Below are 57,104 nucleotides of genomic sequence, written 5' to 3'. Positions count from 1 at the left end.
GCCAGTTTAAATGTATGGGTCAGACCTGAGGTGAGATAGATTTGATGATCGGTGGTGACGAAAATAGCTTCGGCATCGCCGCGGCTCTCTACCAGTTTCCGTCCTTCCGTTAGTCCAAGCGAGAAGACGGAAGTCGACATGGCGTCAGCGTCCATGGATGTGTCGGTCACAATGGTAACGCTGAGCAGGTCATTATCGACCGGATAACCGGTGAAAGGGCTCAGGATATGGTGGTACACCTTCCCCTCTGTTTCAAAGAAACGTTCGTACACGCCGGAGGTCACGATGGTCTTATTGACGACTTCAAGCGTACCCAGGGACTGCCCGCGATCTTTCCCGGGGTCCTGGATACCGATATTCCATGGCGATCCGTCCGGTTTAGCACCCATGGCAAGGATATTGCCCCCGAGGTCGATGATGGCCGAGTGGAAATCCTGCTGCTGCAAATATTCCGCGATGACGTCCGCAGCATACCCTTTGGCGATGGCCCCCAGATCCAGCGACATGCCTTCCCTCTTCAGTTGGATGGCGTGCGATGCCGGATTCAAAATGACATCCTTGTAGTTCATTCGCTGCATGGCGGCTGTCAGCTCGTCCTCTTTCGGCACAGCGGGGTGTTCGCCCCCGATTCCCCAGAGGTCCACCAGCGGGCCTACGGTCGGTTCGAAATGTCCACCGGAAGCCGCTGCGTAATCGATGGCGGTTTGGACAACCTTGAAGGTTTCCTCGGATACGCTCACTTCGGACTTGCCCGCCGCTTGATTGACCCGATCGATCTCGCTGTCCGCCAGCTGCCGGTTCATGCGTTGGTCAATCCGCTCCAGCAGTACGCCTACCTCATCGAAATGCTGGGACGTCATCCGTTCATCGTAAACGCGGAGACTTACAATGGTATCGAATATAAAGTAACGTTCGGTTGCCGGTTCGTTACTGGCGGCTACCTTCTGATCTGCTTTGTTTGTGCAGCCAATCGATCCCGTCATCAACAGGGTGAGCATGATCAACAGGCTGCTGTAGGAAAGAAGCTTCCTATACATGACAGTGCCTCCTCTTTTTCAGTTCTGGTGCTGTTCTAAATCGAGTTCCTTTGATCCCAGCGTATCAGACCCGTACCTTGCTGAATGTGAGAAAAATCATTTCTGGCACTTGGTGCAGCCCTGATAATGAAGATAAGCAAAGCGAAGTGGAGAGATGCTGATGAAACGCGGAGATATTGGAATAGCGCTCGTGCTGATAGCGGTTGTCGCCTGGTTTGGAATATCCAAGTTTATGGGAGGAGACGGAGCGGCGAAGGGAACCTATGCCATGATCGAGGTGAATGGAAAGCATTATGATACGGTGGCGCTTACGGAAGAGCCCCGAGATATAGAAATCCGGACAGAGCGGGGATATAACCTCTTGAGGGTTTCCCGCCAGGGTATCGAGATGGTGAAGTCGGATTGTCCGGATCAGCTCTGCGTTGGGTTCGGTCACGTTCACGATGTTCATGATACCATCGTATGTTTGCCTAATCGCGTGTTCGTCGAAGTGACCGGAGATCAAGATGAAGGAAGTGAGCCGGATGCCGTTGTCTCCTGATCCCTATGCTCTCCGCAAGCTGGTCGTGATTGCCATCTGCGCCTCCTTATCGGTGGTGCTTGGCATTGTGGAAGCCCTGATTCCATTCGCGGTCACGATACCCGGTGCCAAGCTGGGGCTTGGCAATATTTTGGTTCTGACCTGTCTAGTCTGCCTGGGGGGCAGGGATGCCCTGTGGCTTATTGTTTTAAAGACATTGCTGACTGCCTTTATACTCGGAAGCTTCTCGACCTTCCTGTTCAGTATGTTCGGCGCGCTGGCAAGTTATCTGGTGATGTATGTCATGCTTAGGCTCGGGGGCCTTAATTTCAGCTTAACCGGCGTGAGCATCGCAGGCGGCATCGCTCATAATATTGGCCAATTAACGGCTGCCTCGCTGGTATTGGGAACAACCAAAATTTATTATTACCTGCCATTTCTGCTCGGGGCGGGTGTCGTGACGGGGATTTTTGTGGGATGGGCTGCAAAATATCTGATCGAATCCCTGCGACGTATCGATCCGTTTGGCATGTTTCATACGGAAACCTAAGGAGGAGGCGTTAGGCATGGGCATAATGGATAAGTCAGAGCATGCAGTCCAATTGAAGCATGTATATTACGGACAGGGCTGCACGAACGTGCTCAAGGACGTCTCGCTGACGATTCCCCATGGGCAGTGGGTATGCATCGCCGGAAGGAACGGGGCAGGCAAGTCTACGCTGATTCGGCTGTTAAACGGTCTGCTCCTCATGAGCCGGGGACGCATTCTTATCGATGGGTTGGAACTGAACGGCCGTACGCTGGGGGAGATTCGCCGTCATATCGGCATGGTGTTTGCCAATCCCGATGATCAGTTTGTCGGCCTGACGGTAGAGGATGACATTGCGTTCGGCCTGGAAAATCTGTGCCTGAGCCGGGAAGAGATGCTGCAGCGGATTCGGGCGTACGCGGAGCGGCTGGACATTGTCCATTTGTTGGACCGGCATCCGGCAACCCTGTCCGGCGGACAGAAGCAGCGCGCTGCCATTGCTGCCGTGCTGGCCATGGAGCCTTCCATCATTGTCTTGGACGAGGCAGCTTCCATGCTGGATGAGAAGGCTAAGCATGAGCTGCTGGATTTCATGCGAACCATGCATGCCGAAGGCCGATACACCATCATCTCCATCACCCATGACGTAGAAGAGATGGCCGAAGCAGACCGAATGATCGTGCTGGATGGCGGAATGGTGACGGCGGACGGAAGTCCAAGGGAACTGCTGCTGCAGGAAGAGCTGCTCCAGCGTTGCAGGCTAAAGGTGCCTTTTGCCCTCCAGCTGTGCCGGGAGCTCAAAGCGCGGGGGATCGATATCGGCGAGCTGGTTAGGGAGAAGGAGGTGCTGGAGGCGTTATGGTCATATCATTCGAAGAGGTTTCTTACCGCTACCGGGACCGGGGGATGAGTCCGATTCTTGGACTCGACGGCCTTCATCTGGAGCTGGAGGAAGGCAGAATGATTGCCGTTCTCGGTGCGCCGGGTTCGGGAAAATCAACGCTTCTCCAGCATATGAACGGATTGATACGGGCTGATGAGGGCTTGATTCGCATATTGGATTTCCGCCTTGAACCGGGTGACAGCAAGAAAGTCCCTGCCGGTCTGCGGCAGCGCGTCGGCCTTGTTTTTCAATACCCGGAACAGCAGCTGTTTGAAGAGACGGTGGAGAAGGATTTGCTGTTCGGGCCGCTTAATTTCGGGCGGAGCCCAGCTGAAGCCGCCGAGGCGGTCCGCAGAGCGGCATCCTTCGTCGGATTGGACGAGGAGCTGCTGACACAGAGTCCCTTCAAGTTAAGCTCGGGTCAGATGCGAAAAGCGGCTGTGGCCGCCGTACTGGCGGCTAACCCCGACATTTTGGCTTTGGATGAGCCTACGGCCTCCCTTGATCCTGCCAGCCGCGTGGATTTGCTGGAGCGATTGCATGGATTAACGAGGACCCAGGGCAAGACGGTTCTCATCGTCTCCCATCGGTTGGAGGAAATCGCTGCCTATGCGGACGAGTTCGTTGTAATTAAAGATGGCCGAGTCGTATTTCAAGGGACGGCCAAGGAACTGGTACACCGGCAGGAGGTGCTAGAGCAGGCGGGATTGATGGCTCCGTCGTCTGTGCGGATGGCGGGCAAGCTGGCATCGCAGCTTGGAGTACAGCCTCCGGAGATGCCGCCGGATGCGGCTGCGCTGGCGGATTGGTACGCAGGGCAGCTTGAAATGTAGGGCAGGGCGAAGCAGAGGCGAAAGGAGGAAGCATGGATGAAACGAAAAATCATCCTGGGCCGATATATGGAAGGCAATTCATGGGTTCACCGTCTGGATCCGCGTGCCAAGACGGCTGCCATGCCTCTCTTTATGGTGGCCGTGTTCCTGGTGGACGGATATATGGGGGTGCTCGCGCTGCTGCTGTTCACTGCGGCGGTGATCCGGGCTACGGGTATCCCGTATCGCTATTACATCAGAGCCATGAAGCCGCTGATGTTCCTGCTGTTGTTCATTCTGGTATTTCACATCCTTTATGATGCGGGAGGCGGGAAACTACTGGATGTGGGCGCGTTCAAGGTATATGTCGGCGGATTGGAAAAAGGCATCGTGTCCGCCTCCCGGATGGGACTCTTCATCATGTTGGCGGCGGTGCTGACCTTCACGACCCAGCCGGAGCAGTTGGCCCAGGGGCTCGGCAGCCTCCTGCGGCCCCTGACTTACATCGGCGTGCCGACCGATCGGCTGGTGCTGATGCTCGGCATTGCCCTCCGGTTCATTCCGACCATCTTCGAGGAAGCGGAGCGGCTGTGGAAGGCACAGCAGTCCAGGGGACTTGACCTGTCGTCGCGGCCGCTGAGGGAGAAGGCACGGCTGATCATTGCCCTGCTGGTGCCTGTAACGACAGGCGCGTTCCGGCGTGCCATCGGGCTGGCCGATTCCATGGAAGCCAGAGGCTACCGGCTGGGTGCTCGGCGAAGCAGGTTCAGGGCTTTTGTATGGAAGCGGGCAGACACGCTGTTTGTCGCATTGTTCCTGCTGCCTGTGGCCGCAGCCGCGCTACTGTAACAGCGGACTGAAGAGCATGAAAACCGCAGTCCTTAAGGACTGCGGTTTGTGGTTTATTGTTACTCGAATTTGATAGGAAAGGTCACGCAAACACTGGTGGACGAGTTGCTGCAGTCTTTCGGCTCTGTTTCGTTTTTAATGTCTTTTAATAGCTTTGAGAATTCACCTAGATAAGGCTGCAGGACATGCTTCTTGTTATTGATTTTCCCTTGAACGATCCCGGCAAACCGTCCGTTCTCCGGTACTTCTTTTGTAGAAACGAGTCTACCGTTCTTGTAATTCTCTACTCTATAGTACTCTTCATCCTCGAAGCGTTGATTCAGTCCAGTATAGAGCTCCATAACCCCATAGTCACCCGTTCGATATACGCCTTCTCTGATGGAACTCCCGTAATCCTCCATCTCGTTTGCATATTCGAACCCTTTGTAATCAGGCGTGGACTTATCCCGTTTGTAGTAATTCAGCAGTTGAATATGACCGCGAGCCAATTTGGATTGCATCAGTTCATTTGCCTGCTCCCGATCCGATACGGAAAACTCCAATAGAGTGTTCCCATCCCGATATTCAAACCAAAGGGAGTCTATGGATTGCATCACGGCATGACCCGACAGCAAGTCATGATCCTTGAAAATGCCCTTCGAGATTACATAAAATTCAAAATCAGGGTTGCTTTCGCTCCGAATTCCCGTTCCGTTAGGACGATCGTTTCGCCATTCACCCTCATATACGATTTTCATATCCCCCGGAAGCCTGTCCGATATGTATCTGCCTGTGCCGGATCTTTGTCCATTGTACCAATCGCCGCTGTACACTTTGGAAGGTCCCCATCTCATCGTGCCTTTCCCGTGGGGTTTGTTGTTCTTCACTTCTCCGTAATAGGTTGCTCCGTTTGGGAGGGTCAAACTCACTTTTTGGTTTGAAGCTTCCGTTTCCTCATGGGTAAACAAAAGAAACAGCAATGCTAATGTAAGAAAGCTTAGAAATTTTCTGATCACGTTGTAATACGTCTCCTCTAATCTGCCAATTTTTAATTTCTGGCGTATACCATCGATGGATGATTTACCCAGTCAAATCATAGATGAGATTCATGCCTGCCGTAAAGTTATAATATGGAAATTAAATCAGTGAACTGGGTAATTGTCCGATCTTTTGTGAGTTTTACAATGCATCTCGCGGAAAATATAGATAATAAACACCGATCCTTTACGGAACGGTGTTTTTGTCATACCTATTCATTCATCGGCATCGGCGTATCCGTCGGCTCGAATCCCTCGTAGGCCCGGTCCACGGACTGCCGGATTTCCTTCAGGCTCAGCCCCTGATGCCTGCCGTCCAGGTACATGTTCGTGACGTCCAGGCAGGTCTGGCAGAACTTTGCGTGCGTGGTTGGCGTTAGCCGACCATCGTCCTCTTGAGCATAGTAGCAATTCAGGTTGCTGCTGTGGCCTGCGTCACCGCATCCGCAGAAGCAGGGCATGAAGGCCAAGTGGCTGGCATGGAGGATGGCTGCATTGTATTCCTTCAGGCTGGACATATGCGGAAGAGGCGTATCGGGATGCAGCAGGTAGTCGGTTTTTCCGTCGGAACGGCCAGCAAGAGCTTCCACATAGAGGATGTCGCTGCGATACGCGCCGCTTACTACTTGAACGCCGTTCACGCCTTCAAAGGTTTGCAGCGTAAGCGCGATGGCTTCTTCAGCCCGTTTTCCCTCCTCAGAGCCGGTAAAGGAACGAAACGATGGGGACAGCTCTACCACGGTCACCCCGTGCTCGGTTCGGATTTCCACGAAGGTTACACCATTAGGGATGGCGCTTTCAAGTACAGGCGGCAGCAGATCTCCAAGCTGGGTCAGCATCGTCATGGCACTGACCTTGGGATAGCGGACGGAGGTATCTGTCTGCACATACTGGGATACGGGCGTGAATAAACCGGAATGCGGGTCATAGGCATGGAGGGTTACGCTGGGCATCGTGCTTGGGATGGCGGAAAGAATCGTCCCCTTGGGCGGACGTGCACCGTTTGCAGCGATATCTTCCAGTTCAAGCAGGATCCTGTCGCTTGATATATCCTCGGTCAGTCTCCCGAGTTCTTCATCCTGAGCGTTCAGGAACAGGATGGTCGGGTGCTCCGTAATGCCGTACCTATTAACGGCTCCCGTATCCTCCGATATGCTGAAATACTGGTAACGGTAGGCTGGCGAGGCAGCTTCCATCTGTTCCATGACACCCAGTGCTTTGGAACAGCCGCCGCAGCCCTTGAGCGCAAAGATGGCGATGGAGCTCACTTGTGTATCACCAGTCCTCTGTTCTGCGAGAGGGGATGTCTTGAACAGCATGAAGCCCCCTGCACCAAGCAGGATCAGGAAGGTCGCCAGCGCAATTCTCCACCGCCAGATTCGTGTACGATTCATGTTCTAACACATCCTTTCATATCGAACAGGGATGCATCCATGACGGATGTATCCCTGTTCATTTGGAGTATATGGATTCATGTCTTTAGGGCAGAAAATAATGGAGCAGGGTCTGCAAATCCTGCTGGGCGGGATGATCCGCCAAGTCGCCGATCATCCGCTGAGCCTGTTCCGCATACGATCGGGCAAGCTCCTCGCTTTGCTCAATGGCGCCGCTTGCGGCGATACGCTGGATGACCTCGTCCATGGCAGCCGCCGCAGAGTGGGGGCCAAGCTGTCTGATTCCAGGTGCAAGGGCTGGATCGTTGAGGGCGTAAATCACCGGCAGCGTAATGTTGCCGTTTCGCAGGTCTGCGCCAGCCGGCTTGCCGATGGCCTCTTTGGGCTTCGTGAAATCGAGCAGGTCATCCCGGATTTGAAATGCCATGCCGAGCGACTCTCCGAATTGAAAAAGCCGTTCAGCGGTTCCGGCATCCGCTTTGGCTGCATCCGCACCCGCTTTCAGGCAGTGGGCCATCAACAGGGCGGTTTTGCAGCGTGTTTTCTCCAAATACTGCTCCATCGTCAGTCCGAAGTCGAAGCGGTGATGCAGCTGATCGTATTCTCCCATGCAGAGCTCGGTCACCAACGCCGCAAGCTCGGCTAATCGGTAGGCCTCGTCTTCGGAGATGTCTTCACTGCTCTTGTCGGACTCGTCATTCGGATGACCCGCGGCCCATTCGATGGCGCGGGCAATCATGTAGTTGCCGATGTGCACGGCCGTCTGGACATCCGTTGTTTCATGCAGGGTCGGCATGCCGCGCCGCATATCGGATTGATCGATAATGTCATCGTGCACCAGCGAGGCCATGTGCAAATATTCAAGCAGTACGGCGGTTTTCATGACGGCCGGCTCATGGCCGCTTTTCCCGAAACGGCTGCCGAGCACGACCATAAGCGGGCGCAGCCGCTTGCCGCCAGCGTTAATGAGATCCATGACGCTGCTCAGCACAACGGAGGGAGGAGTGAGGTCACGGTCTGAGGTGACCACCTCCCGGAGCAGGCGGTCGAAGGAAGCGAGATCCACTCCAATTTGGTTATGAATGTTCATCTGTATCAGCGCTCCTTTCCCCGGACAGCTCCTTACGCGCTCCGTTGCTCCAGATAGCTGCGGATTTCACGCTTCAGCTCTTTAAGCAGGATTTCGGGTGAGACGTTCTTCATTAGTTTCAGCTGCATGCGCTTATGGAGGGGGAGAAGCCGGGACAGCAGCTTCCATTCCTTCCGTTTGACGGCAATCCGGTACATGAGCCCGGTCAAATAATCGCCGTCCAGCAGCATACACGTCAATCTCTCGTTATCCTGTGTCTGCAGCTTGCCGTGCTTGCTCAGTGCAGTATGAATCAGGATGCAGCAAGCCAGCACCGTCATTTTGCGTGAATAGGCAAGTTCATAAGCGTTGAGCATATCGGCGATGTCCCTTACCGGTCTGTTATCCATCTCCATCCAATCGATATCCGTTCCGGAATCGATATGCGACCGAAGCAGGTCGATCGTATCCTGTAATAGCTTCATATCCATCGTTATTGACTCCTTCCGGAAGGCTCGTGTTGATTAAGAGTGTGAATGCCGGCAGAACGGTTAGGGCTTGAGTTTGATACGGCAAAGCGCGATACGGTTAGCCCGTTCTATTGAATAGAGAAGAATTAGTCCGTATACACGTACCAGCGCCTTACGATCGGTATTCGTTTCCATGCTTTTTTCAGCCAAGGATACACATAGTAGTCAAGTCCGAACGTGCTGCCTGATCCGCCGATTAAGGCGATCCCGGCTGCCAGATACCACAGCATTTCGTTAGGTGCCATACCCGATACCCAAACCATCGCGCCCATGGCAACGCTGGCTACGGCTGCAGGTGCCGTGAACAATCCGACGATCAGCAGAATGCCGACGATCAGCTCAGCCAGGACCATCGAGGTCTGAAACACATAGGCGAGCGAGGTATAGCCGCCGTCGCCAGTGTAGAACATCAGGTCCATCGACCAATCGACAATGGATTTCATAAAATTCGGAACCGGCAGTGCGGATACCGCTTCGGCAGTATAAGCGGAGGCGGCGGACACCGCATCTGCCGCTCCGGCTCCGGCTGCATCGGCGCCTGCAGCGGAAGCTGCACTTACGCCGTCGGCTGCTTTGGCAGGAATGAGGAACACTTTATCCGGATCCTCGATAATCTTGTGGATTTTATCCCATCCATGTGAGAGCCACATCCATCCGGCAAAAATCCGCAGCGGAACGAGCCAGAAATTCGGAGACCGTTTGGCAAAATGTCCGCCCACAAAGCTGCGGTTGTTCCGGACGTGGAAGAATTCATGCAGCAGGTAGTGATATACCTTGTTGAAGCCGCAAACCTGGAACAAATAGAGCATATTGATCATATGTTTAACCAGCATAGCCGGGAAGCCGCTGAGCCTGAACATGTGGCCCGGCACGCCCACGTTGGCTACCCCGTAGCGGCTGCCGATACAGACCATCGTTCCGTGGAACGTCGGTTTGTAGGATTTCATCGGTTTGTTTAACAGTTCGGCCACGATGTTATGCGCAATGACCGGGGCGGCGAGTTCCGCATTTTCTACCATTTGAGGTACGGGTGCAGCCGCGCCTTCAGGAATGTAGAAAATATTGTCCCCGACGACATAAACGTTCGGATGGGCAGGAACTTGAAGCTTATCGTTGGTCAAAATGCGCTTGCGGCCTTTTTGCTCGACATCCATATTGCCGACCACATCGGAGCCTTCCACCCCTGCGGTCCAGATAACGGTTCGGGATTTGATGTCGCTGCCGCCGACGGTAACGCCGTCCGGTTTCACTTCCGTAATCTTGGAGCCTGTGATGATGTTGACGTTCATTTTGCGCAGCCGTTTCTCGGCTTTGCGGATCAATGGCTCGGGCAGGATCGGCAGGATTTTGTCGACCATGTCGGCAACGTGCAGCGTAACCTCGTTTGGATCCACGTAGAATTCCTTACATAATTGCTGCGTGAACTCGGCCAACTCGCCGATCATCTCAACCCCGGTGAATCCGCCGCCGACCACGACGAAGGTCAGCATTTCTTTGCGGACCTGCGGGTCGCGCTCCAGCACGGCTCTTCGGAACATATTCAGGGTGTGTTCTTTCAGACGGACCGCATCGTCATACGACCATAAGGTAAAGGCGTGTTGATCTGCGCCCGGTATGCCAAAGAAGGTTGGCTTGCTGCCTGTTCCGATGACCAGATAATCGTAGGTGTAGGTTTGTTTCTCTCCGCGGAGTGTTTGGCCGTCAAAGTCAATGCCACCGATTTCATCCAGCACCACGTCTACATTTCGGAATCCGGAGAACACTTTCTTCAGGTCGATTTTGATGGAATCCTCCTCGACCCGGTTCGCGGCTACTTCATGCAGCTCGGTCAGCAGTGTATGATACGGCTTGCGGTCGATGAGTGTTATCCGCAAATCCTTCTGTTTGCGCAGTCGTTTAGCCAGCTTCTTGGCGGTAAGTATACCGCCATATCCGCCGCCCAGCACGATAATCTGTTTCATGCGAATCTCCCCTCAAGGAATAGTTGTCTTCTATCTATCGCTCTTGTTCTTATTTGGCGCCTTCGAGTGCTTTTGTTGCCAGTTCTACAAATCCGTTGACGTGGATCGACACACCGGAGATGGCATCGGTTTTGCCGTCTTCCGCCGTTACGATGGCTTGCGGATCTTGCTTTTCAATCAAATACTGCTCGGCTTGATAAGCCTGTTCATGCCATTCGGATTGAGCTCCGCCGTTCTTCATGCCGTATTCACCGGATTTGGAACGGGTAACTTTATCGGTACCGCCGTCTTTATGAATGCCGTTCCAGCTGACCGCGGCGATCTTGCCGTTAATAACGGTAACGTCGACGGTTTCTTTCCAACCGGACTTGGCATCAAAGTCAGCCGCTTCCGCGTGATAGCTGCCGTCTTTGTATGGTCCTGCTTCAACAGGTCCCGCCGCCAGCGCTTTTGCTGCCAGTTCCGTAAATCCGTTGACATGGATCGACACCCCGGACACGGCATCCGTGCGGCCTTCGTCGTTTAAGGTCAAGCCTTCAACCGACTGCTGAGCCACCAGGTATTCCTCCATTTTGGCTGCCTGCTCATGCCATTCCGTTTGAGCGCCGCCTTTTTCCTTCATGCCGTAGAAGCCTTTTTCGGAAAACATCTTCTTGTCTAAGCCGCCGTCCTTATGAAGTCCGTTCCAGTTGGCGCTGACGATCTTGCCGCCTTCGACCTTAATCGCAACAAGTTCCTTCCAGCCGGAATCTTCGGCAAAATCGCCTTCAGCGTAATATAAGCCGTTCTGCAGGGTTCCTTCTGGTGAAGGCTGTTCCGCATTACTTGCGTTATCCGTGTTTTGGCTCTCTGCCGGTTTGTCCGTGGTGACAGGCTCTTTGTCTCCGTTGCCTCCGCAGCCTACGAGCAGCGCAAACATCAACATGACGGAGAGGGATAGAGAGAGTGTCCTTTTCATTCTGGTTTCCTCCTATAATTTTGTGAATTACTTCACAAATATTGTTCTTGAGTTCATTTTATTCTTAAAAGGAATAGTTATCGGTGAAAAAAATCACAAATAGTGTCGGTGCTTCATGTTCGGATTGATTTCCGTTGATTGCACATGAAGCACCATGGGTCAGATAATGCCTCGAATGTCATCCAGCGATTGGATGCCTTCGCTTTCCATCAATTCAATCAATTCTTCTGCCAGGGTATCGCCTGCGCGCAGGTTGATGAAGTTGTAGGTTCCGATCTGTACGGCTGCCGCACCTGCCATGATGAATTCGAGGATGTCCTCGGCGCTGCTGATTCCGCCGATTCCAACAACCGGGATGGATACTGACCGTGCTACCTGATGGACCATGCGGAGCGCGATCGGCTTTATTGCCGGTCCGGACAACCCGGCGTAGGCTCTGTCAAAAACGCTTCGCCGTTCCCGAATATCAATCGCCATCGCTTGGATCGTATTAATGAGCGAAAGACCATCAGCGCCTTCGGCCTCACACATGCGTGCCATTTCCTTTAAATCCCTTGCACCGGGAGAAAGCTTGACGAGCAGCGGCAGTGTGGTCGCTTTCCGGACTGCGCGAACCACCTCTTGAGCCTGCTCATTCTCAACGCCGAAGGCCAGCCCGCCTTCCTTGATGTTGGGGCAGGAGATGTTGAGCTCAATCATGTCCACGGCTCGTTTGCCGGATGACCGTAACTTGAGGCTGGCTTCGGTAAGCAGCTCGGCCCCCTCCGTATATTCCCGTATGGTGCCGCCGGCAAGATTGACGACGACCGCCGTCCCGTGCGAGGTCATCTCGGATAATTCATGCTCCAGAAAAGCGTGAATGCCCGGATTCTCAAGGCCAATGCTGTTCATGATGCCGGATGGCGTTTCATAAAGCCGTGTTCCTGAATTGCCGATTCGTGGAGTCAGGGTCAGTCCCTTGGAGATAATGCCTCCAAGCTTGCGAAGCGGATACAGATCCGCATACGGTTTGCCGAATCCAAACGTGCCCGATGCCGCCAAAATCGGGTTAGCCAGCGGTACGCCCGCCAGTTCACAATCGATGGAGATCATTCCAGTTCACCTCCTTCGCCGGAAATACGGGGCCATCGGTGCATACCTTGCGGCTAGAGCCAGCGGAGGTTAACGTGCAGCTGTTGCATGCCCCGATGCCGCAGCCCATTCGCTTCTCGATGGAGACGTGGAGCTTGGCGTTTGTCCCCTCCGCTTTTTGGGCCAGACTGTGCATCATGGCAACCGGTCCGCATGCGAATATCGTGTCATAGCGGCTCGGGTCCACGGCATCTACAATGGTGCCGCCGGATTTGACGGTGACATTGCGGCTTATTTCGTGAAATCCGTTGACCGCGAAGGGCACCCCGGTATATCCCAGATAGACGCTGGATTCAGGAATTTCCTTCGCTGCCAGCAGCAGCGGGGCTGCTCCAATGCCGCCTCCTACCAGTGCCGTCCGGCCCTGGGGTTCAGGGAATCCTTGGCCGAAAGGCCCCTCCAGCTGAATCTTGTCACCCGCTTGAAGCGCTGACAGCAGCCATGTGCCTGTTCCGTGCACGCGATATAAGAAGGAAACGGAGTCCTCCGTCAGATTATGGATGCTGATCGGTCGTGACAGCACGGGATAGGCATCCCAGCAGCGAAGCATGAAGAACTGTCCCATTCGTGCCGAATAGCTGCCTTGAACGGTAAGTCGATAGATGCGATGGGCCAGTCTGACATTTTGAATAACAAGGGCCACGTTCTCATTTTCCTCCCTTGGCGTATTTTTTCCGCCCGTTATGTTCCTTGCTACAGTATCACAGACCGATAACGCTACCTGTGACATTTCTCATATTCAGGCGTTATCCGGGATTGATACCTTTTGTATACATACACGAGACTGAAAAGAGTGGGGGATCATATATGAGAACACTGGTGATCGTTGCACATCCGGGTCTGCACGAGGGATCACGGATCAATCGCGAACTAACCGAAACGGTGAGACATCATCATGAGGTGACGGTGAATGACCTCTATCAGCGGTATCCGGATGGAGGCATCGATATCGAGGCCGAACATCAATTGCTGCTCCAGCATGACCGCATCGTGTTTCAGTTCCCTTTTTGGTGGTACAGTTCTCCGCCCCTTCTGAAGCATTGGTTCGACGAGGTGCTGACCTTTGGATGGGCGTATGGTCCCGGCGGTGACAAGCTTCAGGGAAAAGAGTGGGGCATAGCGGTTACGCCGGCGGAGCAGCGGAGGCTTATGGCAGCGAAGGATACAACCGCTACACGGTGGAAGAGCTGACCCGGCCCTATGAAGTGACGGCGAACCTGGTAGGCGCGATTTATTTGCCGGTATATACCGTTCATAATGCCATGCAGCTGACGGATGAAGAGCTGCGGCGTCATGCGGAGGATTTTGCCAGGTACGTTACAGGAGCGGTGAGATCCAGATAAGGGTTACTATCGAAAGCGTGCAACTGCTGCAGTGATGGTTCGAATTATGGTTGACGGGTGGGCAAAAGGACAGGTTGTAAGCTCCTAACTCCAAATGGTGAATATGGAGGCGGTAGCCCGTTGAAAAGTGAAGAACTGAATTGCTGATAAATTAGCCTGGCGGCGGAAGCTGCCGGGCTTTTCGGTGGTACTGGCTACTCCGAGCGATAAGGAGTGATTGCCGCATTTGGATGCAATTAAAGTCTTCTGAAACTGCTGCGATTTTGTTTATAGACTGCGGATGATGTTCTCGTAGAAAAGGTAGCTCGACGAGTGCTACGACTTGTTTATTGGACGGAAGATGTAGATGCATGAACCGCCAAATGATTCCAAAACATACGTTGCATTGTGGAGACGCTTATTTTATACTCATATACATAGATTTACGATACATAGATTAACTAGGTATTGGAGTGATAGGGGAATGGGCATTAACAAAGAGCTGCTGAAGGGCAGCACTGTTATTTTATTGCTTACCGTGTTGAACAAGCGGGAAATGTACGGGTACGAGCTGATCAAGGAGATCGAGCAAAGCTCGGACGGGGTGTTTCTGATGAAGGAAGGCACGTTATACCCGATTCTGCACACGCTGGAGGCGGAAGGTTGGCTGGATTCCTCCTGGAGCCAGCATGATGGACGCAAACGGAAATATTACCGGATTACCGAGCGCGGCAGGGAGCAGCTCCATGAGAAGACCAAGGAATGGGTCAAATTCCGCACGGCGGTGGATACGGTCATCGGGGAGGGAAGCTAGCGTGCGACCGGTTGAAGAATACAAGGTTGTCCAAGACTTCTTGGCCCGGGTGTGCAAGCAGGTACGCGCAAGAGCCATGCATCCGGAAATCCGCGAAGAGCTGCTCGGCCATATCGAGGAGCGGACGGAGCTTCTGATGCTGGAGGGCAATGCGGAGGAGCCTGCGGTGCAGGAAGCGGTGAAGCAAATGGGGGATCCGGGGGATATCGGCAAAAGCCTGCATTTGGCTCACCGGCCTCAGATGGATTGGAAGCTGCTCGTCCTGCTGGCTTTGCTTTCGATCGTTGGGTTGATCGGTTCACTTACGGTGGATTATGCTGATACGGAATTTGTGGCGGGCTTTTTCATTAGAAAGGCATTTTTCTTCGGTATAGGACTGATCCTTCTCATCAGTTTCTATTTCCTGGACTACAGAAAGCTCAAGAAATACTCCGGGGTTTTGTTTTTTATTACGCTATGCCTGATGGCACTTACGTTAATTCGGGGTGTCGACGTCAATGGACTTAAGATTTTCTTGGTTTTCGGTCCAATAGCGGTCCCAATGCTCGGTGTAACATCTGTTTTTCTTCTCCTTATCGCCTTGGCAGGCATGAAGCCTGCTAGCCAGTGGGGACCGTGGGAGAGTGCATTCCACATTCTATATCGGGGTGTGCTGCCGATCGTACTATACAGCTTGAGCGGTTCCATGGTGTATATGTTCATCTACCTGCTAGGATTCCTGGTACTGACCTGGACGACGAAAAAGAGTAGTAAACAATTTGCCTTACTGGTAATGCTGCCGTTCATTGGATTAGCCTATATTTTATTTTTAAAAAGGTTTTATATTATGTGGAGACTTGAGGGGCTCGCAGACCGTGAGGGGGACGGTGGATATTTCATGCGAGTTATCGCGGATGCCGTTTCTTCTGCCGGTTGGTTCGGCCAAGGCTTTGCTGCGCCGAATCCGGGGATCCCATACGTTTATAGCGACTCCATATACCCCTATCTGATTTATTGCTTTGGCTGGATGTTTGGTATCCTGGTTGGCATGGTCGTTCTTTTGTTCCTCGCCAGAATGTGGAGCATAGCCAATGTACTTCACGATTCCTACGGGAAAAATATCGTGATCGGTGTCATCGTGGTATTGGGGCTGCGTCTGCTCATACCGATCATTATGGGACTTGGCGTGGTACCCATTGTGAGCCTGGACTTTCCTTTTATCTCGTATGGCGGCGTCAACAACATGCTGGATATTGCCATAGTCGGCCTGCTCCTCTCCATTTACAGACGCAAAAACATGATCCCAAGCGAGGTGGGAGAAGCAGCCCCGATGAAGGTGGCTTAGTTGAATGTTCTATCTAGGCAGCCTCTATCTTAATCGGACAGACTTATCGTACAATACCTAACTGTTTTTAACTTACATGATGACTAGATAACTCTCTTCGGATTGGTTCAGGAGGAACGGGATTCAATAAACCACGGATGTTCATCCGAGGTATGATTGAGCGCCAGACCCATCTTGATGAGAGTTATCTTTTTTTATCGAAAAAGGCTGTAAAAAGATTCATTTTTTAACTAATAACCCCTATCTATATTCGAGGCTATGCCATCAAACTTATGTAATTTAAACGATAACTTACATTCTGGTCAAGGAGGAACCACATGCGGCAAATGGAGGAGAATATGGTTGTCCGGCAATTTTTGGACCGGGTGTGCAAGCAAGTGCGCACGAAGCAAATGCATCATGAAATTCGAGAGGAGCTGCTGGGTCATATTGAGGATCGGGTCGAACTGTTGATGCTGGAGGGACATCCTGAAGAGTTAGCTGTACAGGAAGCGGTGAAACAAATGGGGGATCCGGGGGATATCGGCAAAAGCCTGCATATGGCTCATCGGCCTCAGTTGGATTGGAAGCTGCTTCTTATGCTGGCCCTGTTCTTAATCATTGGACTGGTTGGCATGCTGAGTGTGTATTACGCGGATGAAAGGTATTCCGTTAGCCTAATAGAAAGGAAGTTGTTTTACTTCGGAATCGGAGTTTTATTCCTTATTGGTTTTTATTTTCTGGATTATCGGAAGCTGCACAAATACTCGGCCCCTGTGTTTTTCTTTATCGTTATTTTAATGGCCGTTTCATTGGCATATGGGCAACTGCACGATATAGGAACTGCCTATATCAACATAGGTCCCATTGGAGTCAATATCACCACCTTCTCCTTGATACCGCTTCTACTCGCTTTGGCAGGGATGAAGCCTGCCAGCCAGTGGGGACGGTGGTAGACGGTATTGAATATCCTTTATCGAGGAGTACTGCCTGTGGTCCTGTATAGCATGAGCAGCTCTATTATATACACCTACATCTATGTGATCGGGTTCCTGGTTTTGACATGGAGAACAAGTAAAAGCTTGAAACAATTCGCTATGATCGCGGCGCTGCCTCTTGTCGGAGTAGTTATTTTTCTCAGCACCCGGACAGATCATTTACTGCTCCGGTGGAGAGAATTTATGAACCCTTCTGCCAAAGAAATGTGGTATATGGGAAATAACGCGGATGCCATCCAAGCAGCAGGCTGGTTTGGGCAAGGTTTTGGCCAAGCTACACCGAGGATCCCATATGTCCTTTATGATAACGTGTTTCCATACCTCATCTATTGCTTCGGCTGGTTGTTTGGGATAGGAGTTGGCGTGCTGATTCTGCTGTTCCTCGTTAGACTATGGAATATTTCTACGGTTCACAAGGATCCGTATGCGAAGCATATCGCTGCAATACTCATCGTTGTTTTTGGTTTTCGGCTGTTTTGGCCAATGCTCATGGGGCTGGGTATTCTTCCAAAGGTTACATTGGAACCACCCTTCTTCTCTTACAGCGGGATGAACCAAATCCTGGACATGGCAGCAGTCGGCCTGCTCCTCTCCATTTACAGACGCAAAAACATGATCCCGAGCGAGGTGGGAGAAGCAGCCCCGATGAAGGTGGCTTAGTGGAGGTGGAAGATCATCCTTCGATTTCGACTAGCAGGCTAAAGTTTTGCAAAAGAAAAAGCGAGACCTTGGGCTCTCGCTTTTTTCTCTTTTATAGAGAGGTGCCGTTATCCGTTCGGCGGCGTATAAGCTACACCTTCTCCAGTGCACCGGTAGCGATCTCTTGGATATAGTGGCAGGCCGCCTGATGGCCTCCGCGCTCATCGACTTCTCGAAGCAACGGAGCCTCGGATCGACAGCGATCCGTGGCATACATGCAGCGGGTATGAAATCGGCAGCCGGAAGGCGGGTTGATCGGGGACGGAACATCCCCCTTGAGAATGATGCGTTCCTTTTTGCGCTCGGGATCCAGGGTCGGGATGGCCGACAGCAGAGCGCGGGTGTAAGGATGCTGTGGGCGCCGGAAGAGGGAGTGCTTATCCGCGATTTCCACAATCGTTCCCAGATACATCACGATAATCCGATCCGAAATAAGCCGAACGACCCCGAGATCATGAGAGATAAACAGATAGGTCAGCTTGAATTCGGTTTGCAGCGACTTCATTAGATTGAGCACCTGTGCCTGAATGGACACGTCAAGCGCAGAGACCGCTTCATCGCTGATGATCAGCTTGGGATTCACGGATAAGGCGCGGGCGATCCCAATTCGCTGCCGTTGTCCGCCGCTGAATTCATGCGGATACCGATTGGCTTGATAGGCGGCCAGGCCGACCGTTTCCAGAAGATCGATTGCCCGTCCCCGCCGGTCCTTCTTTGGAACAACATTCTGAATGTCCATCGCTTCTTCCAGGACTTGCAGCGCTGTTTTCCTGGGATTCAGCGAAGCATAGGGGTCCTGAAAAATCATCTGCAGGTCTTTACGCCTTCGGTTCATCTGGGCTTTGTTCAGGGAGAGCAGATCGCTTCCTTCGAACATCACCTCGCCGGAGGTCGGTTCGTCCAGCCTCAGGATAGCCCGGCCCGTGGTTGATTTACCGCAGCCGGATTCGCCCACGATACTGACAGTTTCTCCCTCATGTACGGAGAACGAAATATCATCCACGGCTTTTACGACGTTGACGGTACGGCCCAGGATGCCGCCCTTGATCGGAAAATACTGCTTGAGATTCTTGACCGTTAACAGCTCTTTGCTCATGGCAGAACGTTCACCTCGCTTTCCGGCTCCCATTGATCGGTATATTTCCAACACCTGACTTGCTGGTTTTCATCCAGCGCCTGAAGCTCCGGCAGTTTGTCATAGCACAGCTTGGCTGCATGGGGACAGCGGGGGGCGAAGCGGCAGCCTTCCTGTGGGTCATAGGGACTTGGAACCGAGCCTTTAATCGGCTCCAGCGTTTCCTTATCGATATCATGCCGTGGCAGCGAGTTCATCAGGCCAATGGTGTAGGGGTGCTTCGGATGCTTGAAGAGGGTCCGTACATCGGTATACTCCACCACTTTTCCGCAGTACATAACCGCCACGTCATCGCAGGTTTCTGCGACGATGCCCAGATCATGTGTGATAAAAATAATCGACATCTGCAGCTTCCGCTGCAGCTCCTTCATAAGTTCCAGAATCTGAGCCTGAATGGTCACGTCCAGCGCTGTGGTCGGCTCGTCTGCAATGAGCAGATCCGGATTGCATGCCAGCGCCATGGCAATCATGACACGTTGGCGCATACCGCCGGACAACTGGAAGGGGTATTGCCGGACCCTTTTTTCCGGGGAGGGGATGCCGACCAGTTTCAACATCTCAACGGCTTTGTCCATGGCTTGTTTTTTGCTCAGATTCTCATGGATTTGGTAGGCCTCCGCGATCTGATCGCCGACGGTGAAGACCGGGTTGAGCGATGTCATCGGCTCCTGGAAGATCATCGAGATCTGATTACCCCTTATTTTGTGCATCTGTCGGTCCGATTGTTCGAGCAGATTCACACCGTTATATAGGATTTGGCCTCCGACGATTCGTCCCGGATGAAAGATCAGCCGCAGGATGGACAGGGACAGAATGCTTTTTCCCGAACCGGATTCGCCCACGATCCCGAGCGTCCTCCCCTTGCGTACGGTTAGGCTGATATCATCCACCGCTTTCACTTCGCCCAATTCGGTGAAAAAAGATGTTCGCAGGTTCTTGATCGTAAGCAAACTTGATGCGTGCTGTTCCATCTTGTCTAAGCTCCCTTCGCTTTCAATTGGCTTTGAAATCGTATGTCCGGATGTACTCACAAATGGATCGGTTTTCGGTAAATAGCCGATCGTGTGTCCGTTTGGATTCACAAATGGATGGGTTTTCAGTAAATAGCGCATCGTGTGCGCATTGGCTCAAAATCAGCCAGGTTTGTGCTGATTTGCTAGCGGATCGTAAGTCCGCATGGACTCAAAATTAGCTCGATTGGTCTGGATTAGCGATATTTGTTGATATTTGAGGACTGTAGTTCCGCTATTCCTTTGTTTTCTGCCTATTAATGGAGGTATGAGGACATGAGATCCGCTATCGCTAGATATTGCGTGCTAAATTCGCGATTTTGGGTACATTAGCGGATCCTGTGTCCACATTGGCTCAAAATTAGCTCGAATTTCGATAAATAGCGGATCGTGTGTCCGTGTAACTCCATAACAGCTCGTTTTTGCAGCAAAGTTGCAGGTCTGTGTCCACGTGGACTTCAAATAGGACTGATTTTCAGTAAATAGTGGATCCTATGTCTGCCGGGCCTCAAAACAGCTCGTTTTCAGCAAATAGCCGATCGTACGTCCGCATGGTATTCACCAACAGCTCGATCGGTCTAGATTCGCGATATTTGAGGACGTTTGAGGACTGTAGTTCCGCTATTTGTTTGTTTTCTCCCACTTAGTGGAGGTACGAGGACATGAGATCCGCTATTGCAAGTTATTACGGGCTAAATTCGCGAATTTGGGTACATTAACGGATCCTGTGTCCGCATGGGCTCCCAAATAGATCGGTTTTAGGCAAATAGCGGATCGTATGTCCGGTTGGGCTCAAAAAGAGCTGGTTCTTAGTAAAAGCCGATCGTACCTCCGCATGGTACTCACCAACAGTTCAATTGGTCTGGATTGACGAGTTTGAGGACTGTAGTTCCGCTATTTGTTTTTTTTCTGCCTCTTAGTGGAGGTATGAGGACACGAGATCCGCTATTGCAAGATATTGCGGGCTAAATTCGTGATTTTGGGTGCATTAACGGATCCTCTGTCCGGATGGACTCGCAAATGGATCGGTTTTTGGTAAATAGCGGATTGTGTGTCCGTGTGGACTCCCAAATAGTTCATTTTTGCAGCAAAGTAGCAGGTCTGTGTCCGAATGGACTCCCAAACAGCTCGTTTTCAGCAAGTAGCCAATCCTGCGTCCGTATGGTACTCCCAAACAGCTCGATTCACCTGGATTAGCGAGGTTTGTGGACATTTGAGGACAGTAGTTCCGCTATTCCTTTGTTTTCTGCCTTTTAGTGAAGTTATGAAGACATGAGATCCGCTATTGCAAGTTAATAGACGAAAAATCGCCAGTCAATCAAAATCAATGCGCTTGTTGAAATAGCGGTAGGAGATGTCCACGAGCAGGTTCACAAGCACGAACATGATCGAGAGCACAAGCACGGTTGCCTGTACGACCGGGAAATCCCGCGCCCGGATCGAGTCGATGACGTAGCGCCCCATGCCGTTCACGGCGAATACGGACTCGGTCAGCACCGCACCGCCCAGCAGGCCGCCAAATTCTAGGCCGATGACGGTAATGACGGGAATCATGGCATTTTTCAAGGCATGCCGGTAGATGATGACACGCTCCCGGACGCCCTTCGCCTGAGCGGTTCGGATGTAATCCTGGCCGATGACCTCCAGCATGCTGGAGCGGGTCATTCGGGCAATAATCGCCGCGCCCCCGGTCCCGAGCGTGATCACGGGAAGGATCGTTTGCGACCACGTGCCCCAGCCGGAGGGACGGAACCAGCCCAAATCGACGGCAAAATATTGGATCAGCATCAGCCCCAGCCAGAAATTTGGCATCGACAGTCCGAACAATGCGATAAACATGACGCCGATATCGGCAGGGGAGCTTTTTTTGACGGCGGAGATGATGCCGGCCAGAATGCCGAGAAATACAGCCAGGATCGTAGAGTATACGGCAAGCTCGACGGTGATCCAGAACCGGCTTTTGAATATTTCATCGGCGATGGGGCGGCTGCTGCGGATCGAATCTCCCAAATCTCCCTGCAGCAAGCCGCTGACGTAGTTCCAATACTGAAGCGGCAGCGGATCGTTCAATCCCAGGTTCTCACGGATCTTCTCCACCTGCTCCTTGGGTGCCCCTTCCCCGATAATGACCTGCGCCGCGTCTCCCGGAATGAGGTGCATTAGCAGGAAGACAACGATGGTAACGCCAATGACAACAGGTATCGTCTGAATCAGCCTTCGAATGGAATAGATGAGCATGGCCCGGCAGCTCCCTTCATTATTTTTTCATTTTCGGGTCAAGAACATCTCGCAAGCCGTCACCCAGCAGATTGAATGCGATGACAACGAACACGATCGACAAGCCGGGGAACAGGGCAACATGGGGGTGATCCATAATGTAGTTGCGCCCATCATTCAGCATGGCTCCCCACTCTGGCGTCGGCGGCTGTGCGCCAAGACCGAGGAAGGACAGGCCGCTGGCGGTCAGGATGGCAACCGCAATCCGCAGCGTAGCCTGCACGATGATAGGGGATGTGATATTCGGCAAAATATGCCCGAAGATGATTCGTCCATCGCTCGCGCCCAGCGAACGCATGGCATCAATATATTCGAGCTTGCGCACGGCCAGTGTCGAGCCGCGCACGACTCTGGCAAAGGTGGGGATCGAGAAGATGCTGACAGCGATGATTACGTTGAACAGATTTTTTCCAAGAACGCTGACAACCGCCAATGCCAGCAGAATGCCGGGAAATGCCAGCATAACATCGGTAATTCTCATAATGAGTGCATCCCATTTACCTCCGTAATAGCCGGATATGATTCCGAGCACGACACCAAAGGCTGCTCCGATGATGACCGAGATAAAACCGACCGAGAGCGTAAGACGCATGCCATGGATAATCCTTGTGAAAATATCTCGCCCGTTGTGGTCTGTACCAAACCAATGGTCTGCGGACGGCTTCAGCAGTTTCGTAGAATAATCTACTTTGGTCGGATCATACTGGGTGAGCAGGGGGCCAATGATCGCGACAAGAATCATCAGCAGGAGAAAATACCCCCCGAATAAGGCCGCTTTGTTCTTCTTCAGACGGTGGTAGAAAGATTTCCATTGTACGAGGCGGGTTCCACTAGGGAGCGATTCTTGTGTTCTGGCATCAGCGGTCATGTTAGGCACGTGAAATCATCCTTTCTCCAAGTATGGATGTCAGAATTGGTGTCGTAGAAACGTGAGGTAAATCTGGATTCTACTGGTATAAATATCAAATAGTAAAATATATGTTAACTGTGTATGAAATATTTTCCTATTTTGATTGAAGGGGGAGTTTGTTTCACATGACAGGTAATAGAAGATTCAAATGGCTTGTCTGCATCCTGTTCATACTTACCGTAATGATGTCGGCGTGCGGCAGTCCAAGCAAGAGCAGTAACCCCGAAACGCCGCCAAGCGGTACCAATACACCAGCTCCTGAGCCGGGGGCCAAAGATCCTCCCGAAGGAACAACCGACACCGGTGCGAATGAGCTTGTGATTGCCTGGCTTTCTGATCCGCCATCCATGGACCCTCATATGTCGACGGACCAGCAAACGAGCGTAATGACAACGCATATTTATAACACGTTGGTGATCCATGATAAGGATCTCAATATTCAGCCGGGGCTCGCCGAGAGCTGGAAAGCGGTCGATGAATTGACTTGGGAGTTCAAGCTGAGACAAGGCGTGAGGTTTACAGACGGCTCTCCATTCAATGCCGAGGTGGTCAAAGCCAACATTGATCGTATGCAGGATCCGGAGGTTGCTTCTCCGCGCGCATCGCTTGTCGGCATGATTAAAGAGATTAAAGTGGTTGACGAATACACGGTGCAGCTTGTGACCGAGTATGCCTTCTCGCCGCTGCTTGCCCATCTGGCCCATTCTGCGGTGAGCATGGTTAGTGCGGAAGCCATCAAGCTGGATTACGAGAAGCTGAAGGCAGGAGAGAAAGCAGGGGCATATCTGGCACAGAACCCTGTAGGCACGGGCGTATTCAAATTAGAGAGCTGGAACCCTGGACAGGAAGTGAAGCTGGTTGCGAATGCCGATTATTGGGGAGATAAAGCGAAGGTTGAACGGGTCACGTTCAAGGTCGTAAGCGAAGAGGGAACGCGGATCGCGGAGCTGGAAACCGGCTATGCGCATATTATCGATCCGGTGTCGCCGAGCAGCATCAGCCGCATTGAGAGCACGGACGGCATGTCCCTGAACCGTCAGGCATCGCTGAGTTTGTCTTATATTGGGTTTAACAACAACAAAGAGCCGTTCAACGATGTGCGGGTGCGGCAAGCCCTATCGATGGCCATCAATAAGGATGAGATCATCTCGGGTATCTACGAAGGCACGGGCATCCCTGCCGTCGGTCCGCTGGCACCGGACGTGAACGGCTATGATGCTGCCGTCAAGCCGATCGAACATAACATCGACAAAGCGAAAGAGCTGTTGAAGGAGGCCGGCTACGAGGGTGGCTTCTCGACGACCATCTGGACCAATGACAATCCGGAACGGATTAAGATCGCCGAGTACGTACAATCCAAGCTGAAGGAATTGAACGTTGAAGTCAAAATCGAAGTGGTGGAGTGGGGAGCATATCTGGCCCAAACCGCAGAAGGCAAGCATGATATGTTTGTTCTCGGATGGTCCACGGTAACGGCCGATGCCGACTATGGCATGTATGAATTATTCCATTCCAAAAATGTAGGGGAGCCGGGCAACCGTACCTTCACGAAGGATCCGGAACTGGATAAACTGCTGGATGACGGGCGCAAAGAGAATGATCCGGAGCAGCGCAAGCTCATCTATAAACAGGCGCAGGAGAAGCTGGTTGAGTTAGCGCCGATGCTGTATATCCATCATCAGGAGTATTTAAACGGAGTCAGCAGCAAGGTGGAAGGCTTCTGGCGGCATCCGAACGGCATCATCCAGCTGCATCAAGTGTCCATTAAGCCATAAGGACGTCCTGAAAGCTTTATAGCTTTGAATCGTCATGATATAAAGAGGATTTACAGCAAGAGGCTCCTATCGGGGGCCTCTTTTTTGATGTGGTTTGAGTGCTGGGACAGAAGATAGGGCTAACCAGCCAATGGTTCATTATCTTCCTCGTTGGGCATCTGCATCGATCATACAGCTTGCGAGCGAAAGGGAGTTGATGTGCTATCTCGTTTTTTGATGTCAGAAGCATGTTGAAAAAAATCTTATATACGTTGACACATATATACACATTAGTGTATATTAAAACCATGAATACTTCAGCTATGCAATTAACCCTGTTTACGATCTCGGAGCCGAACCGCTTCAACATCGTTGAGCTCTTAAAGCAAGGCTCGAGATCGGTCAGCGACATCGTAGAGGCTCTAGGTATCGGCCAGCCCCAAGTATCCCGCCATCTGCGGATATTGAGCGAGGCCGGGCTGGTGAAAGTTCGTAAGAACGCGCAGCAGCGCATCTATAGTCTTGAAGCCCAGCCGTTTCAGGAGCTGGACGTCTGGCTCGATTCTTTCAGTCGTTTGTGGGAAGAGCGACTCGACAAGTTCGAGGACTATATGAGCGACTTCAACGGAAAGGAGAGTTAATCAATTTTTTAGTAGATCCACAGGAAATTTCGGCTCTGCACACAGAGCCGATTTCACAGATAGGAGGAATTCACATGAGCAGAAAAACCACCATCACGAAAGACCGGGAGCAGCGGAAGCTGACTGTGGAGCGTGTCGTATCGATACCTCTGAAGCTGTCCTGGCAGGGATGGACGAAGCCGGAACACATCGAACGCTGGTGGGGGCCAAAGAACTGGAATGCCACAGTATATGAGATGGATGTCAGACCGGGCGGCGTATGGCGCTATAGACTGGCTCCCGATGCGGTGGGAGAAGGGGAAGAAGCCTTCTGCAAGGCGACCTACTCCGAAGTGGCGGAGTTATCGAGGCTCGTATACACAGGCACATTCACGGATCAGAACTGGAGCCCCGTGGCAGGCAGCGACATGTTGACCTCGGTTACGTTTGAAGAGGCCGGGGAAGGGACCAGGCTAAGCATCATCACCCATTTTGCGAGCGTAGAGCAGCTGGAGGCGGCTGAAGGCATGGGAATGGTGGAAGGATACGCAGATACGCTGGAACGGTTTGAGAACGAAATAAGTTTGTACATAAAAGAACAATAAAAGGAGAGATGATTATGAATTACGCAATGTCTAATGACGGTACTCGTATTTTTTATGAAAAGAAAGGGACTGGTCCGGCTGTCATTCTTGTAGCTGCCGGAGCTTCGGATCACAACGATACAACGCGTCTTGGAGAGTTTCTGTCTGAACATTTCACCGTGTACAATTATGACCGGCGGGGACGAGGCAGCAGTACGGATACGGCTCCGTATGCCGTTGAACGTGAGATCGAAGATATCGATGCCCTTATTCAGGAGGCAGGCGGCAGCGCGTATGTATTCGGAAGTTCCTCGGGCGCTGTTCTGGCGCTGGATGCGGCGAGCAGACTTGGCCGCAGTAAAGTTAGTAAACTATTTCTATACGAGCCGCCGTTTATCATTGACGACAGCCGCGAGCCCGTACCGGCGGAATACGTGCAGCATTTGAATGCGCTGATGGCCGAGCATCGACGCAGCGATGCCGTAGAATATTTCATGACGGCAGCGCTGGGAATCCCCGCGGAATATATAGAATTCATGAAGGCAGATCCTTCTTGGCAGGTCATGGAGGGCATGGCGCATACATTGGCCTATGACGGCATGATAATGGGGAGCACGCAATCCGGTCAACCGCTGCCGACAGATCGCTGGGATGTCGACGTTCCGGTCATGGTGATGACGGGCGAGAACAGCGGAGCTATGTTCCATGGGGCCGCGAGCGCTTTGGTCGACTTGCTCCCTCAGTGCGAGCACCGAATGCTGCCTGGTCAGGACCATTCTGCCGTCGTGATGGCGCCGGAAGTGCTGGCTCCCGAGGTGTCGGGTTTTCTGCAGCCTTCGGCAGATCAAATACCGAGATAAGTGTGCTTGGCTCGTCAAGAAACCGTGACCCTTAGGGCCACGGTTTCTCCCGTTCCGGTCGAAGCATTTATTCGGTCTTCTCGAACGGTTCAATAAAATGATTAAAGGCGCTGGTGCGAAACAGGTCGCGCCGGAATACAAAATGGACCTTGGAGCTGCGGTAACGCTTGGGGATTTGGAAGGCCTGCAATTTCCCGGCATCGACCCAGTCCTTAACGGAAGAACGCGTTAGCAGCGAGATACCCAGCCCGGCGGCAACACCGCCCATGATGGCTTCCAGCGTGCCAAACTCCATAATGTTCATGGGCCCCACGTTCTCTTCATGAAGCCATTGCTCCAACCGTTTACGGTGGTAGCAGCCCTTGCCAAAGAACAGCAGCGGTTTGGTGAGCAAATCGCGAAGGGCAGCCTCCGTCGGTTCCGAGATGAGGACAAGCTCCTCGTCAAAGGCCCGGATTTCGTCAAAGTCCGGGTAATCCAGAGGTCCGCTGATAAACGCCCCGTCCAGTTCATACTCATTCAGGGCTCGGACTAGGTCAGCTCTGTGGCCTGTAATCAATGACAGTTTCACATTAGGGTACCGTCTATGATAATCCAGCATGATACCGGGAAGATGTACCGCGGCTGTGGTTTCCGATGAGCCGATCCGCAGCGGTCCCGACGGTTCTTCCGAGAATTGCGTCGATTTCACGGCTTCGTCAAGCAAACGCGTAATCTGATCGGCATATTTGAGCAGATTACAGCCGGCCGAAGTTAAGGCGACGCCGCGGCTGAGCCGATAGAACAGAGGCGTGTTCAGCTCGGATTCAAGCTGCCGGATTCTAGCGGTCACGTTCGATTGCACGTAACCAAGGCTTGCGGCAGCCTTGGTTATATTTCCTTCACGGGCAACAGCCTGGAATATCTTCAGATCCCCACTCTCCACATTAGCAGCCTCCTTATATCCATCATTCACAGTGATGGCTTAAATCTTATTTAATTATTTTACATGATATGAAGGTCGGAATAAACTGAGGGTACATTCGGTCAAGGAGAGGGGAATTCATGGCATGAGCAAACCGCGTATGCTGTTTCTGACGATATTTACGATGCTGGTCGCGGGACTTAACTTCCCGATCGGCAAAATGGCACTGTCCTTCGGTTCCCCATTCGTGCTGCTGGCGATCCGGTTCGTGGGCGCGGGCCTTCTGATGCTGCCATTCATTGTAAGACGGCCTCATCCCAGAAGCAGCGCTGCCTGGATGAAGCTGGCAACGATCGGTCTGTTTCAATCGGGACTCGTGATGAGTGGCATCTACCTGAGCATGCAGACCATTTCCTCCGGCAGCTCTTCGGTTTTGTCCTCCAGCAACCCGATCTGGTTCATCGTGTTCAGCTTCCTGATCTTCGGTATAAGCTACCGTCTTCTTCAGTGGGTGGGCGTGATCATCGGATTTATCGGCGTGTTCATTACGCAAGGATTGGAGATGCAGATGCAGAGCGGATTCTGGTTTGCGCTGGGGGCGGGGATGGCCTGGGGCATGGCGACGCTGTTAAGCTCCCGTTGGGGCAAGGAGTTTGACGCTTGGGTCATGGCTGCCTATCAGATGCTGATCGGAGGCATCCTTCTGCTCATCGCAAGTCCACTGCTGGAGCAGCCGCATTTTGTATGGGATTCGTCCCAGATCGTCAAGGAGCTCTTTGTTCTGGGCTGGATGATCCTGATGAGCTCGATTGCCCAGTTCGTCACTTGGTATTATGTGCTGCGTAATAGTGATCCCAATAAAGCCAACGTGTATCTGTTCCTCATTCCCGTGTTTGGCGTATTATCCGGATGGCTTATACTAGGCGAGCAGCTGCATTGGTACACCATGGCCGGCACAGTGTGTATTGGGCTTGGCATTTATCTGGTGAATCGGCCTGGACGAGTGGACGAACAAGAGATCCATTCACGATCAGGGCAGCGCGGTACGGTATAAAGGGCATAAATTCTAATGAATTTCGGATTTAGCAGGTCACGGCGATGGATTCGCGTGGCCTGCTTTTTGCTGTGGCGAACAAAGGGTTCTTGGCCTGAGCAGTATCATGACAAGCAATGACAAGGATGATAATGCAAGGAAATCTTGTCCAAGCAAAATAAGTAAATTTTATTAAAAATAAATCCATGTTATATTAAATTTACTAACGCCTTTGGAGAGGGGATAGGATTCATGAGTGGTTTGAAGGAAATTGCAAAGCTCGCGGATGTCTCGGTGTCGACAGTGTCCAACGTGCTGAACGGGCGCAAGAACGTGGGGCGGGAGACGAGGGAGCGGGTGCTGAGATTATGCTCGGAGCACGGTTATTTTCCGCATAAGTCAACCAAATCCGATAAAAGCAACACGATTATATTTGTCTTCAGCGACTTTGATCGCGATTATTATTTAAAGATCATCAAAGGGATCAGCCATTGCCTGACGGAGAATGGATACGACCTTATCATCTGTACGAACAAATCCAGCACCAATTTTATGCGCAGCAAATTTGCAAGCGGTACCATAAGTTTGGATCGGAATATGACGGACGAATATTTAGTCTCGGTAGCCACGCCGCAGTTTCCTGTCGTTCTCATGGATCGGATTATTGATAATGAGTACGCCAACACCAAAAGCGTGATCGTGGACAATTACCCCGTCATGTGTGAAATGGTCCAAGCCTTGGTAGATAAACAGTTTACGAATTTCGGATACATTGGCGGCTTGGAGTTTACCCTGGATCACAAGGAACGGTTCGCCGGATTTATGGATACGCTTGCGAAGAATGGCATCGTGTTTGACCGCCGCAATTACTTCCATGGCGATTACAGCGAGGAAAGCGGATATCAGGCCGCCAAAATTTTGATCCTGAGCAATGCCTTGCCCGAAGTGCTGGTCTGTGCGAATGACAATATGGCTCTCGGCGCGATCAAAGCTTTGGAAGAGAACGGAATACGGGTCCCGGAGGATATCTCGATTACCGGATTCGATAACTCGGATGCGGCGGCGATGGCTGGCTTGACCACGATTGCGATCCCGCGTTATGAAAGCGGTTATTTGGCGGCGAAGGAGCTGCTAGAGATGATCAAGGGCACAACGGGCAGGGAGCCCTTTAAGCTGAATGCCACCATCCAGTGGAGAAAAACGGTGAGATAAACTTTATGATTGTAACTAGTAAAATATCAACTATTTTACTAGTTTTTTTACTTAGTATTTTTATGAAAACGCGTACAATTTTTATTGACAATCTAGGTAAACCGCCCTATGATGGGTTTGTAAACGTTTTACTTTATAGAGTCCTTAAGGGGGAGGCGTGTCACTTGAAAAAAGTAAAAAAGGTATTTAGCATACTTACAGCAACGGCTTTGGTTGCAACACTTGCAGCCTGCGGTGGTACATCTGACAAAGATTCTGGAGCAGCATCCGGTGGAGACGGGGGAGATAAGCTGAAGAAAATTACGCTCTTCCAATCGAAAGTTGAAATTACAGAACCTCTTGAAGCTTTGGTTAAAACCTATAAAGAAGAAACCGGCAATGAGGTTGAAGTATGGGGTGCCGCAGGTGATGCTTATTCGCAGCAGCTGGTAGCGAAGCTCAGCAGCAACCAGGGCCCGACGATATTCAGCGTGGCTCCGGGACCCGAGTCCGAGAAGCTGAAATCCTATTTCTCCGATTTGAGCGGCGAAGAGTATGTGAAGAACATCGCGCCTGACATGGAATTGAAGGTCGATGATAAAACCGTCGGCGTTCCATACGGCGTAGAGGGTTTCGGTCTCGTGTATAACAAGGATCTGGTGGATCCGGCTAACATGAAGGACCTGGATTCCTTCACTAAGACGCTGGAGCAACTGAAGGCGGACGGCAAGAACGGTTTGAGCCTGTCCCAAGAGGCATACTTCCTGATCGGACACATCATCAACACGCCGTTTGCGCTTCAATCCGATCCATTGGCCTTTATCGAGCAGCTTAACAAGGGCGAAGTGAAGATGGCCGATACGAAGGAGTTCCAAGAGTGGGCGAAATTCATGGACGTGATCAAGGCCAACACCAAGAATCCGCTGGAAGTGAAATACGATAGCCAGATGGGCGACTTTGCTACGGAAAAAACGGCTATGGTGCATCAGGGCAACTGGAGTTATTCCATGCTTGCGGACTTCGGTGATTTCGGCTCCAAAGTCGGCATGATGCCGTTCCCGCTCGCCGGCAACGACAAAATCGCCGTAGGCGTCGCCAGCTACTGGGTCGTAAACAATCAGGCTGACGCTGAGGAAGTTAAAGCCGCAAACGCTTTCCTAAACTGGCTCTTCACGAGCGAGACAGGCAAGAAAGCCATCGTGGACGATTTCAAATTCATCCCGGCTTTAACGAACATTGAAGCAGGCGATCTGGATCCGTTGTCTCAAGCGGTGCACGAAGCAACAACGAAGGGTGAGACGACCACTTGGGCGTTGAACTACTTCCCATCGGGAATCATTACCAATGACCTGGCTCCGGCTACGCAGGAGTACTTCATGAATCCGAGCATGACAGGGGAGCAGTTCCTGCAGAAGCTGGATGAAGTATGGGCGAAAGCATCGAAATAATCGAGGCGAAACGAAAATCACCTGAAATCATAACAATTTCATGAAAATGAAAGCCTAGCCTCAGACGTTCTGATGATGAGCGTTAGGCTTTTGTTTTTTCTAACACGAATTCAAGGTTTGATGCCGCCTTGCGGGAATCATCCGGAACGGAAAGAAGGTATGGATTATGAGCAAAAGAAAGGATAAAGCCTGGTTTGCCCTGTTTACGGTGCCGCTTCTGTTTATTTTCACGACCGTGGTTCTCATCCCGTTTATTATCGGGATTGTGTACTCTTTCGTGAATTGGGATGGCATTCCGGCAAATCCCAAAGTATTCGTAGGGTTTGATAATTACGTTCAGCTGTTCCAGGACGACCGATTCCTGTCATCGGCTTGGCATACGGTTCAATTCACGCTGCTCGCGCTGGTATGCGTCAATATTCTGGGTCTGGGCTTTGCGCTGCTGGTGACGACGAAGCTCCGCTCGAGAAATGCGGCCCGGACAATGTTCTTTATGCCCAACCTCATCGGCGGTCTGATCCTGGGCTACATCTGGCAGTTTATTTTTACGGATGCCTTCAGCTTCCTGGGCGAGAAGACCGGATTTGACAGCGTGTTCTTTAACTGGCTGCTGCATCCGCAGTTTGCGCTGTACGCGATCGTTGCGGTATTCACCTGGCAGCTGGCGGGTTATACCATGATCATCTACATCGCGGGCATCCAGGGGATTCCGGATGAGCTGATGGAGGCAGCCAAGGTCGATGGGGCCAATCTGTGGCAGCGTCTCAAGAGCATCGTATTCCCTCTGTTAATGCCTTCGTTCACGATCTGCCTGTTCCTGACGCTGTCCGGGGCGTTCAAAATCTATGACGTGAACCTGTCGTTGACCAAGGGCGGACCGAGCAATGCAACGGAGATGTTTGCGATGAATATTTTCAACGAGATTTTTGCTTACGGTAATTATGGATTAGGTCAGGCGAAAGCGATCATCTTCTTCCTGATTGTGGCCGGACTCACGCTGACGCAAGTTATCATCACGAAGAGAAGAGAGGTGCAGATGTAATGAAGAAATCAGGGAAATGGCTGCTCGACATCCTGCTGTTCCTCGCTGCGCTGGTCTTCCTGTCTCCGGTCTTCATCATGCTGATTAACTCCTTTAAGGATCGTGCGGAGCTGTATGAGAATGCGCTTGCGCTGCCTTCTTCCTTCAGCTTCGAGTACTATAAATCCGCGATGGAGAAGATGAATTTCTTCACCGCTCTGGGCAACTCGCTGTATGTCACCGTCATCTCGGTGATTATTGTCATCGTGCTCGCATCCATGACGGCATGGATGCTGGTCCGGACGGATAATAAGCTGAGCAAAGTTATTTTCTTCACCTTCGTGGCGACCATGCTGATTCCGTTCCAGACGCTGATGATGCCGCTGATGCAGGTGATGGACTGGATTCGCACCAATCTGCACATTCCGATGCTCAACACCCATGAGGGTTTGATCTATATGAACGTCGGCTTTACGTCCAGTATGGCGGTCTTCCTGTACCACGGGTTCATCAAATCCGTACCGGTTGCGCTGGAGGAGGCAGCTACGCTGGACGGCTGCTCCAAGCTGGGCGTGTTCTGGCGAATCGTGTTCCCGCTGCTGAAAAACATCAGCGTGACCATCGCGATCCTGAACGTCATCGCGCTGTGGAACGACTACCTGCTTCCATCGCTGACGCTGTCGGATAAAGGGCTGCGAACGATTCCGCTCTCGACCTTCTATTTCTTCGGGGAGTTCACGATTGTGTGGAACCAGGCGATGGCCGGTTTGACGCTGACGATCATCCCGGTTGTCATTTTCTATATTTTCGCTCAGAAATACATCATCAAAGGGATTGCGGCAGGTGCGGTAAAATGAGGCGGATCATTACGAGGGCCGACGATTATGCTTCCAGCCGTTCCGCTAATGCTGCGATTGCCCGGACCGTTGAGGCCGGATTCATTAAAAACGTGTCCATCATGGCGCCCGGTCCTTATCTTGCCGAGGCCGCGCAGCTGTTGGCGCATCGCAAGGACATCTGCTTCGGCTTCCATATGACGCTGAACGCGGAGTGGGATAACGTACGCTGGGGACCTGTTGCCGCGAAGGAACAGGTTCCTTCGCTTGTTGATCGGGCCGGTTATTTCTATCAGGATCCGTTCCTGTTCCAGGATCATCCGCCTTTGCTGCAGGAGATCCTCCTAGAATGCGAAGCCCAGCTTGATAAACTGACCGCAGCAGGCTTCAGCATTTCTTATGTCGATTCTCATATGCTGCCGGAGCGCTTCATACCCGGGCTGCAGGAAGAGCTGGACCGCTGGATTGAAGCGAAGGGGCTAATCAACCATCGCCATTACTACAATTTTTTCCCGGGCGGCGTACCGGACGGGGTCGAGTCGTTTGAAAGGGTGCTTGGCGGCTTGACGGAAGACCAGTACTTCTTTCTGTCCCATCCGGCACGGTATTCGGAGGAAATGGTGGAGTGCGGCAATGCTCAAGTGGATGGGGAAGAGCTGGCGCGAGGACGCGATCAGGAGGCTTCCTTTCTTGCGCGGGAAGACTTGAATGAGATTAGTGAGCGACTGGGTTTTCGTGCTATACGATATGATGAAGCGTTACCATTGCCTGGTGTATAATGGAAGGGTCATGATGAATTTATCTTGTTATACAGGGAGAGGCGGAAAAGGATGAACATGAATACGGTTCAATTATTGCCAAGAAGTACCCCCGAAAATCAAGGAATCTCATCTCAGTCCATCGAACGTTTTATCGGCTTGATTCAGGAGAAGGAGCTTGAACTCCACAGCTTCATGCTGGTACGGCATGGACATGTCGTGGCGGAAGGCTGGTGGAAGCCGTATCAGGCGGACAAACCGCATATGCTGTTCTCGTTAAGCAAGAGCTTTACCTCCACCGCGATTGGACTTTTGGTCCAGGAGGGCCAGATTACGCTGGAGGATCAGGTGATCGGCTTTTTCCCGGAAAATACGCCGGAGAATCCATCCCCGAATCTGTCCGCCATGACGATACGCGACTTGCTGATTATGGGAACGGGACATGCCCAGGAGCCTGCCATCCAGTCTGATATTTGGGTGGATGATTTTTTCAAGCAGGCAGTCGAGCATGAACCTGGAACCCACTTTGTATATAACAGCGCAGCGACGTACATGCTCTCGGCCATTCTGCAGAAGGTCACCGGCATTACGCTGCTGGATTATTTGCAGCCCCGTCTGTTCGAACCGCTCGGCATTCAGGGGGCTACATGGGAGAGCTGCCCGCAGGGAATCAACACCGGCGGATGGGGTCTTAAGCTGAAGACCGAGGACATCGCCAAGTTTGGCCAGCTCTATCTTCAGAAGGGCGTATGGGAAGGCCAGCGACTGATCCCGGAGGCGTGGATCGAGGAGGCGACCTCCAAGCAGATATCCAACGGACCTGCGGATTCCTCTTCGGATTGGACCGAAGGGTACGGTTATCAATTCTGGATGTGCCGACACGGGGCTTACCGCGGCGACGGCGCATTCGGACAATTCTGCGTCGTGCTGCCGGAGCAGGATGCGGTCATAGCGATTACCTCCGGCCTTGGGGACATGCAGGCCGTGCTAGATGAAGCATGGGAGCATCTGCAACCCTCGATGAGGCCTGATGCGCTGCCGATCGACACCGATGCAGCGTCCTCCCTTGCCGGAACGCTGGCAGAGCTTAAGCTAGATCCGCCAAGCGAAGAGGCGGTATCCCCGCTTGAGGAGGATGTCTCCGGGATCGTCTATGATCTCGAAGAGAATGAGGAGAAGCTGCGTACGTTCACCGTTCGGTTTGAAGAAGACTGCGCGGTAATGGAGCTTGAGGGGGAACACGGCGTCAATTCGGTGGTCTGTGGTCGTAACGCGTGGAAGACGGGAACCACGAAGCTGATGATGATGGCGGATAATGAATATGCTGCCTCCATGACCTGGAGGGATGAACGGACGCTGAAGCTGACCATCCGACTGACGGAGACGCCATTCTACTTAACCACGGAATGCACCTTCGGTGAGGAAGGCATTCATCTTGCGTACTGGATGAATCAATCGTTCGAGGGCAAGGTGGTCCGGGAGATTAAGGGCAAGGTCAAGGTGTAAAGCCAGTAAAAGAATCGCTGTACATAAAGAAACCTCTCCATTGTCATGGAGAGGTTTCTTTACATGTCTTAATCAGAATCGCTCCGACACCGCCTTCGCCTGCGTAAACAGGAGCAGGTAGTCGCGCCCGCCGGCTTTGGAATCGGTCCCGGACATATTGAAGCCGCCGAACGGGTGGATGCCCACCAAGGCGCCGGTGCATTTCCGGTTCAAATACAGGTTGCCGACATGGAAGTCGCGCCGGGCTTGCTCCAGGTGGGCGCGGTTGTTCGAGATTACCGCGCCGGTCAGCCCGTAGTCAGTATTGTTGGCGAATTGGATCGCTTCGTCGAAGGAGGCGGCTTTCGTGAAGGCCACGACCGGACCAAAGATTTCCTCCTGGGAAATACGAGCGGTGCTGGCGACGTCCGCGAAGATCGTCGGCTGTATGAAATACCCCTCCGGATCGCCCGGGAACCCGCCCAGTACCAGCTTCCCTTCACTTTTTCCGATTTCGATATAGTCCAGAATTTTACGGTAGGCCTTATCGTCAATAACGGGTCCTACCTGCACCTCGGCGTGAGACGGACTGCCGATCACCAGCTTCTTGGAGCGGTCGATAACCTTCTGCAGCACGATATCATAGACGTCTTCGTGAACGATGGCTCTGGAGCAGGCAGAGCATTTCTGACCGGAGAAGCCGAATGCGGAAGCAGTAATCGCGTCCGCCGCGAGCTCCAGATCGGCCTCACTGTCTACAATAATGGCGTCTTTTCCACCCATTTCGGCAATGACGCGCTTGATCCATCGCTGCCCCGGCTGCGTCTTGGCCGCGCGCTCCTGAATCCGCAGTCCGACGTCGCGTGACCCCGTAAAGCTGATAAACCTGGTCAGCGGGTGATCCACCAGATAGTCACCCACTTCCTGGCCCGGTCCCGGCAGGAAGTTGACGACGCCCGGAGGCAGGCTGACTTCTTCCAGCAGCTCCACGAATTTGGCGGCAATGATCGGCGTGGTGCTCGCCGGCTTCAGCACAACGGTGTTGCCGGAGACGATGGCCGCCGTGGTCATGCCAGCCATAATCGCGAGCGGGAAGTTCCACGGTGGAATGACGATGCCGACGCCAAGCGGGAGGTAATAGAGATGATTCTCTTCCTCCTCGTGGACCGTCAGCGGCTGGGGCGTGCTCAGGCGCTGCATTTCGCGTGCATAGAATTCCATGAAATCGATCGCTTCGGCCGTATCCGCGTCGGCTTCGGCACGCGTCTTGCCGGCTTCGAGAGTCATGAGCGCGGAGAACTCGAGCTTGCGCCGCCGCATGATCGCCGCGGCCTTGAACAGATAGCGTGCCCGTTCGCTCGGCTCGGTGTGCTTCCACGTCTCAAAGGTACGCGCTGCCGTCTGAATGGCTTGTTCGGCAAGCTCGGTATCCGCTTGGGACACGACGCCGATGACTTGGCGTTTGCGCGACGGATTGACCGAATTTGCGGTGCGCTCCGTATGGATTTTGGCACCGCCGATGACCAGCGGGTACGATTGGCCAAGCTCGGCTTCGACCCCGGATAACGCCGCGTCGTATAACTTGTTGTTCCATTCGTCGTTGAAGTCCATAAATGGTTCGTTCCGAAAAGGTGCTCGCATGGGGAGGCCCCTCCTTAACATGATATGAATCGAAGCTTCAGGCCAATGGTCCAGCTGCGAATGCGTCATGGTGGCATGGTTAGGAACTCCTGGTGAAAACCTCTATGTAAGATATGTATGTCTTCCTGCATGCCGTCATGATTTTTGCATATGAGTTAGATAGAGTGATTTTGGTTTACCTTGCAAAGGGGGCGCGCGCATGGACGGAACCGAGCTTTACCGTAAAGTGATCCTGACGGTGTCCGGCAATAAACTCGTGAAATGGTTGTCGATCAAGTACGGCCGGAAATTGGCGGGCCGATTCATTGCCGGCGATACCTTGGATGAGGCACTGGATGAAATCGAGAGGCTGAACGCGAAGGGCATTCTTGTCACGCTGGACCATCTGGGGGAGGGCATCCGGACGCTGGATGAAGCAGCCGGGTATCGGGAGGAATATTTGAAGCTGGTGGAAGGGATCGCGAGGCGTGGAGTGCAGTCGAACGTATCGCTGAAACCGACGCAGATGGGCATGGCACTGGATCTGGAGAAGGCGTATGAGAACATCAAAATGGTGGCGAAAAAGGCGAAAGAGTACCGCAATTTCGTTCGCCTGGATATGGAGGATTCGCCGTACACCCAGGCGACGATTGATATGACGCTGCGGCTCCATAAGGAGGGGCTGACCAACGTGGGGACCGTAATGCAGGCCTACTTGTTCCGTACAGAGGAGGACGTCAAGAATTTGATGCATGCCGGTGTAAATCTGCGGTTGGTCAAGGGGGCGTACAAAGAGCCGGGAACCATCGCCTTTCAGCAGAAGCGGGAGGTTATGGACAACTATAAGAAATTGATCAAAATGCATTTTGATCAGGGTGCTTACGTCGCGATTGCTTCGCACGATGACAACATCATCGACTGGGTGAAGGTATTTGCCGAGCAGAGCCGCATAGACAAACAGGAATTTGAGTTTCAGATGCTGTACGGGCTACGGATGAACGATCAGGCGGCGCTTGCGCAGGACGGCTATCGCATCCGGTGTTATATGCCCTACGGAACCATGTGGTACCCGTATTTCACCCGGCGGTTGGCAGAGAAGCCGGCCAACCTGATGATGGTGCTCAAAAATATGTTCAAGTGAGCAGGTGAAAACAATGGAAGCGAGGACGGTAGTTCTTTCTAGCTGATGTCCTAGAAGAAATAATACGCCTCCGAGCATTCCATCAGGAAGGAACGCTCCAGCGGCAGGCTGCCTAACCGCTTACGGGTGATGTGCTGTTGCAGATTGGTCTCCAGATCGGCGAGGGCCGATACGGCGAGCTGCATTCGTGCGGATCCCCATTGCTGCTGCTTCTGGGCATAGCGAACGGCCTCGGTCACGGGCATACCTCTCAGCCTCGTAAAGACGGATGCCCAGCGGACCAGATCCGCGAATTCTCTCGTGCTTGGCAGGGCATATTCGGCATACCCGGCCGCGTCTTTGCAGCTGATTTTGAACAACCCGCAGTTCCAATCTCGGTCGCTCCAGGGGATAAAGCGTTCAGCTGAGCCCCGGTCGAAACGAAATATCTCCATGTAGCTGATGAGCTCTGCATTTAATGCAGGCGATGCGGTTTCGATGACGGGGGCCAGTGCGGCCTCGATGAGTTTCGTCATGATCTGCGCTCCTTTATAGGAATGTTATATGCACGGCAAAAAGGCCTGGTGAGCAGAGTAACCCCGCTCTCCAGGCCTATTTATCGTTAGAGGCCCTGCTACAGTGGCCGCTTCGCTTAAGGCTCGGGTGGTGTTCTCTCTCAAAGCGCGCCTACGAGGTTAGCTGACGGATTCGGGCTTGAGAGCACCCTACCGCGATGCCTGATCATCAGGCCTGCGGATTCACCCCATTCACCAACAGAAGCTCCGTTGGCGGTTTGGTTCCCCCGTCTCCCGATCTGTCGAGAGCTCAGCGTAAACGAATGTTTCGAATGATGGATGAATCATACGCCGGAGGACTCTAAAAGTAAATGGCCATATTGAACGGATACATTCCGAAAATCGATGAAAACCGTAAAAGAAAACGCGTACATTCGGTCGTGACATCTATTATCATGGCAAAATCTCGGTATCTCGATAGATTGCGATAAATACAAGAAAACAAGAGAAATACATAGTATAGAGCAGAATTCAAGAGATAATGGGGCGAAACCGGTCAGATCCTGTTCGACATAACGCTACATGTGTTTTTGCTCACATTTACTTCCTGCAAGGCCGGACGTATGATACGAACTATGAATTGACGGACATCGGCGGCAGGCATACGGGCAGCCGTTCCATGAAGACCTAAAGGCTGTGTGAGAGCTGCCGGGCTTTTATGGATCGAATCTCGGGCGAGGGCACCATGGGCCTTCGCTGAAAATGCAGGATGATGCGACTCTCACCGCTCGAACCTGATGCTGTGCTGTTTTGCCGGACCTGGATGTTAGTCAATGGCTAATAGAATAACATGCTACTCGTTTTTAATTTTCGCTGAGTCCTTGAATGGAAAAGGAACGGGGGAACCAGTCGGGAGATGAACTTGATCTCTCAGGGGTGAATCCCATGGACAAGATAACGGTCTATGGGTAGGGCGACTCTCACGCCCGAATCCGTCAGCTAACCTCGTAAGCGTATCGAGAGAGGCAACGATTGTCGTGGACTTGGGCCACGGTGTATTTCACCGTGTTCTGATGAAGAAGCCTGCGGGAAGAGTTCTTCTCTTTCCCCAGGCTTCTTTGTTGTTGTCTTCTCTTTCTGAACTTCTTAGGAGGAGAAATAAAGATGGAGAAACCGCAGGAGTTTATCCTGGTATCCGCGCCTAACAAGGCCGGGGAAGAATTTATCCGCCAGCTGATCTATATGCGCATTTCGTTTGCGGCCATAGCCAACAACCGGGTTGAACAGGAGAGGCTGCGAGAACTAGGCTGCACCAACATGATTCTTATCGATACAAGGGATGAACAAACCTGGATCATTCCCGAGTTTCCCGTCAGCAAGGTGTATTTGTTTGAGAGCAGCTTGAACCTGTGCTGCCGCTATTTACGGATCTGCCGGACATGGACGACGGAGTCGATTTATGTGATTACCCATTCCAGCAATCCTCGATTGATATACAAGGGACTGGGTGCCGATGTGGTGCTTCATACGAACCATCATCAGGTATCCTTCCTGATTTCATCCATTGTCAGCTAAGCGCCTTGGCTGATGTGACAATGAGGTTTTAGGAGGTTATTTTCATGCAGGATTTATATATGGTGCTTATCTTGGGAGGAACCTACGGACTGTTCATGCTGTTTATGTCCTGGTGCGGACGCGTAATTTCGGAAACGGAGGTGGATTAGTCGTGATGATCATTTTAATATGCACGCTCTTTATTTTTCTATATTTGATTTACGCGCTGATTCACCCTGAAAAATTCTAGGGAAACAGCTGAAGGAGGAAGGCATTCGTCATGGGCATTTTACAAATTGCCATCGTTATACTTGTTCTGGTGCTGCTGGTAAAGCCTCTCGGAACTTATTTATATCAGGTGTTTCGCAATGAGGGGAATGGAACGGATAAATGGTTCTCCTGGTTGGAGAAACCGATCTTCGCACTGATTGGGTTGAAAGAACGAAAGGGAATGACATGGAAAGGGTATGCCATCAGCTTTGTGATAACGAATATGGTGCTGGTCGCAGCGGGATATTTGATTCTTCGGTTGCAGAGAGTATTGCCCTTCAACCCGAACGGCATCGACAATATGGAATCTACCTTGTCGCTCAATACGATCATCAGCTTTATGACGAATACGAATCTCCAGCATTACAGCGGGGAGTCGGGATTATCCTATATGGCCCAGATGGCCGTCATTACGATGATGATGTTCACGTCCGCGGCGACCGGGCTGTGCGTGGCGATTGCGTTTATCCGGGCGGTGACCAGCAAAGGTACAACCGTCGGCAACTTTTTTGAGGATTTCGTCAAAGCCCACACCCGGGTGTTCATCCCGGCCGCATTTATCATTGCGATGGTACTGGTTGCGCTGCAGGTGCCGCAGACTTTGAAGCCTATGCTCAGCGTCACGACGCTTCAAGGAAGCGAGCAGCAAATAGCTGTGGGGCCGGTGGCTGCGCTGGAATCGATCAAGCATCTGGGCACCAATGGGGGCGGGTTTATGGGGGCCAACTCGGCGCATCCGTTCGAGAACCCGTCCCCGCTGACCAATGTGATCGAGATTCTGTGCATGTGGAGCCTCGGGGCGGCGCTTCCTTACACATTTGGTTTGTTCGCGAAGAGCCGCAAGCAGGGCTGGATTATTTTTTCGGTGATGATGACCTTGTTTATCGGATTCCTGTCCTTGAACTATGCCGCTGAAACCAACGGCAACCCGGCATTAAACCAGCTGGGCATCGACGCCTCGCAGGGCAGCATGGAGGGCAAGGAGGTCCGGTTCGGGATCGCTCAATCCTCCCTGTTTACGACGGTGACAACCGCGGCCACGACCGGGTCGGTCAACAACATGCATGATACGCTCACGCCGCTTGGCGGGATTACGCCGCTATCCCTGATGATGCTGAACTCCGTTTTTGGCGGAAAAGGCGTCGGGCTGATGAACATGCTCATGTATGCGATATTGGCAGTGTTCCTGGCTGGTCTTATGGTTGGCCGAACACCCGAATTTCTAGGGAGAAAAATAGAGGCGCGGGAGATGAAGCTAATTGCGGTTGTTATCCTGGTGCATCCATTGATCATTCTGGCTCCGACCGCACTTGCGCTGATGACGGATGCGGGGCAGGCAGGCATTACCAATGCAGGCTTTCACGGCATCTCACAGGTATTGTACGAATACACGTCTTCCGCGGCCAATAACGGTTCCGGATTTGAGGGTCTGTCGGATAACACGCCGTTCTGGAACATTACAACCGGACTGGTCATGCTATTCGGGCGTTACATTTCGATGATTGCCTTGCTGGCAGTGGGCGGCTCGTTGATGCGGAAGCAATGGGTTCCCGAGACGCTCGGGACGTTCCGGACAGATAATAAGCTGTTTGCCGGCATTCTGATCGCGGTGGTTCAGATTATCGGTGCATTGACCTTCCTGCCAGTACTTGTGCTCGGTCCGATTGCTGAGCATCTGACGATCCGTTAATAGAAAAGGTGGCCTATTTCCATGAATAATACGAGAAAAAAAGCGATGTCCAAAGAGATGGTCCGTCAGGCGCTGAAGGACAGCTTCACAAAGCTGAATCCCGTCCTGATGATGAGAAATCCGGTCATGTTTGTTGTGGAGGCCGGGACTCTGGTTGTTCTGTTGATGACGTTATTTCCATCCTATTTCGGGACAGAGGGCAGTATCGGATTTAATGTGACGGTACTTGTCATTCTGCTGTTGACGCTGTTGTTTGCAAACTTCGCAGAGGCGCTTGCCGAAGGACGCGGAAAGGCGCAGGCCGATTCCCTTAAGCAGTCGAAGCAGGAAATGACGGCACATAAAGTGATGGAGAACGGAGGGGTACAATCCGTGCCGTCCACGGATCTTCGCAAAGGAGATATCGTGATCGTCACGCAGGGCGAGATGATTCCCGGGGACGGGGAAGTCATTGCGGGCCTTGCTTCCGTTGACGAATCGGCGATTACCGGCGAGTCCGCCCCCGTCATTAAAGAAGCCGGCGGCGATTTCAGCTCGGTCACCGGGGGGACGCGGGTTGTCAGTGATACGATCCGCGTCCGGATTACGAGCGATCCCGGGGAATCGTTTATCGACCGGATGATATCGCTTGTTGAAGGAGCTTCTCGCCAGAAGACGCCGAATGAAATTGCGCTGAATACGCTGTTGATCGTCTTAACGCTGATATTCCTGATCGTTGTCGTTACGCTCGCTCCGATTGCGAAGTATCTTGGCATCGAGCTGTCCGTTCCGGTGCTGATCTCGCTGCTGGTATGTCTCATCCCGACCACGATCGGGGGATTGCTGTCGGCGATCGGGATTGCCGGCATGGACCGGGTGACGCAGTTCAATGTGCTGGCGATGTCGGGCAAGGCGGTGGAGGCCGCCGGTGACATCAACACGATGATTCTGGATAAGACGGGTACCATTACGTTCGGAAACCGGATGGCCAGCCAGTTGATTCCCGTCGGCGGTGAATCGCATGCATCCCTTTCGCAATGGGCGGGCGTGAGCTCGCTACTGGATGAAACGCCGGAAGGACGTTCCGTGCTGGAACTGCTGAAGCAGGAAGGTCTCGAAGTAGATGAAGGCATGACGGCTGAGGCGGAATTCATCGAATTTAAGGCAGAGACCCGGATGAGTGGGATGGACCTCAAGGATGGGCGAAAAGTCCGCAAGGGTGCGGTGGATGCCGTCAAGGCTTGGGTGCTGTCGCAAGGAGGCTCCATCCCTTCGGATTTGACGGCAAACGCTGACGCCATCGCGACAGAGGGCGGAACCCCGCTCGCTGTTGCCGTGGATTACCGCATCTATGGTCTAATCTACTTGAAGGATACCGTGAAGCCGGGGATGAAGGAACGGTTTGGTCAGCTGCGCCGGATGGGCATCAAGACGATTATGTGCACGGGCGACAATCCGCTCACCGCAGCGACGATTGCCCGAGAAGCGGGAGTCGATGATTATATCGCCGAGAGCAAGCCCGAGGATAAGATTGCCGTGATCCGCCGAGAACAAGCCGAAGGCAAGCTGGTTGCGATGACTGGTGACGGTACGAACGACGCCCCGGCGCTGGCCCAGGCCGATGTAGGGCTGGCGATGAACAGCGGTACCACCGCAGCCAAGGAAGCGGCCAATATGGTGGATCTGGATTCGGATCCATCGAAGATTATCGAGGTGGTTGCCATCGGCAAGCAGCTGCTAATGACGCGCGGCGCGCTGACCACGTTCAGCGTCGCGAACGATGTCGCCAAATATTTTGCCATCATTCCGGCGATGTTCGCGGCCGCCATTCCAAGCATGAATGTTCTGAATGTCATGGGACTGGGTTCTCCCATGTCGGCGATACTGTCGGCGCTGATCTTTAATGCGATCATCATTCCGCTGCTCATTCCGCTTGCGATGAAGGGCGTGGCCTATAAACCGATGAGCTCGTCGAAGCTGCTGCAGCGCAATGTGCTGGTCTACGGATTAGGCGGCGTGATCGTACCGTTCCTCGGGATTAAGCTGATCGACATGATCGTCCATCTATGGATCTAGATATGATAATCGTACCGGGGAATAGAGATAACTCGAAAATGGTTTACGTGGAAGATATGAAGGAAGGGATCGAGGAACCATGAATAATCCATTGCAAAAATCATCACCGGCACCTCATGCTGTGGCGGATGCGGCCCGTATCTCCCTGGGCATGGCCCTAAGAACGAGCCTTGTATTTATCGTGTTATGCGGGGTTCTCTATCCGCTGATTACGACGGGAGCCGCGCAGCTGCTCATGCCGAAGCAAGCCGGCGGCAGCTTGGTCACGGATTCCGGCGGAAAGGTGGTCGGATCGGAATTGATCGGCCAGAACTTTACGGAGCCTCAATATTTTCACGGCAGGGTGTCCAGCATTGAATATAACGGAGCCGGCTCAGGCAGCAATAACTATGCACCTTCCAACCCGGACCTGATCGATCGGACGAAGGCCTCGATTGAAGCGTGGAAGGAGAACAACCCGGACGTTCCGGTGGGCGAGGTGCCGATGGATCTGGTTACGAATTCCGGCTCCGGATTGGATCCACACATCTCGCCGCAGGCCGCGGAAATTCAGATTCCGCGGATCAGCAAGCTGACCGGAATTACGGAGGCAGAACTTAATCAGTTAGTAGAGGAGCATACAGAGGGACGGGATTTGGGCGTGTTCGGTGAACCGCGCGTCAATGTGTTGAAGCTGAACCTGGCGCTTGCCGAGCTTCATGATTGATCATGGACCCGTTTCGGAGAAAATCACCGGAGGAAATCTTAAGGTCGATTGCGAAGCTCCACCATGGAAGGCTTAAGGTATATATCGGGGCCGTAAGCGGTTCGGGAAAAACTTATCATATGCTTCGCGAAGGACATACCTTGAAACTGCAAGGCATCGATGTTGTCATATGCGCGGTATCCACGATGCAGCGTCCGGAAACGGTCGAGCAGGTCCGGAATCTGGAGCGGGTGCCCAGCATCCATTGGGTGGAGGACGGCATAAATAAGAAGGATCTTGATCTGGATCTGCTGGTGCAGCGCAACCCGGAGGTGGTGCTTGTCGATGGGCTTGCCCACCGGAATCGGAAGGGGGCGAAGCATGCCACGCGGCTGGATGACATCCGATTTCTGTTAAGCCGGGGAATTAGCGTCATCACGACGGTCAATGTGTATGAGCTGGAGGACGTCCAAGATATTGCAGTCAAGCTGACAGGCATTAAGGCTAGTTATACGGTTCCTGCCGATACGCTAGAAAACGCAGACGAGGTGGTGCTCATTGATGTAACGCCTGAAACGATGCTGGAGCGGGCACAAGGCGGCTTGCTCGGGGATGGCAGCGTATGGAAGGAGGGTAATCTGGCCGTGCTTCGGGAGCTAACGCTTCGCCTCGTAGCCGAAGGGGTAAACCACTCGCTGGAGCGGCACCGCAAGGAACGGGGATTGGTCGGCCCATCGGGAGCCCATGAGCGAATATTGGTATCCACCCAGTATCATTGGAACGGATCCATTTATATGCGGCGCGGACAGCAGATCGCGAAGAGATTGAACGGCGAGCTTATGGCCGTTACGTTTGTGAATCCGAGGTTAGAGCTCACGAAAGAGCAGGCGGCCTTCAAGCGATCTTTGCTGAAACTGTCGGAGCGTATCGGCGTCAAGCTTGAAGAGCGGCCTCTTCATTCGCGGAGGAAGTTTGCTGGGGTGCTTGTTCAATATGCGCTGGAGCACCATGCGACCCGCATTGTTCTTGGCCATTCGAAACAGACGCGCTGGCAGGAGTTGTGGCAGGGTTCGATCATTCAGGATCTGCTCAAGAAAACGCGCGGGATGGATATTTTTATTGTGGCGGATCGGGCGGCGCATGACGGAGAACGGATCATCCCGGCGCAGATCCATCGACGGCGAGTTTCCTCCGATTCGTTTCACCGATTGAATGAGCAAGAGCTGGACCGGAAGATGGAGCAGGTCAAGCGCGGACGGTTTAAAGTCTATATCGGGGCTGCTCCGGGCGTGGGCAAGACGTATGCGATGCTGCGCGAAGGCAATGATCTGCTAAAGAAGGAATTGACGGTTCTTACCGGACTGTTGGAGACACACGGCCGGATGGATACGCGGTCACAGATCGGTGATCTTGAGGTTCTTCCGCGCAAAGAGATGGACTACCAGGGATCTCGACTTGAGGAGATGGATACCGATGAGATCATTCGCCGCAGGCCTGACGTGGTTCTTGTGGATGAGCTGGCGCATACGAATGTTCCCGGAAGCAAGCACAAGAAACGTTATGAAGAAGTGCTGGATATTCTGTCGGCCGGCATCTCCGTCATTACGACCATGAACGTGCAGCATTTGGAGAGCTTGAATGATGCCGTCAAGCAAATGACCGGCGTTCGTGTTCGCGAGACGGTGCCGGATCATATTCTGCAATTGGCCGATGAGGTTCAGCTCATCGACGTTACGCCGGAGTCGCTGCGGCAGCGGATGAAGGACGGGAAAATTTATGCGCCGGAGAAAATCCCGCAAGCCCTTGGCCATTTTTTTAAGACGGGAAACCTCATTGCCTTAAGAGAGCTTGCCTTAAGAGAAATTGCGGATGATGTAGACGAGAGACTGGAGTCATGGCAGCGCAGCAGCTCGCTGCGGGGGCCGTGGCGGCGCGAGGAGGCTATCTACGTCATGGTTGGCAGCGGCCAACAGGCTGAGCGGCTCATTCGCCGCGGCTTCCGGATCGCCCATCGGCTGAAAGCGGCCTGGTATGTGGCATTCCCTCTGGAGCGGCATCACAATCTGTCTCTTGACAACGAACAGCGTTTGACGGCGCTTCAGACGTTAACGGAACGTCTCGGGGGAACGTTCACCGTGCTGCCGGTAAAAAAGGGGCCAACCCGCGCCGTTTCTTCTCAATTGGTTGCAGCAGCAGATGCGGTCAAGGCCACCCAACTGATTATCGGACAGCCGCAGATGGCCGGATGGAAGCTGTACGCCCAGCAGAGAATGATCCGGGGCCTGCTAAGAAGCGCAAGGCATATGGATGTGCTGGTGGTTGCGGATTACGATCCGCACGTTTGACGGCTTAAGCGCAGGGAGCTGAACGTTTTAAGAGGAACGGGGACACAAGAGACGTTGGAAATATTGTAAGTACAGGAAATGCAGGAAACGCAGGAAATGCAGTAAACGCAGGAAACCGCAGTAGACGCGGGGAACGCAACATTCCGGAGAACGCAAGAACAGAGCGAACACAACACACTCGGAAACGCACGAACGCAAGCAATACGCGCAGGTTAAGCAATACTAGCTCCAGCGACACGGATAACACCAAAAAGCCCACGGACCTGTAATTACAGATCCGCGGGCTTTTTTCCATGCTGCCAGAATGACAAATGGCTCGATTCGCAGGCTTGTCCTATTCCCCCGACAGCGTGCGGTCGCCGGTCAAATATTTCTCGGTCAAGATGGAGAGCAGGCGAATGCCGACTTCATTCTCTCCGCCTTCGGGAATGATCAGGTCGGCATATTTCTTGGAGGGCTCGATGAACGCCTCATGCATCGGCTTGACGGTTGTCAGGTACTGATTATGGATCGACTGGATGGTCCGGCCGCGGTCCTCAATATCGCGTACGACCCGGCGAAGCAGGCGCACATCGGGATCGGTATCCACAAACACTTTAATGTGAAGCAGCTTGCGCAGATTCTCATCGGACAGCACGTGCAGGCCTTCAATGATGACGATGTTGTTCGGCTTCAGTTCGATGGTCTGATCCGTGAAACGGGCATGAGCGGTAAAATCATACACCGGTGCGAATGCGGGTTGCCCGGTTTTCAAAATGCCGAGATGTTCGACGAGCAGCTCGTTGTCAAAGGCGAACGGATGATCATAGTTAATCGCTTCGCGTTCCTCGAAACTGAGTTCCTTATGATCCTTGTAATAGTTATCCTGCGAAATAAACGTGACTTTATCTGAACCAAGACGGTCAATGACAGAGCGGGCAACCGTCGTTTTGCCCGATCCGGTGCCGCCGGCGATACCAATTATGAGCATGGCGAATCCATAACCCTCCCTAGAGTTTGCAATTTTATTATTGTAGCACAGCATGCGCTTATTTTCACTATGGGGACATAGAGCAAAAGATGGGATTTCCCATATGTTCTTTATTCTTACCATGGAATAGCTAACCGAATCTGTATGTCTTATCATAGAGGATAGACTAACCATTGAATTTTTTTCGGAGGGATGATCATGCATTATACAGCAATTTACCCATGCAAGCCCGCCATATACATCCAGCAGGGAGAGCATCGTGGGAACATCGATTGGGACCGGTATGAAGCGGTAGCCCTGAGCGATACCGTGACTGGGCTTGCTACGAAGGAAGCGACCGAGGTTCGCGCCTGCTGGAGCTCCGAATACTTTTATGTACGGTTTGTTTGCCAGGATTCTCATATCGTATCGGAGTACCAGCATCGGGATGATCCGCTGTATGAACAGGATGTCGTGGAACTGTTTATAGACGAAGCAGGAACGGGAACGGAATATATCGAGCTTGAGGTGAGTCCGAACAATATTATATTTGACGCCCTGATCCGTAATGATGGAGGGAAGTCGATCACAAGCAGCGATATTCATTGGGATCTTACCGGTCTTCAAACCTCGGTAGAGCATGACGGTAAGGGGAATTTAATTTATGAAATTCGCATTCCGGCTGCGATCTTCAAGAATCCTCCGCAAGCGGGACGAAGCTGGAACGTGAATTTTTACCGCATTGATGAGGACACCGAAGGAAACCGGGAGTATCAGGCATGGAGCCCGACCGGTGAGGTGAATTACCATATTCCTTCGCGTTTTGGGAAGCTGGAGTTTGTCGATGTCATTTAGCATATCCATATAAACCAGAAGGCCGCATCGGTGGATTTTTATATCTGCAGTGCGGCATTCTTGTGTTAACTCACCGATAGGAGAGCGTTGCTACCTCTATCCCCCAATGCCTATCCCTGGTATCGAATTAGCTGATTCCGGGCATGAAATAGCTGCGCTTCAGCAGCCATAAGTACCCCGGGGTGTTTTCATAAAAGAACAAAAACGAACATCTCAAGAGGGATTTTGCCCCTTTTTTTTGCATGCCGCAGGACATGTTGTTTTCATTGCAGCGTTCTATATACTTTTTAGTAAAGGGAAGCACTCGGCTTTGAGTGAGCATGCAATCAACGGAGGTTATTTTATGAATGCTGTCATGGATGGACTGATGCTCAAGCTTGAGCAGCAGTTGGAGGAGAAGGTCGCTGAAGATCTTCGGGATTTGCTGGATGAATATAAACAATTGGAGGGGGCGGCACCTGACCAATTTCAGCTTTTTGAAGCGGAGTTCGGGATCGAGCTGCCGCAGGACTTTCGTTCGTTTAACAATAAGAAGAACGGCAGCGGATACGGGGTTCACGTGCTCTATCCCGGCAACGAGGGGGATGGGGAATACACGCCGTTTTATCTGATGAGTCTGGATGAGATGAGGGAGGTCAAATCTTATTTCTGCGAGCGGGACGAGCGGCTGGATACGTATTACAGTTCGGAGGAAATACAGCAGCTTGATCCGGAAATTTAAACCTTACCTGTTTCACAAGGAGTGGTATCCGTTTGCCACAATGGCAGGCGGGTCGTTGTATCTGATGCTGGATTTCGATCCGGCTGAGCCGGGAACGTCCGGGCAGATCATCATGTACGTGCATGATCCTGATTTTGTGTATTATGTCGCGCCTTCCTTCACGGAGCTGCTCCGGGCGTCCAATCGCAATCTGCGCACCGACATTGAAGAGGTAGACTACTGATGGAAATAGCAGGAAGCGTTCTTGCGCTTACATATAATGTTGCTTTACGTGGCTCTGAAGAAGCGCTAGCGAGGGAGGTGACAGCATGAAAGGCAGGCGGGTCCTCTGGGGAGTGATCATGCTGGTGGCAGCCACGCTGTTGATACTCGGTTATTTTATTGCGCGCACGTATGGGCTTTTTCAGAATGAGGTGGTTCTGACCAAATACCAGCTGGCCGTTGATGTGGATGGTCAACAAGTGGATGCTTGGCCGCTGCTGGCCGGATTTGCCGCAACCGATAAACAAGGGGAACTTCGTCCGTTGTACTACAGGCTGGAAGGGTCGGACCTCAACATGCTGTATCAATTGGCATATGGGCAGTTTGAGGTGGAGGCTTCGGAGGGAAATCCTTTCTTGGCAGGGAGGGTCCAGTATGACCATCTGGAGAGCGACTATATCGAGACGCGAAAAGAGTATGTAAACGCAAAGGAATACCGGCAGAACATGATCTTTTATAACGACCGTAAGGAACCCATATTTACATATGATCCGGACGCCAAAGCGGATGGGATTTGGTGAAGGAGATAATCACCGCAGGCATGACGCGTTCCAACGGCCGAGGAGGATCGGGAGTCGTAGAGGACAAGTATCTGAATGTCACCCGATTGTTCGAGGAGAAGCTGGGCATCAGCATGCGGGTCCAGGTTGATAGGGAACGCAGGTTGGCCACGATCCAAATGGAGCGGCTTAAATAGAATGCAGGTATCTAAAAAAGCGAGGTGTTTTACATATGCAGCATACGAAAATGACTCAAGAGGTGGATCTCACCATCTCGCACCATCAGATCCAAGTCCGCTCACGGGAATTTGATGAGGATTTGTGCCAATGGGGAGAAACCAATATTAAGCAAGGCGTTGTCATTCATCCCGGTTATCTCACCTTTGATCCCATCCCTGATGATGCTTTCGGCGCCTGGGTGAAGCTGGCCTTGAAAGAGGCGTTCATTGAAGATCCGAACGCGCAGCGGCGGATGGTCGTGCCGTTTGACGTTCTGGACCCAGGGAAGCTCGAGCTGTTGTCCGTCATGTCGGACGCCGCTATTGAGCTTCCGCTGCAAGCAGGGCGATATGCACTGTATTTTGAGATTTGCGAGGACGAAGAAGTGTATTATCGCTTCACGTTTGTATATGAGGGAGAAAGGGTTCAAGCCCGGTACCTGATGGATGATGAATGGGGCGGCAAGGCCGGAGAAGCATTGTCGTTGGGGTATTGTTGACGGGATTGTGCGCTATAACAGGGCACGGAAAACCTTGTTGAGGTAAACCTTCTTAACTTAACATGAAAATATGAAGAGGCCGTCTCCGTGTTGGAGAGGGCCTCTTTTTTACCATATGCTGTGCTGTGCCTGCTTTGAAAGATCGTGTGCAGGAGGCATAGATTTTGAATAGAGTGGATGAGTGGATCTATTATTTTGCAGCGGTCACCGTTATCTGGCCATGCTTGCTTTGATCTGCATTCAGATTCAGAACGTCTGTCAGGAAAGCAAGCGGAACATAGACGTGGCCTTTTTTCATGACAGGAGCCGAGCCCAGCGAACGTGGGGCCATTTTGCCCCAAGTGTAAGCATCCTTGTTCAGCTTCACCGCGCTCCAGACGACTCCCTTGGAGATTTTCGTGGTTTTGCTCTTGCCGTTCCACTTGACATTGAACTGCAGCTGGCGCAGCACGGATACCTGAACCATGAGCTTGCCGTTGTTATCTTTGTAATAAGCGCCTGATTTCAACACGGCTGCAGCAGGCTTTATGTCGGATCCTTTACCCGGCAGCTTTACGGCAAATTCCGGTGTACCTGTGGATCCAGGGGCGATGCTGTATTTTTGGAATACGATATAGGCTTTTCCGTCCGCGACATAGAAGGATTGCTCCGTGTCTATGCCTTGAAATCCGTCTTTGTTCGCGAAGTAATGGTCTTGATCCGCGGCAATCGCCGTTTTGACCGCTTTATCCACGATGGATTTGTAATCCTTGCCGAACAGGTCTTCAAGCGTCACGCGCTGTGCTTCGGCTTCGTTCGTGAAGTTGTACGTATCCACGCGGGGATCGCCATTGTTCATCCCGATGCCTTCGGTGATGACCTTAAGGGAGATCAAACAGCCGTCTTTACCATCCGATGTCAGCTCATAAGTGATGTTCAACTGATAAGGGTGCATGGTATAGCCGTTCTTTTGTGCATTTGCAGCAGCTTCCGCCGCTTCTTTCTCCCATTTGTCCATATCCTTGGAAGCATGGGATTCGATAATGTCATTCAACTGGTCTTGATATTTGGTGTCAGTCAAACCTTGGAATACAGGGATCTTAATATTGGTTTTCAGCCATTTTTCCTTGGATTGCAGTGTTTTGGATGTTACCAGTTGCGGGGCAACGGTTGGAGCGGTCACCCGATTCGTGCTCGCTGCAGCTTTAGTTTCGGCATGGACATGAGCGGATGGCAGACCCGAAGCGGAGATCATCAGGATGCCCGCTAATCCGGCAGCCCCCAGGGTTTTGGTTATTGGGGTTGTGTGCTTCATTGTTTTTTTCATGATATATTACCTCCAGGTTTATGGTTTGATATTTACTATTTGTGATCTGCATTCGCCTTGATCTATCGGATGTATTCGCTGCTGACGAGCTGGTCTGCGATTACTTCCGTTGGGATCGTAAATTCCACGACGCCCATATAGCCGGGTGCAACTTCGTATTCATTGAAGCTGATGACCAGTTTGCCGTCTTGGTTGATATAGAAATTTTGGTCCTTGGCGATCGTTTGGAACAGATCCTCTGGTGCATCGGACTCCATGCCAGGCTGCTCCACCCAGTAGATGTTGTCCGGATTATTCTGCATCTGGTAGCGCATCTGCTCCTTGATATTGTCGCTGATGACCTGGATATAACGATCATCCTTGAACAGACTCGGCAGCGTGATCACCATCTGGTTCTTCTTGTCGATCGTATCGTATTTTCTGGATTCGGCAGAGCCTCCAGCAGATTCGACAATATAGCGCGAAAGCGTCAGCAGCTGTTCATTGTCGGTGATCACTTCATAACCGCTAGTAAGACTCAGATGCGCGCCGCCTTCTTTATTTAACAGGGCCACTTCGTCTTTGAAGTTCTCATACAGTTTCTTGTTTTCTTCCAGGTATTTGTTATTCAGGGTTTGCTCAAGCTCCGTATTTCCTAGGTTGGCAATGCCGGGTGTTTCGATATGCACTTCCGTGTTATCGTCTAACTCGGCATATTCACGGATGGTGATCACCTTGATGATATGGCCCAATACCGGCACGTCGGACATGGCCTGGGCCAAGGCAGGGCTGGCATTCACTCCGGCGAACAGTAGGATGCATGCAGCTGCGCTACTAGCGAGCCAGGGCAGCGCTCTATTTTTTTTTCGTCTGGTTGCAATGGTCTTGTTGACAATCGAGCTTAGTTCGTCAGGAATAGGAGTGCTCTCGTACTGCTCTTTCATCCTATTCAGCTTGTCATGCATTATCGTTGTGCCTCCTCTTGATCTTCCTCGCTTAAGTTCACCCGCAGTCTCTGTAGTCCTTGGTATAATCTCGTTTTCACCGTGCTGACGTTCTCGTGGAGCACTTCGGCAATTTCGTCAATCTTCATATCTTCAAAAAACCGGAGTATAATGACGACCCGATACTTGTCGGGTAATTCCTCCAAAGATTGGGCCAGATCCAGATTCGGATAGTGATCATGGCTGCCGGGTAATATAACCTCCAGGTTCTCGTCGTCCATGACGTGGACTTTTTTCTGTTTTCGAATGAAATCCAGGGAGGTTGTTACAATAATTCGGAAAAACCAGCTTTTTAAAGAACCCGTCTGCTTCACCTTTTCCATGGATATAAAAGCTTTGTGGATCGCGTCCTGAACGATATCGAGGGCATCCTCTTTATTTCTAACGTAGCTGTATGCCAGCCGGTAGGCGCTGTTCTGATGTTCGGTTATGCATTGGATAAGAAGCTTCTCAAGCTTCCGGCCGCCTCTCATGTAAATATGACACTCCTTTGGGCCCGCGCGGGTAACCATCAATTGCAATTGACTTACGGAAGCAAGACGTGCGAGTCTTGCAAAAAGTTTGATTTTGCGAAAAAAAATTCAAAAAAGCGTGTCTGTCTCATTATTCAGCCCATCCTTCCAGAATCGCAACAAGAAAAAGACCCCAGTTTTCACTGGGGTCCGGGACTCATGGGTTATTCGTGCTCATATTTCTGGATCACAATCGCCGAATTATGTCCGCCGAAGCCGAAGGAATTGGACATGCCAATCCGAAGCTCGGCGTTTCTCGCCTGGTTCGGTACGTAATCCAAATCGCATGCCGGATCGGCATGTTCCAGATTGATCGTCGGCGGTATGACACCTTCCTGCAAGGATTTCACGAGGGCAATGGCCTCCACACCGCCGGATGCGCCCAGCATATGTCCGGTCATCGACTTGTTGGCCGTTACCGGAATGCGATACGCATCCTTGCCAAACACTTGCTTAATGGCCGCTGTCTCTGAACGGTCACCGATGACTGTGCTTGTGGCATGGGCGCTGATGACATCCACATCGGATGGGGCGAGTTTCGCTTCGGTCAGGGCCAGCTTCATCGCCCGTGCCGCGCCGTTGCCGTCCTCCGGCGTGGCGACCATATGATAGGCATCCGAGCTGGCACCGTAACCGATGACCTCGCCCAGAATTTCGGCGCCTCTGCCCAAGGCGTGGGAGAGGGATTCCATGACGAGGATGCCGGCACCTTCCGCCATGACGAATCCGTCCCGGTCTGTATCAAACGGCCGGCTGGCCCGGCCCGGTTCATCGTTGCGGGATGAAAGGGCGGTTGCATTCGCGAAGCTGGCCAGCGAGATATCGGTCAACGCCGCTTCGGAGCCTCCCGCAATAATCACGTCGGCCCGGCCCGCCTGGATGTTAAAGAAAGCCTCGCCGATCGCGGTATTACCGATCGAACATGCCGTAACCGGCGCAAGCGTAGAGCCCAGCGCTTTGTACTTAATGCTGATGAGCGCTGCCGCCATATTGGGAATCATCATGGGTACCAGGGTAGGACTGATCCGTTCGGGACCCCGCGCCGACAGCGTGTCGCTCTGATTCATCAAGGTCTGTATTCCGCCGATGCCGGAGCCGACGTAGACCCCCATCCGCTCATGATCGATCTGATCAAGATTGAGTCCCGACTGACTTATGGCTTGATCCGCCGCAGCCAGAGCAAACTGGCAGAAGCGGTCCAAACGCCGGGCTTCCTTGGCGCCGAACAGCGCGTTTGCGTCAAATTCCTTTACGGCACCTGCTATTTGTACCTTCTGTCTTGATGTGTCCAAAGTTTCTATATGTGTAATACCGGACTCTCCTCGTACAAGCCGGGACCAGAACGTATCAACATCATGGCCCAGCGGCGATATGACGCCCATACCGGTGATAACGACTCTTTCCATGGTTCAACAGCCTCCTTTAAGACTTTATAACTTGTCAATCTTAAGGTTATAATGTCACGTGAAGTATCCTATTACAAGATACCGTTTATCCTAGTATAAATACTGCTATCCTGAATGAAGGAAGGAGGTCCATCAGATGAATTCCCAGGTTAGACTCCAAGCTTTGTCGGCTTTCCTGAAAGGACAGCGCGCCAAAATCTCGCCCGAGTCCGTCGGATTGCCGCCCGGGACCCGAAGAAGAACGCCGGGCTTGCGCAGGGAAGAGGTGGCCCAGCTGGCGGGTGTCAGCACCACTTGGTACACCTGGCTCGAGCAGGGACGCGACATCCAGGTGTCGTCGTCCGTGCTGGATTGCGTCGCCAATGCGCTTCAGCTGAACGCGGATGAGCGGAGGTATCTGTATTCTCTGGCGCTGGAGAGCGGGGCGGAGCCTTATACGGTCAAACAAGAAGCGGTGCAGATCAGCCCGTCCCTGCAAAAAATCATCACCGAGCTGAAATATTGCCCCGTCATGATATCGGATCGGATGTGCAACATCGTGGGATGGAACCGTGCGGCTGCGTACGTGTTCCTGGATTTTGACCGCATTCCGCCCGAGGAGCGGAATATGATCCGGCTGCTTTTCACCCGCAGGGAGTTTCAGCGGCTGGCGGTAAATTGGGAGCAGTTCGCCAGCGGCTTCTTGTCGATGTTCCGGTCCTATTATGGTCAATATGTCGAGGATGAGTGGTATGACCGTTTTCTGGAAGAGATGAAGCAGGGGCATCCGGATTTCAATCGGATGTGGGAGCAGAGCCAGGTCAGCTATGCCCCGGAAGTACATCTGGAATTCCGGCATGCCAAGGCCGGGAAAATGGTATATGAGCTCACGTCGCTCAAAGTGTACGGAAATGATGACCTGCGGTGCAGCATCTATACGCCAGCTCCCGATACGACCACGGAAGCGAAGCTGCGGCAGCTGATGGAGGAGAAGTAAGCGGAGGGAGCGGGGCCGGGTGACGCTATTAAAGGGAGTGGCGGTGCTGGGTGCTCCTGTTGCTCCTGTTGCTCCCGGTGTAGTGGCTCGGTTGCTATCCGATTGCACTAGCTGCGCCAAGAGTAGGGATTCCGTGCCGACACTTACTGTTCTTGAAGTCATCAATTACTTGTTGCCCCCGACCTAACGGACACCAGTTCCGCTATTCTATGAGATAACGCCATAAACTTAAACTTAGCGGACACTAGGTACGTTATTGGGCTCATATTCGGCGTTTCCATCGTTTTTTGGAGTAAATAACGGAACTAGGGTCCGATCGATTTCAAAAATGGTGGGTTTTTTCCTAAATAACGTATTCTGTGTCCGTTATGGATGGTATCACCACCTATTACCCTGCTATGAGGCCCGACGT

At 52.3% G+C, this 57,104-nt stretch carries 55 protein-coding genes, 1 pseudogene and 2 riboswitches (1 of these 58 only partly in view); of the genes and pseudogenes, 35 read left to right on the top strand and 21 right to left on the bottom strand.

Features of this window, described 5'->3' with window-relative positions; all coding sequences use genetic code 11:
• A protein-coding gene (locus ACQKPA_RS12310) for an FAD:protein FMN transferase (RefSeq protein ID WP_427492539.1) crosses the window boundary here: on the bottom strand, positions 1-1,037 show its 5' portion. 28 nt of this gene lie to the left of the window's left edge; 1,037 of the gene's 1,065 nt are visible here — the first part of the coding sequence; the start codon lies at positions 1,035-1,037; its stop codon lies off the left edge, out of view.
• A gap of 160 nt (positions 1,038-1,197) precedes the next feature.
• On the opposite strand from ACQKPA_RS12310, the gene ACQKPA_RS12305 reads away from it, so the two are divergent.
• From ACQKPA_RS12305 to ACQKPA_RS12285, 5 genes are read left to right on the top strand one after another with little or no spacing between them, the layout of a single operon-like run.
• The gene (locus tag ACQKPA_RS12305) at positions 1,198-1,578 is read left to right on the top strand and encodes a NusG domain II-containing protein (RefSeq protein ID WP_427492537.1); all 381 of its coding nucleotides are present in this window, start codon (positions 1,198-1,200) and stop codon (positions 1,576-1,578) included.
• Positions 1,562-2,107, top strand: a complete 546-nt coding sequence (locus ACQKPA_RS12300; RefSeq protein ID WP_427492792.1) for a Gx transporter family protein — start codon at positions 1,562-1,564, stop codon at positions 2,105-2,107. The genes ACQKPA_RS12305 and ACQKPA_RS12300 overlap by 17 nt, the downstream gene beginning before the upstream one ends.
• 16 nt (positions 2,108-2,123) lie before the next feature.
• Positions 2,124-2,996 carry an energy-coupling factor transporter ATPase gene (locus tag ACQKPA_RS12295; RefSeq protein WP_427492535.1) on the top strand — a complete coding sequence of 291 codons (873 nt, stop codon included), beginning with the start codon at positions 2,124-2,126 and terminating at the stop codon, positions 2,994-2,996.
• Complete coding sequence (locus tag ACQKPA_RS12290; protein ID WP_427492533.1) at positions 2,945-3,802, top strand: ATP-binding cassette domain-containing protein; 858 nt, start codon at positions 2,945-2,947, stop codon at positions 3,800-3,802. Before ACQKPA_RS12295 ends, ACQKPA_RS12290 begins: the two co-directional genes overlap by 52 nt.
• A 36-nt stretch (positions 3,803-3,838) precedes the next feature.
• On the top strand, positions 3,839-4,630 hold the full coding sequence (locus tag ACQKPA_RS12285) for an energy-coupling factor transporter transmembrane component T family protein (RefSeq protein ID WP_427492531.1): 792 nt from the start codon (positions 3,839-3,841) through the stop codon (positions 4,628-4,630).
• 59 nt (positions 4,631-4,689) lie between these two features.
• On the opposite strand, the gene ACQKPA_RS12280 is transcribed toward ACQKPA_RS12285, so the two are convergent.
• From ACQKPA_RS12280 to ACQKPA_RS12245, 8 genes are all read right to left on the bottom strand, one after another.
• On the bottom strand, positions 4,690-5,625 hold the full coding sequence (locus tag ACQKPA_RS12280) for a hypothetical protein (protein ID WP_427492529.1): 936 nt from the start codon (positions 5,623-5,625) through the stop codon (positions 4,690-4,692).
• 233 nt (positions 5,626-5,858) lie between these two features.
• A complete protein-coding gene (locus ACQKPA_RS12275; protein ID WP_427492527.1) occupies positions 5,859-7,040 on the bottom strand; it encodes a PCYCGC motif-containing (lipo)protein in 1,182 nt (393 codons plus the stop codon).
• An 85-nt stretch (positions 7,041-7,125) separates the two neighbouring features.
• Entirely contained in the window at positions 7,126-8,130 is a 1,005-nt protein-coding gene (locus ACQKPA_RS12270) for a polyprenyl synthetase family protein (RefSeq protein WP_427492525.1), read from the bottom strand.
• A 32-nt stretch (positions 8,131-8,162) separates the two neighbouring features.
• Positions 8,163-8,600, bottom strand: a complete 438-nt coding sequence (locus tag ACQKPA_RS12265; protein ID WP_427492523.1) for a hypothetical protein — start codon at positions 8,598-8,600, stop codon at positions 8,163-8,165.
• A gap of 125 nt (positions 8,601-8,725) precedes the next feature.
• Positions 8,726-10,600 carry an FAD-dependent oxidoreductase gene (locus ACQKPA_RS12260; RefSeq protein WP_427492521.1) on the bottom strand — a complete coding sequence of 625 codons (1,875 nt, stop codon included), beginning with the start codon at positions 10,598-10,600 and terminating at the stop codon, positions 8,726-8,728.
• A 49-nt stretch (positions 10,601-10,649) separates the two neighbouring features.
• Positions 10,650-11,558 (bottom strand): FMN-binding protein, encoded by a 909-nt coding sequence (locus tag ACQKPA_RS12255; protein ID WP_427492519.1) that lies wholly within the window; start codon positions 11,556-11,558, stop codon positions 10,650-10,652.
• A 159-nt stretch (positions 11,559-11,717) separates the two neighbouring features.
• Positions 11,718-12,650, bottom strand: coding sequence for a dihydroorotate dehydrogenase (locus ACQKPA_RS12250; RefSeq protein ID WP_427492517.1), 933 nt, complete (start codon positions 12,648-12,650; stop codon positions 11,718-11,720).
• Positions 12,631-13,332, bottom strand: coding sequence for a dihydroorotate dehydrogenase electron transfer subunit (locus ACQKPA_RS12245; RefSeq protein WP_427492515.1), 702 nt, complete (start codon positions 13,330-13,332; stop codon positions 12,631-12,633). Before ACQKPA_RS12245 ends, ACQKPA_RS12250 begins: the two co-directional genes overlap by 20 nt.
• 164 nt (positions 13,333-13,496) lie before the next feature.
• Between ACQKPA_RS12245 and ACQKPA_RS12240 the strand changes: the two are divergent.
• The 5 genes and pseudogenes from ACQKPA_RS12240 (at position 13,497) to ACQKPA_RS12220 (ending at position 17,786) form a co-directional block, all read left to right on the top strand.
• Positions 13,497-14,032 (top strand): annotated as a pseudogene (locus ACQKPA_RS12240) (NAD(P)H-dependent oxidoreductase).
• A 463-nt stretch (positions 14,033-14,495) separates the two neighbouring features.
• Entirely contained in the window at positions 14,496-14,825 is a 330-nt protein-coding gene (locus ACQKPA_RS12235) for a PadR family transcriptional regulator (protein WP_009595865.1), read from the top strand.
• 1 nt (position 14,826) lies between these two features.
• Positions 14,827-16,149 carry an FtsW/RodA/SpoVE family cell cycle protein gene (locus tag ACQKPA_RS12230; protein ID WP_427492513.1) on the top strand — a complete coding sequence of 441 codons (1,323 nt, stop codon included), beginning with the start codon at positions 14,827-14,829 and terminating at the stop codon, positions 16,147-16,149.
• Between the two features lie 317 nt (positions 16,150-16,466).
• On the top strand, positions 16,467-17,084 hold the full coding sequence (locus tag ACQKPA_RS12225) for a permease prefix domain 1-containing protein (RefSeq protein WP_427492511.1): 618 nt from the start codon (positions 16,467-16,469) through the stop codon (positions 17,082-17,084).
• A gap of 51 nt (positions 17,085-17,135) precedes the next feature.
• Complete coding sequence (locus ACQKPA_RS12220; protein WP_427492790.1) at positions 17,136-17,786, top strand: FtsW/RodA/SpoVE family cell cycle protein; 651 nt, start codon at positions 17,136-17,138, stop codon at positions 17,784-17,786.
• A gap of 130 nt (positions 17,787-17,916) precedes the next feature.
• On the opposite strand, the gene ACQKPA_RS12215 is transcribed toward ACQKPA_RS12220, so the two are convergent.
• From ACQKPA_RS12215 to nikC, 4 genes are all read right to left on the bottom strand, one after another.
• Complete coding sequence (locus tag ACQKPA_RS12215; RefSeq protein WP_427492509.1) at positions 17,917-18,921, bottom strand: ABC transporter ATP-binding protein; 1,005 nt, start codon at positions 18,919-18,921, stop codon at positions 17,917-17,919.
• On the bottom strand, positions 18,918-19,931 hold the full coding sequence (locus ACQKPA_RS12210; RefSeq protein ID WP_427492507.1) for an ABC transporter ATP-binding protein: 1,014 nt from the start codon (positions 19,929-19,931) through the stop codon (positions 18,918-18,920). Before ACQKPA_RS12210 ends, ACQKPA_RS12215 begins: the two co-directional genes overlap by 4 nt.
• Positions 19,932-21,284: 1,353 nt before the next feature.
• Entirely contained in the window at positions 21,285-22,208 is a 924-nt protein-coding gene (locus ACQKPA_RS12205; protein ID WP_009595864.1) for an ABC transporter permease, read from the bottom strand.
• Between the two features lie 19 nt (positions 22,209-22,227).
• Positions 22,228-23,124 carry a nickel transporter permease gene (gene nikC, locus ACQKPA_RS12200; protein ID WP_326111567.1) on the bottom strand — a complete coding sequence of 299 codons (897 nt, stop codon included), beginning with the start codon at positions 23,122-23,124 and terminating at the stop codon, positions 22,228-22,230.
• A 158-nt stretch (positions 23,125-23,282) separates the two neighbouring features.
• Here nikC and ACQKPA_RS12195 point away from each other — a divergent pair, with 158 nt between their 5' ends.
• From ACQKPA_RS12195 to ACQKPA_RS12180, 4 genes are all read left to right on the top strand, one after another.
• Positions 23,283-24,932, top strand: coding sequence for a glutathione ABC transporter substrate-binding protein (locus tag ACQKPA_RS12195; RefSeq protein WP_427492504.1), 1,650 nt, complete (start codon positions 23,283-23,285; stop codon positions 24,930-24,932).
• A gap of 287 nt (positions 24,933-25,219) precedes the next feature.
• Entirely contained in the window at positions 25,220-25,552 is a 333-nt protein-coding gene (locus tag ACQKPA_RS12190) for a metalloregulator ArsR/SmtB family transcription factor (RefSeq protein ID WP_332294648.1), read from the top strand.
• A gap of 74 nt (positions 25,553-25,626) precedes the next feature.
• Complete coding sequence (locus ACQKPA_RS12185; RefSeq protein ID WP_427492501.1) at positions 25,627-26,136, top strand: SRPBCC family protein; 510 nt, start codon at positions 25,627-25,629, stop codon at positions 26,134-26,136.
• A gap of 14 nt (positions 26,137-26,150) precedes the next feature.
• A complete protein-coding gene (locus ACQKPA_RS12180) occupies positions 26,151-26,975 on the top strand; it encodes an alpha/beta fold hydrolase (RefSeq protein WP_427492499.1) in 825 nt (274 codons plus the stop codon).
• Positions 26,976-27,042: 67 nt separating this feature from the next.
• Here ACQKPA_RS12180 and ACQKPA_RS12175 read toward each other — a convergent pair whose 3' ends face one another.
• A complete protein-coding gene (locus ACQKPA_RS12175; RefSeq protein WP_427492497.1) occupies positions 27,043-27,900 on the bottom strand; it encodes a LysR family transcriptional regulator in 858 nt (285 codons plus the stop codon).
• A gap of 124 nt (positions 27,901-28,024) precedes the next feature.
• Here ACQKPA_RS12175 and ACQKPA_RS12170 point away from each other — a divergent pair, with 124 nt between their 5' ends.
• The 7 genes from ACQKPA_RS12170 (at position 28,025) to ACQKPA_RS12140 (ending at position 35,672) form a co-directional block, all read left to right on the top strand.
• Positions 28,025-28,933, top strand: coding sequence for a DMT family transporter (locus ACQKPA_RS12170; protein ID WP_427492495.1), 909 nt, complete (start codon positions 28,025-28,027; stop codon positions 28,931-28,933).
• Positions 28,934-29,164: 231 nt separating this feature from the next.
• Entirely contained in the window at positions 29,165-30,124 is a 960-nt protein-coding gene (locus tag ACQKPA_RS12165; protein WP_071219137.1) for a LacI family DNA-binding transcriptional regulator, read from the top strand.
• Between the two features lie 164 nt (positions 30,125-30,288).
• Complete coding sequence (locus tag ACQKPA_RS12160; RefSeq protein ID WP_427492493.1) at positions 30,289-31,551, top strand: ABC transporter substrate-binding protein; 1,263 nt, start codon at positions 30,289-30,291, stop codon at positions 31,549-31,551.
• A gap of 166 nt (positions 31,552-31,717) precedes the next feature.
• Complete coding sequence (locus ACQKPA_RS12155) at positions 31,718-32,593, top strand: carbohydrate ABC transporter permease (protein ID WP_100539830.1); 876 nt, start codon at positions 31,718-31,720, stop codon at positions 32,591-32,593.
• Complete coding sequence (locus ACQKPA_RS12150) at positions 32,593-33,429, top strand: carbohydrate ABC transporter permease (RefSeq protein ID WP_100539831.1); 837 nt, start codon at positions 32,593-32,595, stop codon at positions 33,427-33,429. Before ACQKPA_RS12155 ends, ACQKPA_RS12150 begins: the two co-directional genes overlap by 1 nt.
• Positions 33,426-34,187, top strand: coding sequence for a polysaccharide deacetylase family protein (locus ACQKPA_RS12145; protein ID WP_427492490.1), 762 nt, complete (start codon positions 33,426-33,428; stop codon positions 34,185-34,187). Before ACQKPA_RS12150 ends, ACQKPA_RS12145 begins: the two co-directional genes overlap by 4 nt.
• A 51-nt stretch (positions 34,188-34,238) precedes the next feature.
• The gene (locus ACQKPA_RS12140) at positions 34,239-35,672 is read left to right on the top strand and encodes a serine hydrolase domain-containing protein (RefSeq protein WP_427492488.1); all 1,434 of its coding nucleotides are present in this window, start codon (positions 34,239-34,241) and stop codon (positions 35,670-35,672) included.
• Positions 35,673-35,744: 72 nt separating this feature from the next.
• Here the strand turns inward: ACQKPA_RS12140 and pruA are convergent, their stop codons facing one another.
• Positions 35,745-37,292 carry an L-glutamate gamma-semialdehyde dehydrogenase gene (pruA, locus tag ACQKPA_RS12135; RefSeq protein WP_427492486.1) on the bottom strand — a complete coding sequence of 516 codons (1,548 nt, stop codon included), beginning with the start codon at positions 37,290-37,292 and terminating at the stop codon, positions 35,745-35,747.
• Positions 37,293-37,491: 199 nt separating this feature from the next.
• Here pruA and ACQKPA_RS12130 point away from each other — a divergent pair, with 199 nt between their 5' ends.
• Positions 37,492-38,412 (top strand): proline dehydrogenase family protein, encoded by a 921-nt coding sequence (locus ACQKPA_RS12130; RefSeq protein ID WP_427492484.1) that lies wholly within the window; start codon positions 37,492-37,494, stop codon positions 38,410-38,412.
• Between the two features lie 50 nt (positions 38,413-38,462).
• On the opposite strand, the gene ACQKPA_RS12125 is transcribed toward ACQKPA_RS12130, so the two are convergent.
• Positions 38,463-38,927: a hypothetical protein gene (locus ACQKPA_RS12125; protein ID WP_427492482.1), complete on the bottom strand. Its 465-nt coding sequence runs from the start codon at positions 38,925-38,927 to the stop codon at positions 38,463-38,465.
• Positions 38,928-39,059: 132 nt separating this feature from the next.
• Positions 39,060-39,232, bottom strand: a riboswitch (cyclic di-AMP (ydaO/yuaA leader).
• Positions 39,233-39,767: 535 nt separating this feature from the next.
• Positions 39,768-39,936, top strand: a riboswitch (cyclic di-AMP (ydaO/yuaA leader).
• 134 nt (positions 39,937-40,070) lie between these two features.
• Here ACQKPA_RS12125 and ACQKPA_RS12120 point away from each other — a divergent pair.
• The 6 genes from ACQKPA_RS12120 (at position 40,071) to ACQKPA_RS12095 (ending at position 47,505) form a co-directional block, all read left to right on the top strand.
• Positions 40,071-40,481, top strand: coding sequence for a hypothetical protein (locus ACQKPA_RS12120; RefSeq protein WP_216532827.1), 411 nt, complete (start codon positions 40,071-40,073; stop codon positions 40,479-40,481).
• A gap of 154 nt (positions 40,482-40,635) precedes the next feature.
• The gene (locus tag ACQKPA_RS12115) at positions 40,636-40,710 is read left to right on the top strand and encodes a potassium-transporting ATPase subunit F (RefSeq protein ID WP_074961812.1); all 75 of its coding nucleotides are present in this window, start codon (positions 40,636-40,638) and stop codon (positions 40,708-40,710) included.
• Between the two features lie 30 nt (positions 40,711-40,740).
• The gene (kdpA, locus tag ACQKPA_RS12110) at positions 40,741-42,420 is read left to right on the top strand and encodes a potassium-transporting ATPase subunit KdpA (RefSeq protein ID WP_427492480.1); all 1,680 of its coding nucleotides are present in this window, start codon (positions 40,741-40,743) and stop codon (positions 42,418-42,420) included.
• A 21-nt stretch (positions 42,421-42,441) separates the two neighbouring features.
• Complete coding sequence (gene kdpB, locus ACQKPA_RS12105) at positions 42,442-44,475, top strand: potassium-transporting ATPase subunit KdpB (RefSeq protein ID WP_427492478.1); 2,034 nt, start codon at positions 42,442-42,444, stop codon at positions 44,473-44,475.
• 79 nt (positions 44,476-44,554) lie between these two features.
• Positions 44,555-45,181 carry a potassium-transporting ATPase subunit KdpC gene (gene kdpC / locus ACQKPA_RS12100; protein WP_427492476.1) on the top strand — a complete coding sequence of 209 codons (627 nt, stop codon included), beginning with the start codon at positions 44,555-44,557 and terminating at the stop codon, positions 45,179-45,181.
• A gap of 2 nt (positions 45,182-45,183) precedes the next feature.
• The gene (locus ACQKPA_RS12095; protein ID WP_427492788.1) at positions 45,184-47,505 is read left to right on the top strand and encodes a histidine kinase; all 2,322 of its coding nucleotides are present in this window, start codon (positions 45,184-45,186) and stop codon (positions 47,503-47,505) included.
• Positions 47,506-47,839: 334 nt separating this feature from the next.
• On the opposite strand, the gene udk is transcribed toward ACQKPA_RS12095, so the two are convergent.
• Complete coding sequence (gene udk / locus ACQKPA_RS12090) at positions 47,840-48,475, bottom strand: uridine kinase (protein WP_427492474.1); 636 nt, start codon at positions 48,473-48,475, stop codon at positions 47,840-47,842.
• 198 nt (positions 48,476-48,673) lie between these two features.
• Between udk and ACQKPA_RS12085 the strand changes: the two genes are divergently transcribed.
• The 6 genes from ACQKPA_RS12085 (at position 48,674) to comJ (ending at position 51,509) form a co-directional block, all read left to right on the top strand.
• Complete coding sequence (locus ACQKPA_RS12085) at positions 48,674-49,309, top strand: carbohydrate-binding family 9-like protein (RefSeq protein WP_427492472.1); 636 nt, start codon at positions 48,674-48,676, stop codon at positions 49,307-49,309.
• Between the two features lie 310 nt (positions 49,310-49,619).
• Complete coding sequence (locus ACQKPA_RS12080; protein ID WP_427492470.1) at positions 49,620-50,030, top strand: SMI1/KNR4 family protein; 411 nt, start codon at positions 49,620-49,622, stop codon at positions 50,028-50,030.
• Entirely contained in the window at positions 50,014-50,253 is a 240-nt protein-coding gene (locus ACQKPA_RS12075) for an SMI1/KNR4 family protein (RefSeq protein ID WP_427492468.1), read from the top strand. The genes ACQKPA_RS12080 and ACQKPA_RS12075 overlap by 17 nt, the downstream gene beginning before the upstream one ends.
• A gap of 85 nt (positions 50,254-50,338) precedes the next feature.
• Positions 50,339-50,812, top strand: a complete 474-nt coding sequence (locus ACQKPA_RS12070; RefSeq protein ID WP_427492466.1) for a hypothetical protein — start codon at positions 50,339-50,341, stop codon at positions 50,810-50,812.
• Entirely contained in the window at positions 50,809-50,988 is a 180-nt protein-coding gene (locus tag ACQKPA_RS12065) for a hypothetical protein (protein ID WP_427492464.1), read from the top strand. The genes ACQKPA_RS12070 and ACQKPA_RS12065 overlap by 4 nt, the downstream gene beginning before the upstream one ends.
• 35 nt (positions 50,989-51,023) lie before the next feature.
• Positions 51,024-51,509, top strand: coding sequence for a competence protein ComJ (gene comJ, locus ACQKPA_RS12060; protein WP_427492462.1), 486 nt, complete (start codon positions 51,024-51,026; stop codon positions 51,507-51,509).
• Between the two features lie 190 nt (positions 51,510-51,699).
• Here comJ and ACQKPA_RS12055 read toward each other — a convergent pair whose 3' ends face one another.
• From ACQKPA_RS12055 to fabF, 4 genes are all read right to left on the bottom strand, one after another.
• Complete coding sequence (locus ACQKPA_RS12055) at positions 51,700-52,815, bottom strand: DUF3298 domain-containing protein (protein ID WP_427492460.1); 1,116 nt, start codon at positions 52,813-52,815, stop codon at positions 51,700-51,702.
• 62 nt (positions 52,816-52,877) lie between these two features.
• On the bottom strand, positions 52,878-53,759 hold the full coding sequence (locus ACQKPA_RS12050; RefSeq protein ID WP_427492458.1) for a DUF3298 domain-containing protein: 882 nt from the start codon (positions 53,757-53,759) through the stop codon (positions 52,878-52,880).
• Positions 53,759-54,271, bottom strand: coding sequence for an RNA polymerase sigma factor (locus ACQKPA_RS12045; protein ID WP_427492456.1), 513 nt, complete (start codon positions 54,269-54,271; stop codon positions 53,759-53,761). The genes ACQKPA_RS12050 and ACQKPA_RS12045 overlap by 1 nt, the downstream gene beginning before the upstream one ends.
• A gap of 203 nt (positions 54,272-54,474) precedes the next feature.
• Positions 54,475-55,716 (bottom strand): beta-ketoacyl-ACP synthase II, encoded by a 1,242-nt coding sequence (fabF, locus tag ACQKPA_RS12040; protein WP_427492454.1) that lies wholly within the window; start codon positions 55,714-55,716, stop codon positions 54,475-54,477.
• 136 nt (positions 55,717-55,852) lie between these two features.
• On the opposite strand from fabF, the gene ACQKPA_RS12035 reads away from it, so the two are divergent.
• A complete protein-coding gene (locus ACQKPA_RS12035; RefSeq protein ID WP_113059185.1) occupies positions 55,853-56,692 on the top strand; it encodes a helix-turn-helix transcriptional regulator in 840 nt (279 codons plus the stop codon).
• Positions 56,693-57,104 lie beyond the last annotated feature (412 nt).

Origin of the sequence: Paenibacillus sp. NPDC093718, from assembly GCF_050279985.1 — a bacterium.
In the GTDB taxonomy this organism is placed as follows: domain Bacteria; phylum Bacillota; class Bacilli; order Paenibacillales; family Paenibacillaceae; genus Paenibacillus_AQ.
Note: the sequence above shows the minus strand (reverse complement) of the source record. Positions and strands in the feature narration are given on the sequence as shown.

Excerpts from the sequence above, each read along its gene's own strand:
- ACQKPA_RS12305 (WP_427492537.1), top strand. The coding sequence starts at position 1,198 with ATGAAACGCGGAGATATTGGAATAGCGCTCGTGCTGATAGCGGTTGTC.
- ACQKPA_RS12300 (WP_427492792.1), top strand. The coding sequence starts at position 1,562 with ATGCCGTTGTCTCCTGATCCCTATGCTCTCCGCAAGCTGGTCGTGATT.
- ACQKPA_RS12295 (WP_427492535.1), top strand. The coding sequence starts at position 2,124 with ATGGGCATAATGGATAAGTCAGAGCATGCAGTCCAATTGAAGCATGTA.
- ACQKPA_RS12290 (WP_427492533.1), top strand. The coding sequence starts at position 2,945 with ATGGTCATATCATTCGAAGAGGTTTCTTACCGCTACCGGGACCGGGGG.
- ACQKPA_RS12285 (WP_427492531.1), top strand. The coding sequence starts at position 3,839 with ATGAAACGAAAAATCATCCTGGGCCGATATATGGAAGGCAATTCATGG.
- ACQKPA_RS12275 (WP_427492527.1), bottom strand. The coding sequence starts at position 7,040 with ATGAATCGTACACGAATCTGGCGGTGGAGAATTGCGCTGGCGACCTTC.
- ACQKPA_RS12270 (WP_427492525.1), bottom strand. The coding sequence starts at position 8,130 with ATGAACATTCATAACCAAATTGGAGTGGATCTCGCTTCCTTCGACCGC.
- ACQKPA_RS12265 (WP_427492523.1), bottom strand. The coding sequence starts at position 8,600 with ATGGATATGAAGCTATTACAGGATACGATCGACCTGCTTCGGTCGCAT.
- ACQKPA_RS12260 (WP_427492521.1), bottom strand. The coding sequence starts at position 10,600 with ATGAAACAGATTATCGTGCTGGGCGGCGGATATGGCGGTATACTTACC.
- ACQKPA_RS12255 (WP_427492519.1), bottom strand. The coding sequence starts at position 11,558 with ATGAAAAGGACACTCTCTCTATCCCTCTCCGTCATGTTGATGTTTGCG.
- ACQKPA_RS12250 (WP_427492517.1), bottom strand. The coding sequence starts at position 12,650 with ATGATCTCCATCGATTGTGAACTGGCGGGCGTACCGCTGGCTAACCCG.
- ACQKPA_RS12235 (WP_009595865.1), top strand. The coding sequence starts at position 14,496 with ATGGGCATTAACAAAGAGCTGCTGAAGGGCAGCACTGTTATTTTATTG.
- ACQKPA_RS12225 (WP_427492511.1), top strand. The coding sequence starts at position 16,467 with ATGCGGCAAATGGAGGAGAATATGGTTGTCCGGCAATTTTTGGACCGG.
- ACQKPA_RS12220 (WP_427492790.1), top strand. The coding sequence starts at position 17,136 with ATGAGCAGCTCTATTATATACACCTACATCTATGTGATCGGGTTCCTG.
- ACQKPA_RS12215 (WP_427492509.1), bottom strand. The coding sequence starts at position 18,921 with ATGAGCAAAGAGCTGTTAACGGTCAAGAATCTCAAGCAGTATTTTCCG.
- ACQKPA_RS12210 (WP_427492507.1), bottom strand. The coding sequence starts at position 19,931 with ATGGAACAGCACGCATCAAGTTTGCTTACGATCAAGAACCTGCGAACA.
- ACQKPA_RS12205 (WP_009595864.1), bottom strand. The coding sequence starts at position 22,208 with ATGCTCATCTATTCCATTCGAAGGCTGATTCAGACGATACCTGTTGTC.
- ACQKPA_RS12195 (WP_427492504.1), top strand. The coding sequence starts at position 23,283 with ATGACAGGTAATAGAAGATTCAAATGGCTTGTCTGCATCCTGTTCATA.
- ACQKPA_RS12190 (WP_332294648.1), top strand. The coding sequence starts at position 25,220 with ATGAATACTTCAGCTATGCAATTAACCCTGTTTACGATCTCGGAGCCG.
- ACQKPA_RS12185 (WP_427492501.1), top strand. The coding sequence starts at position 25,627 with ATGAGCAGAAAAACCACCATCACGAAAGACCGGGAGCAGCGGAAGCTG.
- ACQKPA_RS12180 (WP_427492499.1), top strand. The coding sequence starts at position 26,151 with ATGAATTACGCAATGTCTAATGACGGTACTCGTATTTTTTATGAAAAG.
- ACQKPA_RS12170 (WP_427492495.1), top strand. The coding sequence starts at position 28,025 with ATGAGCAAACCGCGTATGCTGTTTCTGACGATATTTACGATGCTGGTC.
- ACQKPA_RS12165 (WP_071219137.1), top strand. The coding sequence starts at position 29,165 with ATGAGTGGTTTGAAGGAAATTGCAAAGCTCGCGGATGTCTCGGTGTCG.
- ACQKPA_RS12155 (WP_100539830.1), top strand. The coding sequence starts at position 31,718 with ATGAGCAAAAGAAAGGATAAAGCCTGGTTTGCCCTGTTTACGGTGCCG.
- ACQKPA_RS12150 (WP_100539831.1), top strand. The coding sequence starts at position 32,593 with ATGAAGAAATCAGGGAAATGGCTGCTCGACATCCTGCTGTTCCTCGCT.
- ACQKPA_RS12145 (WP_427492490.1), top strand. The coding sequence starts at position 33,426 with ATGAGGCGGATCATTACGAGGGCCGACGATTATGCTTCCAGCCGTTCC.
- ACQKPA_RS12140 (WP_427492488.1), top strand. The coding sequence starts at position 34,239 with ATGAACATGAATACGGTTCAATTATTGCCAAGAAGTACCCCCGAAAAT.
- pruA (WP_427492486.1), bottom strand. The coding sequence starts at position 37,292 with ATGCGAGCACCTTTTCGGAACGAACCATTTATGGACTTCAACGACGAA.
- ACQKPA_RS12130 (WP_427492484.1), top strand. The coding sequence starts at position 37,492 with ATGGACGGAACCGAGCTTTACCGTAAAGTGATCCTGACGGTGTCCGGC.
- ACQKPA_RS12125 (WP_427492482.1), bottom strand. The coding sequence starts at position 38,927 with ATGACGAAACTCATCGAGGCCGCACTGGCCCCCGTCATCGAAACCGCA.
- ACQKPA_RS12120 (WP_216532827.1), top strand. The coding sequence starts at position 40,071 with ATGGAGAAACCGCAGGAGTTTATCCTGGTATCCGCGCCTAACAAGGCC.
- kdpA (WP_427492480.1), top strand. The coding sequence starts at position 40,741 with ATGGGCATTTTACAAATTGCCATCGTTATACTTGTTCTGGTGCTGCTG.
- kdpB (WP_427492478.1), top strand. The coding sequence starts at position 42,442 with ATGAATAATACGAGAAAAAAAGCGATGTCCAAAGAGATGGTCCGTCAG.
- kdpC (WP_427492476.1), top strand. The coding sequence starts at position 44,555 with ATGAATAATCCATTGCAAAAATCATCACCGGCACCTCATGCTGTGGCG.
- ACQKPA_RS12095 (WP_427492788.1), top strand. The coding sequence starts at position 45,184 with ATGGACCCGTTTCGGAGAAAATCACCGGAGGAAATCTTAAGGTCGATT.
- udk (WP_427492474.1), bottom strand. The coding sequence starts at position 48,475 with ATGCTCATAATTGGTATCGCCGGCGGCACCGGATCGGGCAAAACGACG.
- ACQKPA_RS12085 (WP_427492472.1), top strand. The coding sequence starts at position 48,674 with ATGCATTATACAGCAATTTACCCATGCAAGCCCGCCATATACATCCAG.
- ACQKPA_RS12070 (WP_427492466.1), top strand. The coding sequence starts at position 50,339 with ATGAAAGGCAGGCGGGTCCTCTGGGGAGTGATCATGCTGGTGGCAGCC.
- comJ (WP_427492462.1), top strand. The coding sequence starts at position 51,024 with ATGCAGCATACGAAAATGACTCAAGAGGTGGATCTCACCATCTCGCAC.
- ACQKPA_RS12055 (WP_427492460.1), bottom strand. The coding sequence starts at position 52,815 with ATGAAAAAAACAATGAAGCACACAACCCCAATAACCAAAACCCTGGGG.
- ACQKPA_RS12050 (WP_427492458.1), bottom strand. The coding sequence starts at position 53,759 with ATGCATGACAAGCTGAATAGGATGAAAGAGCAGTACGAGAGCACTCCT.
- ACQKPA_RS12045 (WP_427492456.1), bottom strand. The coding sequence starts at position 54,271 with ATGAGAGGCGGCCGGAAGCTTGAGAAGCTTCTTATCCAATGCATAACC.
- fabF (WP_427492454.1), bottom strand. The coding sequence starts at position 55,716 with ATGGAAAGAGTCGTTATCACCGGTATGGGCGTCATATCGCCGCTGGGC.
- ACQKPA_RS12035 (WP_113059185.1), top strand. The coding sequence starts at position 55,853 with ATGAATTCCCAGGTTAGACTCCAAGCTTTGTCGGCTTTCCTGAAAGGA.